At 68.0% G+C, this 43,638-nt stretch carries 30 protein-coding genes; 2 read left to right on the top strand and 28 right to left on the bottom strand.

Annotation, left to right across the window (positions count from 1 at the left end):
• Positions 1 to 5 precede the first annotated feature (5 nt).
• Positions 6 to 1,538, bottom strand: coding sequence for an amino acid permease (locus tag ACFU5M_RS22165; protein ID WP_379052203.1), 1,533 nt, complete (start codon positions 1,536 to 1,538; stop codon positions 6 to 8).
• A gap of 212 nt (positions 1,539 to 1,750) precedes the next feature.
• On the opposite strand from ACFU5M_RS22165, the gene ACFU5M_RS22160 reads away from it, so the two are divergent.
• A complete protein-coding gene (locus ACFU5M_RS22160; protein ID WP_379052200.1) occupies positions 1,751 to 2,812 on the top strand; it encodes an SPFH domain-containing protein in 1,062 nt (353 codons plus the stop codon).
• A 35-nt stretch (positions 2,813 to 2,847) separates the two neighbouring features.
• Here the strand turns inward: ACFU5M_RS22160 and ACFU5M_RS22155 are convergent, their stop codons facing one another.
• The 18 genes from ACFU5M_RS22155 to ACFU5M_RS22070 all read right to left on the bottom strand — a co-directional run bounded on the left by ACFU5M_RS22155 (position 2,848) and on the right by ACFU5M_RS22070 (position 31,016).
• On the bottom strand, positions 2,848 to 7,791 hold the full coding sequence (locus tag ACFU5M_RS22155) for an NAD-glutamate dehydrogenase (RefSeq protein ID WP_379052198.1): 4,944 nt from the start codon (positions 7,789 to 7,791) through the stop codon (positions 2,848 to 2,850).
• A gap of 171 nt (positions 7,792 to 7,962) precedes the next feature.
• A complete protein-coding gene (locus ACFU5M_RS22150) occupies positions 7,963 to 8,640 on the bottom strand; it encodes a hypothetical protein (protein ID WP_379052196.1) in 678 nt (225 codons plus the stop codon).
• A gap of 1 nt (position 8,641) precedes the next feature.
• Complete coding sequence (locus ACFU5M_RS22145; RefSeq protein ID WP_379052194.1) at positions 8,642 to 9,694, bottom strand: discoidin domain-containing protein; 1,053 nt, start codon at positions 9,692 to 9,694, stop codon at positions 8,642 to 8,644.
• A gap of 77 nt (positions 9,695 to 9,771) precedes the next feature.
• Positions 9,772 to 10,125, bottom strand: a complete 354-nt coding sequence (locus ACFU5M_RS22140) for a helix-turn-helix domain-containing protein (protein WP_040865466.1) — start codon at positions 10,123 to 10,125, stop codon at positions 9,772 to 9,774.
• Positions 10,126 to 10,141: 16 nt separating this feature from the next.
• Positions 10,142 to 11,863 (bottom strand): type VII secretion protein EccE, encoded by a 1,722-nt coding sequence (gene eccE, locus ACFU5M_RS22135; RefSeq protein ID WP_379052190.1) that lies wholly within the window; start codon positions 11,861 to 11,863, stop codon positions 10,142 to 10,144.
• Positions 11,860 to 13,218 carry a type VII secretion-associated serine protease mycosin gene (mycP, locus tag ACFU5M_RS22130; RefSeq protein ID WP_379052187.1) on the bottom strand — a complete coding sequence of 453 codons (1,359 nt, stop codon included), beginning with the start codon at positions 13,216 to 13,218 and terminating at the stop codon, positions 11,860 to 11,862. The genes eccE and mycP overlap by 4 nt, the downstream gene beginning before the upstream one ends.
• Positions 13,218 to 14,741, bottom strand: coding sequence for a type VII secretion integral membrane protein EccD (gene eccD / locus ACFU5M_RS22125; protein WP_379052185.1), 1,524 nt, complete (start codon positions 14,739 to 14,741; stop codon positions 13,218 to 13,220). Before eccD ends, mycP begins: the two co-directional genes overlap by 1 nt.
• Before the next feature lie 28 nt (positions 14,742 to 14,769).
• Complete coding sequence (locus ACFU5M_RS22120; protein ID WP_379052183.1) at positions 14,770 to 16,335, bottom strand: AAA family ATPase; 1,566 nt, start codon at positions 16,333 to 16,335, stop codon at positions 14,770 to 14,772.
• Between the two features lie 34 nt (positions 16,336 to 16,369).
• On the bottom strand, positions 16,370 to 17,200 hold the full coding sequence (locus ACFU5M_RS22115) for an ESX secretion-associated protein EspG (protein ID WP_379052180.1): 831 nt from the start codon (positions 17,198 to 17,200) through the stop codon (positions 16,370 to 16,372).
• 59 nt (positions 17,201 to 17,259) lie between these two features.
• Entirely contained in the window at positions 17,260 to 18,618 is a 1,359-nt protein-coding gene (locus ACFU5M_RS22110) for a PPE domain-containing protein (RefSeq protein ID WP_379052178.1), read from the bottom strand.
• A 30-nt stretch (positions 18,619 to 18,648) separates the two neighbouring features.
• Entirely contained in the window at positions 18,649 to 18,960 is a 312-nt protein-coding gene (locus ACFU5M_RS22105; RefSeq protein WP_379052175.1) for a hypothetical protein, read from the bottom strand.
• 413 nt (positions 18,961 to 19,373) lie between these two features.
• On the bottom strand, positions 19,374 to 19,679 hold the full coding sequence (locus ACFU5M_RS22100; RefSeq protein ID WP_062975031.1) for a hypothetical protein: 306 nt from the start codon (positions 19,677 to 19,679) through the stop codon (positions 19,374 to 19,376).
• A 43-nt stretch (positions 19,680 to 19,722) separates the two neighbouring features.
• Complete coding sequence (locus tag ACFU5M_RS22095; protein WP_379052172.1) at positions 19,723 to 20,031, bottom strand: WXG100 family type VII secretion target; 309 nt, start codon at positions 20,029 to 20,031, stop codon at positions 19,723 to 19,725.
• 394 nt (positions 20,032 to 20,425) lie between these two features.
• The gene (gene eccCa / locus ACFU5M_RS22090; protein ID WP_379052169.1) at positions 20,426 to 24,433 is read right to left on the bottom strand and encodes a type VII secretion protein EccCa; all 4,008 of its coding nucleotides are present in this window, start codon (positions 24,431 to 24,433) and stop codon (positions 20,426 to 20,428) included.
• A complete protein-coding gene (eccB, locus tag ACFU5M_RS22085; protein ID WP_379052166.1) occupies positions 24,433 to 25,986 on the bottom strand; it encodes a type VII secretion protein EccB in 1,554 nt (517 codons plus the stop codon). The genes eccCa and eccB overlap by 1 nt, the downstream gene beginning before the upstream one ends.
• Positions 25,987 to 26,093: 107 nt before the next feature.
• A complete protein-coding gene (eccA, locus tag ACFU5M_RS22080; protein ID WP_379052163.1) occupies positions 26,094 to 27,854 on the bottom strand; it encodes a type VII secretion AAA-ATPase EccA in 1,761 nt (586 codons plus the stop codon).
• 528 nt (positions 27,855 to 28,382) lie between these two features.
• Entirely contained in the window at positions 28,383 to 30,041 is a 1,659-nt protein-coding gene (locus ACFU5M_RS22075) for a hypothetical protein (RefSeq protein WP_379052160.1), read from the bottom strand.
• A gap of 27 nt (positions 30,042 to 30,068) precedes the next feature.
• Positions 30,069 to 31,016 (bottom strand): C40 family peptidase, encoded by a 948-nt coding sequence (locus ACFU5M_RS22070; RefSeq protein ID WP_379052158.1) that lies wholly within the window; start codon positions 31,014 to 31,016, stop codon positions 30,069 to 30,071.
• 144 nt (positions 31,017 to 31,160) lie between these two features.
• On the opposite strand from ACFU5M_RS22070, the gene ACFU5M_RS22065 reads away from it, so the two are divergent.
• Positions 31,161 to 32,321 carry a hypothetical protein gene (locus tag ACFU5M_RS22065; RefSeq protein ID WP_379052155.1) on the top strand — a complete coding sequence of 387 codons (1,161 nt, stop codon included), beginning with the start codon at positions 31,161 to 31,163 and terminating at the stop codon, positions 32,319 to 32,321.
• A 454-nt stretch (positions 32,322 to 32,775) separates the two neighbouring features.
• Here the strand turns inward: ACFU5M_RS22065 and ACFU5M_RS22060 are convergent, their stop codons facing one another.
• From ACFU5M_RS22060 to ACFU5M_RS22020, 9 genes are all read right to left on the bottom strand, one after another.
• Positions 32,776 to 34,698 carry a type VII secretion target gene (locus tag ACFU5M_RS22060; protein ID WP_379052153.1) on the bottom strand — a complete coding sequence of 641 codons (1,923 nt, stop codon included), beginning with the start codon at positions 34,696 to 34,698 and terminating at the stop codon, positions 32,776 to 32,778.
• 145 nt (positions 34,699 to 34,843) lie between these two features.
• On the bottom strand, positions 34,844 to 37,378 hold the full coding sequence (locus ACFU5M_RS22055; RefSeq protein WP_379052152.1) for a hypothetical protein: 2,535 nt from the start codon (positions 37,376 to 37,378) through the stop codon (positions 34,844 to 34,846).
• 7 nt (positions 37,379 to 37,385) lie between these two features.
• A complete protein-coding gene (locus ACFU5M_RS22050) occupies positions 37,386 to 37,706 on the bottom strand; it encodes a hypothetical protein (protein WP_379052150.1) in 321 nt (106 codons plus the stop codon).
• A gap of 36 nt (positions 37,707 to 37,742) precedes the next feature.
• Positions 37,743 to 38,114: a hypothetical protein gene (locus ACFU5M_RS22045; RefSeq protein WP_379052147.1), complete on the bottom strand. Its 372-nt coding sequence runs from the start codon at positions 38,112 to 38,114 to the stop codon at positions 37,743 to 37,745.
• A complete protein-coding gene (locus ACFU5M_RS22040) occupies positions 38,111 to 38,836 on the bottom strand; it encodes a hypothetical protein (protein WP_379052144.1) in 726 nt (241 codons plus the stop codon). The genes ACFU5M_RS22045 and ACFU5M_RS22040 overlap by 4 nt, the downstream gene beginning before the upstream one ends.
• Positions 38,833 to 39,171, bottom strand: a complete 339-nt coding sequence (locus tag ACFU5M_RS22035; protein WP_379052142.1) for a YbaB/EbfC family nucleoid-associated protein — start codon at positions 39,169 to 39,171, stop codon at positions 38,833 to 38,835. Before ACFU5M_RS22035 ends, ACFU5M_RS22040 begins: the two co-directional genes overlap by 4 nt.
• 22 nt (positions 39,172 to 39,193) lie before the next feature.
• Positions 39,194 to 40,660, bottom strand: a complete 1,467-nt coding sequence (locus tag ACFU5M_RS22030; RefSeq protein WP_379052139.1) for a PPE domain-containing protein — start codon at positions 40,658 to 40,660, stop codon at positions 39,194 to 39,196.
• A gap of 45 nt (positions 40,661 to 40,705) precedes the next feature.
• A complete protein-coding gene (locus tag ACFU5M_RS22025) occupies positions 40,706 to 42,352 on the bottom strand; it encodes a hypothetical protein (protein ID WP_379052137.1) in 1,647 nt (548 codons plus the stop codon).
• 11 nt (positions 42,353 to 42,363) lie between these two features.
• Positions 42,364 to 42,891, bottom strand: coding sequence for a hypothetical protein (locus tag ACFU5M_RS22020; RefSeq protein WP_379052134.1), 528 nt, complete (start codon positions 42,889 to 42,891; stop codon positions 42,364 to 42,366).
• Positions 42,892 to 43,638 lie beyond the last annotated feature (747 nt).

The following is a 43,638-nucleotide window of genomic DNA, read 5'->3' as shown; positions in this document are numbered from 1 at the left end:
CTGCTTCACTCTTCGTCGGGCTTGTCGAGGATCACCACCGGGTCGCCCGATTCGCGGCGCGGCCGCTCGGCCAGGACCGGGAACTGCCCGGTGATGCCCTGGCGGATCTCCGCGATCTGCAACACCCGCTTGCGGGCGAGGAACCAGCCGCCCACCAGCGCGGGAGCCATGATGACGACCATCGTGATCACCGCACCACGCTGCACGTGGTCATCGCTGAAGGCCATCAGCACGACCACGGTCGCCAGGAACACCAGCGTCGCGTAGCTCGTGTACGGCGCGCCGATCAACCGGAAGGACGGACGCTCCGCACGGCCGGTGCGCGACCAGCGCCACAGCTGCAGCTGGCAGACCACGATCGCGGTCCACGCGAAGATGGTGCCCAGCGCCGACATGTTCAGCACGATCTCGAAGGCCTGCTCGGGCACCACCGCGTTCAGGCCGACGCCGATCAGCGCGACCGCGCCGGTGGCGAGGATGCCGACGTAGGGCACACCGCCGCGCGACATGCGCGCCGCGATGGTGGGCGCGCTGCCGTTCATCGACATCGAGCGCAGGATGCGGCCGGTCGAGTAGAGACCGGCGTTCAGGCTGGAGAACGCCGCGGTCAGCACGACGAGGTTCATCACCGAGCCCGCTCCGTCCACACCGAGGCGCGAGAAGAAGGTGACGAAGGGGCTCTCACCGTTCTTGAACGCGGTGTAGGGCAGCAGCAGCGCGAGCAGCACCAGCGAACCCACGTAGAACAGCGCGATCCGGGCGATCACCGAGTTGATCGCGCGCGGCATGATCTTCTCCGGGTTCTCCGCCTCACCGGCCGCGGTGCCGACCAGTTCCACTGCGGCGTACGCGAAGACGACACCGGTGGTGACCAGGACCAGCGGAAGCAACCCGCTCGGGAACAGCCCGCCGTGATCGCCGATCACGCTCGGGCCGGTGACCTGGCCATCGATCTTGAAGCGGCCCGCGAGGAACACGGTGCCGACGATCAGGAAGGTGATCAGCGCGATCACCTTGATCAGCGCGGCCCAGAACTCGAGCTCGCCGAACCACTTCACCGAGACGAGGTTGATGCTCACCACTACCGCGAGCGAGACCAGAGCGATCAACCACTGCGGTATCGCCTCGAACGCTCCCCAGAAATGGACATACGTCGCGATGGCGGTGATGTCTACGATCCCGGTCATGCACCAGTGGAAGAAGTACATCCACCCGACCGCGAAGGCCAGTTTCTCGCCGTAGAACTCACGGGCGTAGGAGACGAACGATCCCGAGGAGGGGCGATGCAACACCAGCTCGCCGAGCGCCCGCAGGATGAAGAACACGAACACGCCGCAGATGGCGTAAACGATGAACAGGCCAGGGCCCGCACTCGCCAGCCGGCCACCCGCACCGAGGAACAGCCCGGTGCCGATCGCCCCACCGATCGCGATCATCTGCAGCTGACGCGGGCGCAGCGACTTGTGATAGCCCGAGTCCTCGTCTTCGAGCGCGGCAGCCTGCGCGGGCGCATCCGCTGGTGGTCGAACTGTGGTCATGGCGATGGCCTTTCAGGTGACGGCGATCATAACTTCGCTCAATGTACCGTTACATAGCGGCACGTTCAATAGCGATTGGCATGTTGTAACACGCTGGACATCAAGAACTTTGAGAAAAGGGCATCCGAGCAGGGGCGATCACGTCAGGATTCGTTGATCGTGCCACCAGATATCGGTACGCTCAATGGGACAAACGGGACGAGGGAGCGCAGATGGCCTGGTTCGAACGGGAATTCATCGCGGTCCCCGAGGACCGCAAGAATCAGCTGGTCTACAAGTGGCCGGACGTCAACATCCGCCGGTACAGCCGCGCGATGGTCAATGCCGACCAGCTCGCCTTGTTCGTCAAGTCCGGGCGAGTGGTGGCCGCGATGGGCCCGGGACGCCACCGTATCGACGCCGACGAGTTACCTGTGCTCGGTGCGCTCGTCGACACCCTCACCGGCGGCAACTACTACCGCGCCGAACTGTATTTCGTTTCCACGAGAGAGTTCCCCGGGATACGCTTCGGCGGCCGGCTGGACGACATCCTCGACCCGGTCAGCGAGCAGGTGGTGACGCTGCGCGTCTTCGGCGAGTTCGCCCTGACCGTTCGCGACCCGGCCGAGTTGCTGACCGCACTCGCGGGCACCGCCGATCTCACCGACCAGGATCGGGTGCAGAGCTGGTGCGCCGACCTGCTACTCAAAGCCATGAAGATGGCGGTGACCCGAGGGGTCGCGCGCGGCGAATGGCCGGTACTCGGGCTCTCGGCGCAATTGCAGCCGATCGAGAGCGCCGTGCTGCGCCAGACCAATACCGCGCTCTATGAATACGGGCTGCGCATCTCGCGGATGGGCAACTTCGACATCAGCCTGGCGCCGGAAGACGCCGACCGGCTGAAGCGACTCGCCAAGGACGTCAAGTACATCAGCCTCACCGGCGATTTCCAGCGCTATGCCGCGGGCGAGCTCGCACTCGGCGCGAGCCAGGGGTTCGCGCGCGGACACCACGGTATGGAAGGCGGATTCCTCGGCGCGGCACTGAGTTTGAACGCCATCGGCCACCAGGTCGGAAATCCCTCCCCCGCGCCGCAGCTGCCTGCCGCGGCGCCGGAGCCTGCCCAGAGCTCATGCGCCGCTTGCCAGGCCGCGAATCCGGCCGGCGCCAAGTTCTGCATGAACTGCGGGGCGCGCCTGGCCCCGCAACCACGGCACTGCCCGAGCTGCGGCGCGCAATCGAGTCCCGGCGCCAAGTTCTGCGGCGAGTGCGGAACGCCGATGCCCGGAGGCTGACGCCGAGCGCCTGCCTCCGGGCATCGTGCGGCCGATCAGCCAGCGACCGTCGGTGCGACGGCCGTCGCGTCACCGCCGCTGACCAAGCCGCGGACCTGCCGTGCCGCCACCGAGAGCGCGGCGAGATCGTGCGTTTCGGCGGCGAAGATCTGCGCCAGCGACGCTCCCGCACGGGCCAGCCGCGAACGGTTGGTCGACTCCCAGTACGCGATCTTCTCGGCGGTGCTGTCCTGCGGTTCGGTCGCGGTCAGCACATCGAGGGTGAGCGACCGCAACGAACCGTAGAGATCCTCGCGGACCGCGAGCCGGGCCAGCGCCCGCCAGCGCCCACCACGCTCCAGCTTGCCGACCGCGGTCAGCAGCCGTTCGATCTGGAAGTGCTCGTTGAGCGCGTAGTACAGCACCGCGACCTCCGCGGCCTCGCGGTCGGCGATATCGGCCAGGTCGAGCACGTCCAGCAGCCCGAAGCGGTGGATCAGCCCGAAGGTCTCCTCGGCCAGTTCCCGCGGCGCGCCGCGAGCGATCGACCCCCGCGAGCGTGCGGCGAGATCGTCGGTGAGGTAGCCGGTCAGCCACCCGGGCACCTGGACCGACAGGGCGCGCACGCCGTCGCGGTACCTGGCGATGTCCGCACCGATCGCGATGGGCTGCGGCCGGTTGGACAGCAGCCAGCGTGCGGCCCGGTCCAGGGTGCGCTTGGTCTCCAGCTCCAGTTCGTTGCGCGCCGCCGTGGACATCGGCGTCTGCCTGATCCGCTGCCAGAGATCGTGCAGGTCGAAGATCTCCACCGCCGCCCGGTAGGCGCGCACCGCGTCGTCGGTGGTCGCCCCGGCCTCTTCCGCGAGCCGGAACGCGTAGGTGATGCCGCCGTAGTCCACCATCTCGTTGACCACGACGGTGGCCACGATCTCGCGGCGCAGCGGGTGCCTGCCGATCGCCTGCGCGAACCGCTCGCGCAGCGGCGCGGGGAAGTAGGCCGGCAGCACCGACGCGAACGCCGCGCTGTCGAGCAGATCGCCGGCCAGCAGGTCCGCCTTGAGCGAAAGCTTCACGTGCGCCATGAGATTCGCCAGCTCGGGCGAGGTGAGGCCATTCCCTTCGGCGGCGCGACGGGCCAGCTCCGCTTCGGTCGGCAGTGCCTCCAGCTCGCGGTCCAGACCGCGACGCTGTTCGAGGTCGTTGATCATCCTGCCGTGCACTCCCGACATGCCGGCCGCGTCGGCCCGGGACATCCCGAGCCGGAAATTCTGCGAGATGTTGTCCCGCAGCACCAGGTCGGAGACCTCGTCGGTCATCGAGGCCAGCAGCGGATTACGCTCGGCGACAGCGAGTTCGCCACTGGAGACAACGGCATCGAGCAGGATCTTGATGTTGACCTCGTGGTCGGAGCAGTCCACGCCCGCCGAGTTGTCCAGCGCGTCGGTATTCATCCGCCCGCCGTTGCGGCAGAACTCGATCCGGCCCAGCGCCGTCGCACCCAAGTTGCCGCCCTCGCCGATCACCTTGACCCGCAGCTGGTCGGCGTTCACCCGGACCGCGTCGTTGGACTTGTCGCCCACCTCGGCATTGGTCTCGGTACTCGCCTTGATGTAGGTGCCGATACCGCCGTTCCACAGCAGATCGACCGGGGCCACGAGAATGGCCTTCATCATCTCCGGCGGCGACAAGGTGGTCACGCTCGCGGGCAGATCGAGGGCAGCGCGCACCTCCGGCGTCACCGGGATCGCCTTGGCGGACCGATCGTAGACACCGCCGCCGGGACTGATCAGCGACGTGTCGTAATCCGCCCACGACGACCTCGGCAACGCGAACATCCGCTGCCGCTCCCGATAGGAACGCGCCGCGTCCGGGTCGGGGTCGAGGAAGATGTGCCGGTGGTCGAACGCGGCCACCAGACGAATGTGCTCCGACAACAACATGCCGTTGCCGAACACATCGCCACTCATGTCACCGACACCGACCACGGTGAAGTCCTGGGTCTGGGTGTCGAGTTCCATCTCACGGAAGTGCCGCTTCACGCTCTCCCACGCACCCTTGGCCGTGATGCCCATCGCCTTATGGTCGTAGCCGGCCGAACCGCCGGAGGCGAACGCGTCACCCAACCAGAAGCCGTAACTCTGGGCCACATCATTGGCGATATCGGAGAACGTCGCAGTGCCCTTGTCCGCGGCCACTACCAGGTAGGTGTCGTCACCGTCGCGGCGCACCACCTGCGCGGGCGGGAGCACCGCACCGGTCGCGCGGTCCACGTTGTCGGTGATGTCCAGCAGGCCGGAGATGAACGTGCGGTAGCAGGCGATGCCTTCCGCGCCGAACGCCTGCCGGTCCACTGCCGGATCGCCGGTGGCCGCGGGCGGTTGCTTGACCACGAAACCGCCCTTCGCGCCGACCGGCACGATCACCGCGTTCTTCACCGCCTGCGCCTTCACCAGACCGAGAATCTCGGTACGGAAATCCTCCAACCGATCCGACCACCGCAGACCACCACGCGCCACCGACCCGAAACGCAGGTGCACACCCTCCACCCGAGGCGAGTACACGAAGATCTCGAACTGCGGCTTCGGTTTCGGCAGTTCGGCGATCGCGTGCGGATTCAGCTTGACCGACAGGTAGTCCAGCGCTGCGCCCGTCTCGTCGCGCCGGTAGTAGTTGGTCCGCAAGGTCGCCTCGATCAGGCCGAACAGGGCGCGCAGGATGCGGTCGGTGTCCAGGCTGACCACGGCATCGATCTCGGCCTGCACCCGCTCGGCGATCTCCGCCGCCCGGTCCGTGGCCTCCGTGCCGACGCCGTCCGGGTCGAAGTACGCGGCGAACAGGTCGGTGCACGACCGCGCCGTCTCCGGATGAGTGAGCAGGACACGGGTGATATTCCCGAAGGTGTAGGCGAAACCGGCCTGTTGCAGATACTTCGCATAGGCGCGCAGCAGAGCCACCTCACGCCAGTGCAAGCCGGCCCGCAGTACCAGTTCGTTCAGTCCGTCGACCTCTGCGCGGTTGAACCACATCGCGGTCACGGCGTCCGGGAAACGCCGCCGCACACTGGTTTCCGGCAGTGACGCCGCATCCACGGAGTGCCCGAGCTGCGCGGGCGGCTCGCTGTCGAGCGCTTCCCGCAGCGGCGCGGCGGTCACCCGCAGCCCGAAGTCGTAGATCCAGCGGTCCGGCCGGTCGGCCAGCGTGATGCGATAGGGCCGCTCGTCGACCACCTCCACCCCGAGGCTGTGCAGCACCGGCAGCACCCGGCTCAACGAGATGCCCTCGCCCGCGACGTAGAGCGTGAATCGCCATTCGGCCGAGCCCGGGTCGCCCTGGCGGTAGAGGTCGGTGTCGATCGCGCCGTCGGACAGCCGCTCGAGGCGGCGCAGATCACTGAGCGCGTGCGCGGGCTCGTGCTCCTGCTGGTAGCTGGCCGGGAAGGCCGCCGCGTACTCGGTGACCAGCGCCTGCGGCACGTCGGAGACGCCCGCCGCCTCGGCGACCAGGCGGTCGCTCCAGGTCCAGGTCGTCGCCAGCAGCAACTCCTGGATTCGCTCGCGGCTCTCCTCGGAGATGTCGGCGGCCTCGGCGCCCGGCTTGCGGTGCACCGTGAAGTAGACGACGGCCAGTTCCGATTCGGTGGCCCGCGCCGAGTACGCGATCTGCTCGGCATCGAACTGCTCGCGCAAGATGTCACCCATGCGCACGCGAACCTCGGTGGAGTAGCGGTCGCGCGGCATGTAGACCAGGCAGTAGATGGTGTCGCTGCGCGAATCGCGCCGGATGAACAACCGAACCTGCCGCCGCAAACCGAGATTCATGACCGCGGAGACGGTTTCGAACAGCCTGCGCGCGTCGGTGGAGAACAGCTCCACCCGCGGGAACGACTGCATCATCTCCAGCATGGCCTGGCCGGAGAACGAGTCGAGGCCGAAGCCCGCCCATTCGATGACCTGCAGCACGCGCCGCGAGATCACCGGGATGTCGAGGATGTTCTCGTGCAGGCCGGCGACGGTGAAGGTGCCGACGAAGACGTGTTCGCCCTTCACCATCTTGACGGTGTCGCCCCAGGCCGCGCGGCCGCTCGGATCGCTCGCGCCGTAGTCGGCCACGCTGATGAAGTACAAGTCCCGCGATCCGGGCAGCAGCGAGTCCACCGATCCATTGGCCATCCGCAGGACGGTGCGCTTCGCGCCGACCACGGGCACGCTGATATCGGCGTCGGCGCCGTTGCCGAGGACGCCGAGCCCGGTGCCCGGCAGCTGCCACGGTTCGAAGTCGGCGTTCGCGCTCGGCGCGGAGCGGCGGAAGTGGTAGTAGCCGTAGCCGAGCGGCGTGAAGTGCCCGTCGGACAGCCAGCGCAGCAACCCGGCGGTTTGCGGGATCTCCGCGTCGCCCGCCCATTGCGCGGCCTGATCCAGTTGATCGGCAACGGTATTGAGCACCTCGACCATGGTCGGCGTGTCGTCGGCCACCCGGCGCAGGTCGGCCAGCAGCGGCGGCAGCGCTTGTTCGATCCGATCCACCAGTTCGTCGGACAGACCCGCGCCCAGTTGCACGTGAATCCACGACTCGCGCAGCGTATGTCCGTCCGTCTCCCCGGCCGGCTCGGCCACGCCGTCGCGCGGCGCGATGGCCAGGACCCGGCCGTCGGCGTCGCGCGAGACGTCGAACACGGGATGCACGATTTCGGTGACCGTCGCGCCCAGGCGGCGCAGCGCGGCGGTCACCGAGTCGACCAGCAACGGCATGTCGTCGTTGACGATCTGGATCGCGGCGCCGACCCCCGCGCTGTCGTCCGGACGGTAGACCCTGGTGGTCGCCGAACCGGGCGCGCGGGTGGCCGCCAGCTCCAGATGCTGACGGAAGATCCGCTCGGCCCGGTCGGTGATCGCCGAGGCCGAGGAACCCGGCTGGATCCACCGGAAATAAGCCGCCTCCAGATCGGTCGGATCATCGCGGAACCGCTTCGATGAAATCGTCTGCTGGGTGGTTGCCACCATCGATCCGTTGCCTTCCCGAGAACTGCACCCGTACGTGTTTCGTACTTCAAATAACGTACCGCTGGATAACGGCACAATCAACAGTGTAACAATAATCTTCCAGGACGGACATGGATAACGCCGTCCCGGATCAGGGATTTTCTGAACTCCGGCGGAAGGGGCGCGGTCCGGTCAGCGGACCAGTCCCGCCCGCGACAAGAAGGTCTGGGCCCCCGCGCGACCGGCGAAGGTGCCCGTTTCCAATCGCAGCCCCGTCCGGGTGTCGGCGTACCAAACGGTTGCCGACGGACCGATCGCGGCGTAGACGGGGCCATCGACGAGAGCGGAGCCGCCCGCGCCGCGCCATCGAGAAATGCTGTCGGCCAGGCGATCCTGCGGGACCAGTTCGGCGTAGAAGGTCACGTCCCGGCCGCCCGCGATACCGCCGAAGAGCATCGGGTCCGTGGCGGCGATGACGCACTTCTCCCGCTGCCCACCGGAATCCAGCGGCTGGCAGGTCGCCGCCGTGCGCAGCAGATCCGGCATGGCCTGGACCGGCGCGGATCCCCGCAGAGACGGCAGCGACAGCGAACAGGACCGGACGGCGAAGACCGCGGCCACCACCATCAACAGCAGCAGCACCCCGACCGCCTGCCACTGCCACCGCGGATACGCCTTGTGCACAAGTTTTTCGGCCTCGCCGCCGACCTTCTCGGCGACTTCGGCGACCTGGGTGGGCAGCTTTTCCGCGGCGGCTCGCACCGTGTCCACGGCCGTGCGCAGCGGCGCGCCACAGTGCGCGCAGCGAGAATCCGCGCCGGTGTTGCGGTGCGAGCAGTACTGGCAGACCAGTTCGGGCAGCGTGGACACCTCAGCGCCCCGTGACGACGATGGAGGAGATCGCGGTGGTGTTGATCGACGAATCGCCCTTGGACTCCAGCACGGTCAGCACGATCTTCGAGGCGCTCACCGCGGGCTCGAGCTTGGTCACCACCAGAGTCCGCTGGTCGAGGGTCGGCTGCGTGTAAACGGTCTTGTTGCCGTCGTCGAACTGATAGGAAACCCGGCTCACAGTGCGGTATTTCGCCCACTGATCGGTGCCGTCCGCGCTGATGTGATCCCAGCCTGGAACGATGCCGATCGAGTCGATCTGATAGGTCTTGCCCAGGTCGATGGTGATGACCTGGCCGTCGACCTTGTAGGCGCGCACGCACGACCACGCCTTGCCCGTCTGGCCGCCGAAAGCGTCCATCGCCGAGGTACTGCCGGGCGGGCACTTCGAGTCCGCGGACTTCACCTGGATGATCGAACTCGCCGGCGGTGCGGCCGAGGTAGCGGGCGCCGCGGAGCTCGGCGGCGGCGTGACGACCAGAAGCTGATCGTTCGCCGTGTTCTTCTCCTTGCCGCCGGTGGTGACCAGCAGCAACACCAGCAGTACGGCGACCACCGCGGCGACGATCAGCGCGACCCTGGGTTTGCGCAGTTGGACCAGCGCATCCTTGGCCAGTTGCTGCGCTGGCGCGAGCCGCTCGGACGGTGCGGCGGATGCGCGTTCCGGTTCCGGTTCCGGCGCGGTGGGCGCGTTCGATCTCGCCGCGACCGAGGAATAGTCGTTCCCGAGTTCCATCGCCGGAGCCGAGTCCTGCGCCTGCCCGTTCAGCAGCGCGAGGATTCGCTCGCTCGCCTTCGGGCCGTCACCAGCGCGACGCCGCGGCGCGACCTCCTGCGGCTCCGAGTCCAGATCGGGCAACCCGAGCGATGCGGCGCCGAAGTCCGTGCTGTCGCCGGAGTCCGCACTGCCGCCGAGTTCCACGCCGCCGACCGACGGTGTGGCGGAGGAGCCGAACGAAGGATCGGAGAGCAGTGCGTCGAGGACCGCACCTCGATGACGGAGAAAGACGTCTCCCGGGTCCTCGGCGGGCATGGTCCGGATCGTATCGGGCCCGAGCCGGCCGCCGAGCTGATGCTATTCCCGCTGCGGAGAACAGCCGACCGATCAGGTCAGCGCTTCTTCTCCTCGGTCACGAAGTACTCCGGCGGCACGTCGAACACCCGCGCCAGCGCGATCACCAAATCCAGCCGCGGGATCGCGTCACCGTGGATCAGCCGGTACAGGCCGGACTGCGACACCGGCACGTCCGGATAGGCCAACTCCAGGTGCTGTGCCAGCGAGTAGAGCGTCAGCGACCGCGTCGATCCGTCCTCGGTCGAGACCACGGATTCGGCGATCAGCTCCGATAACCGGCTGGAGAAGATCGCCGCCGCGGCCTGTCTGGGGGTCAGCGCGTCCCCGGCGTCCTGATGAGTCAGATCGCCGCCATCGGAATGGGTGTCCGCTACCACGGTGATAGACATTAACCGACCGCTCCCATCAGCTCACGCGACGGCCACCGGGTTGCGGAGGTGCAACCACGGGTCCCGATGCCCCCGCGTTGTGCGCGGGCGGTCCGTCGACGGTTTCGAAATAACGTGTCTCGCCTCTCGGCTCGATCAGGTCGACGCGCACCGTGCGCATCGGAATACTCACGTCCACCGCGGTCGCGCTGACCTGGTTGATCGCGAGATCGACCGCACGCCTGCGCGGACCGCCGGGCTCGCTGATGGTGACCGTCGTGTGCGCGCTCGACGCACGCGGCGGCAGGTGATCGAAGACCGCGATGGTGGCCGGGGTCTCCGCCTCGGTGGTTTGCGTGCCGGTACGCCCGTCGCCCGGATCGGCCAGGCGCATGGAACGCGGGTCGCCGACCGCGCTCACCAGCTGGCGCCAGCTGTCCGGACGCGCCGAATGGATCTCCACGTCCGCGCCGACCACCATCGCCCGCAGGATGATCTGCTGGGCGACGGGCAACCTGGCGTGCACGTCGATAGTGCGCCTGCGCGGGTTGAACCGAGCCGGATCGAACAGCGGCAGCGCGAGAGTGTGGCGCGGTTGCCCGCTGATCGCGCCGAGGATCTGGCCGTTCGGGCCGATCGCGATGGCCAGGTCGGTGACGAGATCCTCGGGTGCGATGTCGGCGCCGGACTCGAAGCCACGCAGTGCGCGGAGGGAGGAGCCGGTGGGCAACGATGCCAGCAAGGCGGTGGATTGGGCGCCGCGCAGGAGTCGCAGATAGTCCGGGGGTTCGGTGGTGACCGCGGGACCGATGAACCGGACGATGGCGCGCGGCCCCCCCGTGTCGTCGGTCAAGCTCACCACGAGGGTGGTGCGGCCGCGGTTCCAGCTCCAGCAGTCGTCCAGACTCTCCCCACCCAGCCGGGTCCAGTCGATCAGGAAGCTCGTCACACACCGGCCGGGCACCGACGACTCCAGGTTGCTCCAGGTCTCCCGGAGATCGGAGAGCTCGACTCCCGCGTGCAGCAGGCGCGTCGCGTCCCGCAGGGCGGCGGCGGGCAGCGCGTGCGCCGCGATGCCCCGCTCACGTAACCGGCCCGCGATCCGATGCGTGGCGCTTGCCAGAGCTTTGGGGGCGACCACCGCGCACGGACCACGCTTGCTCAGCGCCGCCAGGTTGCGCTCCTGGTCGAGCCGGACCACCAGCCAGGTGAGCCGGTCGCCGATTACCGGGTGCGAACCGATCAGCTGGTCGTAGAGCATGCTGTAGCTGCCGGTGGAACGGACCCGCTGCCCGGTCGTGACGATGTCGATGTCGACCGCGATGCCGAACTGATCCAGCAGCGGAAACAGCATGTCGACCGAGATGGTGTCCTCGGTGTACAGGGTTCGCTCGGCGATGACGGTGGGCAGGTCCAGATTCGGCGCGAGCTGGATCATCGCGATCAGCGTGCTGCCCGCCTCGTTGACGCCGCACACACCCGCGGCCACCTGCACGTCCCGGATCGTGGCGGCCTGCGTGCGTTCGCGCGCCCGGGCGGTGCGGCCTTTCCGGTAGGCCGCCCAGTCGAGCAGCCAGCGAACCGCGGTTCGTTCGTTCACCCGGACGGTCACCGTCACGACCAGGACCGTGACCATCACCGCGCTCACCCACCACGGCGTCTTCGCCGCCAGCCCGACCAGCAGCGGGCTGCCGACGACGACGAAGGCGGCGAACGGACCACGCTCCACGCCGGCGACCCGTACGCTCGGAAAGCTCACCGGCGCCTCCGCATCACGGAGTTCAGGTGACTGCCCGCGACGCCGAGCAGCACGGCGGCGAGGATGATGACGGTCGCGGTGATCGCGGGCCGCGAATCCTTCGCCCGCGGCGGAGGGGGCACGGGCAGTTCCGCGGACCGGAACAGGCCCGCCGGTTGCTGCGGCGGTGTGCGGTAGCTCAGGGCGGCGAGTGGGTCGATCACGCCCGCGCCCACCACGTTGTCGATGCCGCGCGCCGGGGCGTGCGCGCTGGCCTGCAGGCGGGCGGCGATCTCGCGCGGGCTCTCGTTGGGGAAACGCGACCGCAGCAGAGCGGCCACCCCGCTGACGTAGGCCGCGGCGAACGACGCGCCACCGACCGGCACGAGTTTGTCCGGTTCACCGACGCCGTTGATCAGGCCACCGCCGCCGGGGCCGAGCGATTCGATGCCGGTGCCGGGTGCGGCGACCGAAATCCACGGTCCGGTAAGCGAATCCGGCATGGGCGCGCCGGTCGCGGTGGTGAATCCCACCGTGAGCACATCGGCGCCGAACCACCCCGGCGTGGAGATGGTCTTCACGTCGCGCCAGTTGCGCGGGTCGCCGGGGCGCGTCGGATCGATGTCCGGATTCTGCGCGCAGTTGGCGCCGCCGCCTGCGTTGCCCGCGCCGGTCACGATGAGCGCGCCGCGCACATGGACGGCATGGCCGATAGCCGCCGACAGCATGGACTGGTCCACCTGCGCGTCCACCGGCATGCAGATCGGCAGCGACACGGTGATCACACCGGCGCCTTGGTTCGCGGCGCGCGTGATCGCCCGCGCGAGCGTCCGGATGTCGATGGCGGTGCGCTGGCTCTGGTCGGAACTCGGTCGTTCGGGACTGAACGCGCCTGAGCGGATGCGGATGGAGATGATCCGAGCATCCGGCGCCACCCCGGCGAAGCCGTCCCCGGGATCGGAAGTCGCGCCGATGATTCCGGCGACCAGCGTGCCGTGCGCATCGCAGTCGGACAGTCCGTCGCCGCCCGCGGCGAGATAGTCGCCACCGCCGACCAGATTGGGCAGGCGCGGGTGCGGCTGCACTCCGGTGTCGATGACGGCCACGGTCACTCCCCCGCCCCGGCTCAGCGCCTTGGCGCGGCGCAGATCCAGCGCCAGTTCCGCCGGTGGAGTGCGGGTGAGGTCGCTGTCCGGCAGCACACCCGCGGCCAGGCAGCCTTTGTCCTGCTTCATCGGCTGCTCTGGGCCCGGCGGGTCGTCCGCGGGCGGTGCGCCTACCAGGACCTGGGGCGGCTCCAGCGCGACCGCGGGGGCGGCGGGGACGGCCAGCATCACCCCGGCGAGAACCGCCACAGCGGCACTGCCGACCTTCATCAGATTCCTCGCATCGCGGTGTAGACGCCCATGATCCAGAAGGCGATCACCGGAACCACCAAGATCAGCGCGTATTCCACCAGGTCGATGACACGGCGGGTGACCGGCGACAGCCGTTTGCCCGGCAGTCGCAGCGCCGCGACGCAGGCAAGACAAGCCGCCGACGCCACCACGAGGCCGACCACGAGGCGCGCGACCGGACTCTCGTAGGCGCCGACCAGGACGAAGCCGACGCCACAGACGGTGACCACGGCTCCGGCGACCAGCGCGATCGCCTGGACCCGATCCGGGTGCCAGCGCGCGCGCATCGCGAGCAGGCCACCGATCGCGGCGGCCATGACGATCTCACGGATGCCACCGGGACTCACCGCCGCCGAGATCACCGCCGAGACCGCGAGCACGGCGGAGATCGCGGCCATCAGACCGCGCAGGCTGGTCACCGCCAGCCGCGCGCGACTCTCGATACCGGCCTCGTCGGCATGGCGCTGCTGTTCGCCGACGGCGGTGTGCTCGTCACCTTCGCGCACCGTCTCCGCGTCGAAGATGTCGGTCAGCGTGGTGGGCGAGACCTCATTGCCCGGATCGGGCAGATCCGGTGGCCGGATGCGGGCGATGACCACGGCCAGGCGCGGCGCCGCGGTCAGCAGCACGATCGCGACGAACACCGTCCCGCCCGCCACCTGCCCCACGGACAGATCGGCATAGGTCAGCGGCAAGGCCGCGGCGGTCAGCGTGATGCCGAGCACCGTCACCGCCATCAGGGTCGCGATGCCCATCTTGCTCAACCGCATCATGGTGGCGGCGGCTACGGCCGCGACCACGGCTCCGGCCGCCAGATTGGCCGCGGCGAGCGGGCCGGGCTGGCCGTAGGCGGGCGGCACCAGCATCGCGCCTCCGGCGAACAGCAGCGGCGTCGCCGTCAGCGTCAAGCCGAGGGAGAGCTTCGCCGGGGCGTTGCGCCGATGGGTCAGCGCGGCCGCCGCCCAGCCCAGCCCGCCGAGCAGCAGGGCGGGCAGTCCGCACCACAAGGTCGAACCGGTCATGGTCCACGACCAGGTCAGCATGGCGGCCACCGCCGAGGCCCCGATGCCGAGGACGGTCAACCCGACGATGGCGGCGGTGTTCGCGTCGAACTCGGCGAACTCGCGCTCGTTGATCAGGGCGAGCGCGTCGGTGATGTCCTCGACCACCGGCGTGAAGACCTCCGCCGATTCGACGACCGACAGCATCAAGACGGTGCCGTCGGTGACGTCGTGGTCGGCCAGGGCGCGCCAGCGCGGAATCGGCGGCTCGCCCGGGCGGGCCAGGCTCCACTGGCCCTGCGGCGGGGTGAAATCGACGCTCTCGTCATCGATCGCCGAAGCCAGCACGACCAGCAGGTCGTCGATGAACGTCTCGATGGTGAACTTGGTCGGTACCACCACGTCGACCTGATAGGTGGAGACCATCACGGCGATACGAGCCCGTGCGACCTCTGCCGACGGCTGCGTCCCGGCAGGCGCGGGCGCGACGGCAGTGCTCATGCCTCCGCCTCGCTGACGCTACGCCCGCTCATCGCCACCCTCCGCGGTCACCGGAATTGTCGGCGCCGCTGGAGAGGTAGCCGGGGAACCCATCGGCCAGCCAGGCGGCCAGCTCCTCGTACGCGAGCACGGTCTCCTTCTCCAGCAGCCGCAGGTCGATCTCGCCACCTTCGGCCAGGTGTGCGTCGTAGGGCAACACGCAGGTGGGGCGCTGCGCGGTTTCGAACAGCTTCTCGATCGCGTCGACGTCGACGGTCGGCTTCAACGGCTGGTGATGCACGATGCCGACGATCGACTTGGCGATCAGGTGCTGCAAACCGTGTGAACTCAGCCAGTTCAGGGTGGCCACCGCGCCGGTCACGCCGCCGACGGTGGCCGGGGTGACCACCACGACGGCGTCGCTGGTCTGCAGCACCGTCGCCGTCACCGAGTCGAGCACGCCGGTCCCGCAGTCGACCACCAGCAGATTGAAGTGCTTGCGCAAGGTTTCCACCGCGGTGCTGTATTCGCGGCCGGACAGCGCCTCGGTGGCCTCGGTGGACCACGGTGAAGCGATCACGGCGAGATCCGACGAATTGATCGAGGTGAACGACTGCACCGCGGAGAACGCGTCGAGGTTCTGCGCCTGCGCCAGATCGCGCAGAGTCAGGCCGTACGGGTGCCGGCAGGTGCGGGTGGAGAGGTCGCCGAAGTCCGGATTCGCGTCGATGGCGACCACCCGGTCCGGGCGCAGGCCGGCGAAGGTCGAACCGAGCGTCGCCGCGGTGGTGGTGCGCCCGACGCCGCCCTTCACGCTGATCACCGCGATCTGATAGGTCGTGGTGAGCTGGCGCCGAATGCGCGTCTTGCGGTCCTCGGCACGCTGCTCGGCGGGTGAAAGCCCCAGATTGAAGCCGACTTTGTTGAGTGCGCCGCGCATGCCGGAGTTGGACCGCAGCTGCGCCCGCTTCGCGGCGGAGATATCGGCGAGCAGTTCGATCGAGCTGAGCGCGGCGGGCAGCACCTCGATCCGCGGCGTCGGCTCGTAGGCGGAGTGATCGACGCGCTCGGGAACCCAGGGCCTCGCCGATCCGGAGGACCATTGCTGATTCGCGGGTGGGTCGGTGCGCGCGATCGCCTGGGAGGGTTCGGCAGCTCGTTCCGCCGAGTACTGTTCGGCGGCCTGCTGCTGCGCCGAATGGTGCTGGGCTACTTGCGGTTGCGTCGCGGTCGGCGGCGCGGCGGAGTGATCCCGCGGCGGACCCGCCTGCGGCGGTGGAACGCTCGCATGCGGCGGCCTCGCATCAGGCCTGGGAGGTTGTGCGCCGGTCTGCGGCGGATGCGTGTCGACCTGCGGCGGGGGCACACTCGCTGTGGGCGGCGGCGCCATCACGCTCTGCGCACGGTGATCGGGTTCCGCCGCGGCGGGCACCTGTGGCTCACGCGGCGGTTCGACGGGGGTGAAGGTGTCGGCATCCTGACGCGTTTCGGCTGCGGGCCCCTGCGTCACGGCCGCGTCCCCCGACTCGTTGGTAGGTGCGAAGTACGCGTCATAACCGCCGCGAGCGCGCGCGGACTCGGCCGAATGACCGTTGATGCTCGGTGCTCGGTTCATCTCCGTCGTCCTCTCCACAACCACGGTCCGACGTTCAGTTCAGTCTGCTGGTGTCGAACCAACTTCGACCTGGCAGCAGGTCGATCAGCGCCCCGATGCCCGACCGCAAGGCCGCATCGTCGCCGGGGGCATAGGTCGCCCATTTCCGTCCGTCCATCGCGACGCTCGGAGTCACGATGATTCGCCCCGACAGGGTATCCACCACGTGCACGGCGAATTCGGGCTGCGCCGAGCTGCCGTCGTGGTGCTCGATGATCACCACCTCCGCCCGTCGGACCACCTCGTCCAGCACTCGGCTCAATACTGCGGCGGCGTGTGGTTCCGCACCGAGTTCTACCAGGGCGCGCCGCCGTTCGTCCTGGTCATCGGAAATCTCGCCGAATTGCTCGACCGTCGCCGCGATCGCCTCGAACCGTAACGCCGGCGCCGGACCGAGCGCGGACGCGACGGCGGCCGACAAGGTGCCGAGCTCGCGGTCCTGCTGGAACACCGACTGGATTACGACATCGTCGTCGGAGCGCACGGCGAGCACATGGGTCTCCTCCGCGCGGACAAGCGACATCCGCAGCATTCCCTTCGGCTCGCCATCCAGCCCGGTATTCAGGATCCGCACGACCATTTCCACGTCCGGCCGGTAGAGACACCTGAGCCAATGCTCGACGACCGGGTGCACGCGACCGTCCTCGAGCACGCCCACTTCGGTGAGCTGCGCGGCGACTACGGCATACACCCGATCCCGATCCTCGAGGCGGTAGATATTCGGCAGCAGGGCCAATACCGGCGGATAGGAGTCGATGCCGACCAGATGCTGTAATAGCAAGGCGGCGTCGACGTTCAGGTCGACAGCGACTGGATCGTCTTCCACACCTTCCTCGAATGCATCGTGATCATCTCCTTCGACTGAATATCCGACCTCGGCGCGCTTCACCGGAGCCGTTCTGCGGAGGCGAGCACCGCTTCGTCTTCGTTTCGCTCGATGACGCCGACCGCCAGTTCCGATTCGGACGTCGGTTCGTCCTGGCTATCCCGGTCCACGTATTCGATCACCCCGATGACAGGGGGTTGCTCGAGTACTGGAACCTCTTCAGGCTCGCCCGGTATGAATACCTTCGACGGCTTCTTCTCGTCATCGCGACGTCGCCGCATCCGCGCCTTCGGCGCGACCGCACCGCGTGGCGGGCCCTTCCGGGCCATCGGTCCGGACGCCGCTTGTTGCGGAAGGGCACCGAATGCCCGGCCTGCTCCCGGATTCCAGCTGGCGGGCAACCGGAATCCGGTAGAAGCCCCCGGCATCGATCCAAGGCCGCCGCGAGCCATATTCAGCGCGACGAGACTTCCGGCCCCACCAGTCAATGCGGCCAATGTCGGCGAGTTCTGCGAGGTGCCATAGAACCAGGACTGGTCCGTAGCTCCATCTCCTGTGCCGTTCATTCCCGAATCGCCGGACCAGGGATCGGAATTGGTGTTCGGCGCCAACTGGTCGGGGTCGGTCGAGGGGTTCGCCGGGTCTGTCGGCTGGGTTGTATCAGCCGGCTGCGTTGTATCAGTCGGCTGGGTCGTATCCGATGGCTGAGTCGTATCGGTCGGGGTCTTATCGTCGACCGATCCGTTGCCGTTATCCGATCCGGTCGGCCCATCTCCCGTCGACTTGGAGGACGTCTCCGAGTGAGTGAGGTCGGTTCCGGTGTGGTCGGTCGGGTTGTCGTACGACGCGTAGTCCGTCTGCGGGCCCGGCCCTGGGCCACCGGTCACTATGGGCGGCGCCTCGACCGGTGGCGGCAGTGCGGCAAGTGTGGGCACCAATGCCGCAGCGTAACCGGCCATCACACCGAGAGCGGCCCCTCTGAGCGCGACCAACTCGGCCTCGGCTTCGAGGATCGCCGCCCCACTCAACGGGCCGAAGCCGCCACCGAGCGCGATACCCTCCTGCACCCGGACCTGAGCGACCTTGGCGGCGACCGCCCCCATAGCAGCCTTCGCCGTGGTGGAGATATCAGCCGCTCGATCCAGCAACTCGGCGGTCGTCTCGGCCACCGTGGCCTGCTCACGCAACCATGCCGAGTGTTTGCGAAACGCCGCCTGCGCTTGATCCGAAGTAAGCGCTTGGAACGTGCCGCTCATCTGGAGCATCGAACTGTCGGTGTTGGCCGCGGCGGTATGCAATTGCACGGCCATAGCCTGATAGGCCTTCGCGGTCAACCGCGTCGTTGTGGCCCCATCGCCGGCGAGCAGCGGGGCGATAATTGCCTCCGGTGCCAACGCGCCGAGTACGACAGCAAGCATCTCATCAGCTTTCGCTCGGGTTATCCGCGCCTAGAACGCCGCGGCTCTACTGAGCACTTGGCCACCACCGGCCACGTCGCCGGCAGCGAAGGCGACACCTGTCTCCGGCAGAGCGACCGCACCATCGCATCCCAGCGCGACTCCGTTCGCCGTGGTGGGGAAGAACAACGCCGCTTGCTTGGCACACGCGGTGGGAATGAGCGCGCTCACGTCGTCCAGACCCGGCGGGGCCGGGACAGCGACGGGAGCGGCCGCACCGAGCATCAGCAACAAGTCCTCCGCGCTGACACCGAGTTGGGAAGCGATAACCGGGAGATGATCCGGATCAACAGCGAGGTGCATGGAAGTCTCCTAACGACCGGTACCCACTCTTGGCGAGTAGTACATCGACAGCGAGCGGTGCAATCAGAACGTTAAGCTATCCCCATAGGTGGGAATATCAATCGAGACCCATTCGCCGAGCCGACAGCCTCGCACCGTCGACAGAAGACCCCCTGGCCACAGCGATCAAAACGTCACGTGACGCGATTCGCGGACTTGGTCTCCCCCCACCCTCACGGAAGACGCCCCTGATACGCGATCACCCTCGACGATGTCCGCGTGAACGGACTCGTCGAGGGTGACAGCGGGTATTGATCGGTATCGTCTCGAGCGCCCGGCAGCAACCGAACGCCAAGACCACCGTGTTCGATCGACCATCACCGGAGACCCGGGCACTGGGCGCTGACCGGCAGGACGATTCGAACGACGGGCCGCTAGAGCCCGATCTGCGAGAACCGCGAGGCCTGGCCCTGATCCACCACACGGAACTGGCCGTCGATGCCGGACACGCCCTTGGTGGCGGCCTTCAGCTGCATCAGGGCCTCGTTGTACTGGTCGATCTGCTGCTTGACGCGAGTCTGCAGGTCGCCGTTGGAGGTACCGGCGTCACCCTGGAAGTTCTGCGCGAGCAGTTTCGCCAGCGTGTCGCGCTCCCCCGCGTCGACCGTCATGTCGCCGAGCACCTTGTCGGTACGGATGACCAGACCCTCGACGGCATCGTAATCGTTCTTCAAAGCCATTTTCCGAAACCTTTCCCTATTGTTTTCTGCTGCAGATCAGGCATCAGAAATTGAGGTTGTATTTGTTGACCTGCGCCGCGTTCTCCTGGTCCTGACTGTCGAATGTCGCACCCGAGGTGTTCAGCGCGTCGACGATCTCCATGAAGGTCGCGTGCAGCTTTCCGCCCTTGTCGAGAGCGCCCTGCATCGCCTGCTGGATGGCATTTCCGGTCGCACCCTGGACGGCGGGCGCATACTCCATCTTGATGCCCTCGAGAATACCCATGTGGTTCTTGAAGGTGTCGGCGTGCGTGAAGAACTTCTTGGCGACGGCGTTGATGTCGGACGGATCGCCGGTGTAGCCGATGGGCATATCTGTTCCTATCCTATAAGGCGTTTACCTTGCCTCGGACGGATTCGCCGAGGACGTTGACAGCGTGTGCGTCGGAATCGTCGATGCGCGGATCGGGCCATCGACGTCATCGACCACACCGATTACCGGGGGTTTCTCCAGTACCGGCACCTCCTGGCTTTCTCCGGGAACGAACACCGCCGCTGGATCTCGGATTTCCCGTCGTTCCGGTGGCGTCCGCCTCAGACGCGATGGCGTCGCACCGGCAGACCTGTGCCGACACATCTCCGGCGGCGCGGTGCCGAGATCCGGGAGTGCCATGGTGAGACTCCAATCGAGCGCGACTACCAGCTCGGATCGAGCGGCTGCTAAGGAAAACGGTAATTTATTCCCAACCTTGGGACGGACGACGAAGTCAGATCTGCTGGGGCACCCAGGCCGTCTGGACGAGATCTCGGCGAGAGTTCATGGGCTCCACCAAGATTCCCCGGCCGGGCGGTTGTTTGGTAGCTCGTACGTCGCCGATCAGCACACCGTCGAGCTTCGAGCCGTCCATGATCAGGCCCGCCGAATTGAGGTTCTTCATCTGGCCGATCACGTTGTCGTACAGTGCCGTATCCGCCTGGGCGATGTTGCGTGCAGCGATGACGTGCAAGCCGGTGTCGCGACCGTCGACGATGATTTCCTTCAAGGGCTCCAGTGGGTTCAGCGCGCCACGCTGCGCGATCATGTGATAGTCGTCGATCACGACGAAGACCTCGGGCCCGGTCCACCACGACCGCTCCGCGAGCTGCCGAGGGGTCACGTTCTCGGGTGGGCGCCGCGAACGCATCTTCTCCACCAGCGCCGGGAGCGCATCGCGCACGTCACGTTCGTTGGTCACGTGCCCGATGAGCATTTCCTGCGGCACCGTCTCCAGATGCCGACGCCGATAGTCGATCAGCAGCACCCGCGCCTGCGAGGGGTCGAACTGGCGCCGGATGGACTCCAACAGCGCGGCCAAGGTGGTGGACTTCCCGGACCCGGTCGAGCCGAGCACGATGAAGTGCGTCGACACGTTGAAATCGATTGTCGCGGGTCGCAGATCGGATTCCCGGAGACCGAACGGCACAGCCAGACGCTGCGCGAGCGTCTGCGGCGCCGGCCAGCCCATGCGCACTTCGTCCATGCCCACCTGGGGCGGAAGCAGTTTGACCTGCGGCGCACGCCGGCCGGGATAGCGTTGGGAGACCTCGGCGGCCGCGGCGGCGAGGCCCTCTGTGGCCGAGTCCGCCTCCCCTACCCCGTCGATGCGCGGTAGCGCGGTGAGCATGTGCAGGCCGTCGGTCGAGATGCAGCGCCCGGGCCGATTGGCGGGGATCGCCGCGACAACGGCTCGGTGGACATTGAAGGTCGTGTCGGCCAGGTCACCCAGACGCATCTCGATCCGAGTCTGCATCAGGTCCTTGATCGCGGGGCGGATGGCGATCCAGCGCGAGCTGCTCACCACCAAGTGGATGCCGTAGTTCAAACCCTGCAGGGCGAGGGATTCCATCACCGGGGTGTACTCGTCGTAGTACGGGCCGTTCGTACCGAACCCGACGTCCCATCCGTCGATGACCAGGAAAACATCGCCGTAGGGATCACGGTCGAGCCAGGGCGCCGCACCCGGCCCGTCACGCACCGTGCGGAACTTCCGGATGGTGTCGATACCGAACTCGGCGAACAGCGACTGCCTGCTCTCGAGCAGGTTCGTCACCAACGCGATCGTGCGCCGGATGCGGTCGCCGTCCCTGGCCGCGGCGACCGATCCCACGTGCGGCAGGTTCGCCAACGACGACAACCCGCCGCCGGAGAAGTCCAGGCAGTAGAACTGCACCTGCTCCGGGGTGTGGGTCAGCGCCGCGGAGAGGATGAACGATTGCAGCGCCGTCGATTTGCCGGACTGCGTGCCACCGACGATGGCCATATGCCCGCCGCCGCCGGACATGTCGACCGACCAGACGTCCTGACGCTGCTGACGCGGCTTGTCCACCAGCGCCAACGGCATCTGCAACGCCCCTTGGGGCACCGCGCGGATCATCCGCTCCAGCGTGGGCGGGGTGATCAGCGGGGGGAGCCACATCTTATGAGCGGGGTTGCCGTGCCGGGCCAGCTGCTGCAATACCGCTTCCATGATCGTGATCGACTCACCGTCGGCATTCTCAGGCGTCTCGTGGACGACCACCGGTTCGATCACCGCGGGGCGGGTGTCGATGATATGACCGGCGGTGAAGCGCTGCGGCGGCCGGTATCCGCCACCGGGCCGTCGCGCGCGCTGCGCGGATGCCGCCGACACCTGCGCGGGGGGCGAGTACTTCTCGCCCACGTACGCGGCCTGAAACCGCTGGAGGTCACCGGAGCCGACACGGAGATATCCCGAACCCGGCTTCTTCGGCAGGTGGTAGGCGTCCGCGGTGCCGATCGCGTCGCGTGAGTCGCTGGTCTGGTTGGTGCGCAGCGCGATTCGATAGGAAAGGTGCGCTTCCAGCTCACCCATCCGGTTGGCCGGCACTTTCTGCGACGCGAGCAGCAGGTGGATGCGCAGTGATCGACCCAAGCGGCCGATGGCCACGAAGAGTTTCGAGAAGTTCGGGTACTGCTCGAGCAACTCGGCGAATTCGTCGAGGATGATCAACAGCGTGGGCAGCGGCCGCAGATCCGCACCCTGCTCCCTGGCCCGCTCGTAGTCGGCGACGCTGGCGAAATTGCCCGCGTCACGCAGAATGCGTTGCCGTCGCGCCATTTCGCCGTTGATGACGTCTTCCATACGGGTGACGAGATCGGCTTCTTCCTCCATGTTCGTCACCACAGCCGTCACGTGCGACAGGCGGTCGAATCCGAGGAAGGTCGCGCCACCTTTGAAGTCGACGAGCAGGAGGTTCAAGACATCCGGGGAGTGCGTCGCCACCGCCGAAAGCACCAAGGTGCGAAGGAATTCGGACTTGCCGGATCCGGTCGCGCCGATGCACATGCCGTGCGGGCCCATACCTTCTTCGGCCGATTCCTTGATATCGAGATAGACGAGACCGCCGGCCGGATCGTGACCGAACGGAATGTTCAAGCGTGCCCGGTCCTCGTCGCGGCGCCGGATCCACGCTTGCTCGACGCGGATGGCGCCGGGGTCGGCGATGCCGACCATCTCCTCCCAGGACGTGCCGCCGCTGGCTTGTTCGGCGGCCACCGCCTCCACCACGGTCGACAACCGGTACGGCGAGAGGCTGCGCGCCATCGACGTCATCGCCGCCACGGACAGCGAATCGGCGACCCCGACGCGCCGCAACCCGCGCGGGGACACCTCGTTCAGCGACTGATCCTCGGTGACTGCGAAGCGCAGGGCGCGCGGGAGATTCTGCTCCGAGAACCCCAGCCGCAGCCACGTGCACCCATCGATGCCGGAGATGTCACGGTCGCTCGCGGGCCCGGCGACGTCGACGATCAGCAGGTAGTGCGTTCGATCCAGCGTGGGCTGCGAATTCGCCGAGAACGGACCGCGATTGAGCCCCGCGAGCACCTTGGTGCGCAGCTCCGCGACGGTGCGGTAGATCATCCGGCTGGAGCCGATGGCGTCGGTCTCGCTGGGATGCTGGGTGTGCGGCAGCCATTTCAACCAGGACCATTCCGGTGCGTCCGGTTCCGACAGCACCGCCGCGACCGCCACCTGATCCGGACCGTGTAGCACCGCGACCTCGGCGATCATCGCGCGGATCAAGCCGGCCACCACATGCGGGTCACCGTCGATGCCGACTTGCGGCGCAGACAGCAGATTGATCGCGACGGGCATGCCGCCGACGGTGGAGTACGCCTTGGCGAAACGGGTCAGTTCGACGACGCCGACCGGGTCCAGATCGGAGGTGGGCGCGGCTTCGGGAACGATGACGCGCACCTGGTTGGCGATACGCCCACGACCGACTCGCACCCGCAGGAATTGCGGGCTCGCGACCTGCACCTCCCACATCCGCTTGCCGCCGATCAGCCGGGCGATCTCATCGGGGCCGGGATGGGTGTAGCGCAGGAAGGCATACAGTTCCGCCTCCGCCGCGTGCACTGTCTTGCGGTTGTCGGTGAGGCTGCGCAGGTAGTCCTTGCGTTCCTCGTTGAGACTCGCCGCGCCGCCGCCGGAGTTGCCCCCGAGCGCGCCGCCCATCATGCCGAACATCGACACCAGCATCATGGCCGGGAACATCAGCATCATCGGGTTCATGGCTCCGCCGCCGCGGAACATCATGACCATCATTCCGCCCATGGCCGCCACCATGACCACGGGCATGATCATCCGGATCCGCGATGCGGGAACCGGCCTGGGCAGCTCGGTCGGCGGTTGCAGCCGCAACTCGGTCACGGCGGGGGCTTTCGGACCGCGCACGATCCGGGCGGGCCGGACGAATCGGCGAGTGCTGGTCACTACGAACCACCGAGCCCGGCGACGATCTTGTTGTTCGGAATTCCGTCGTGTTGAATGCGAGCTTCCTTCTGGGACAGAGCGGGTCCGACCGCGAACAGCGAGATGATGCTCCACGGCGCGGGGACCGGAGCCCGCAGCGCGAGGGCGGTCAGGGTGGGATCGGTACCGCCGCTGCTGCTCGGATCGGCGATGATGCCGTAGCGGACGCCGCTGTCGGAGACCCAATACAGCGATTCCCGCAGCGGAGATCCCGCTTCGGCGCCGGTCACCTGCACGAAACGGCCGGTGTCTCTCGGCAGGTATGCCGCGTCGGCGGTGGTGCCGCGCGAGGCGGCGGAGGTCACCAGGTCCACCGCGCGACCCTGCTCTTCTTTGGTGAGCGGCAATTGCCTGCCCACCAACAGTCGCATCGTCGCGTTCGGATCGTTGCCGGTGCGCGCCCAGTGCAAGCAGGTCACGCCGACCCGTTCGGGGTCGACCAGGCGAATCGGCCGGACCGGGTAGGACGCGGTGCCCGGCCACTGTCCGGGGCGCAGATTCGCCGCGATCACGTCGGGTCCTACCGCGCGGGTGGACACCGAGCCCTGGGAGTCCGCGTTACGCACCATCGCCGCCAACACGGTGCTGATCCGTACCAGCCCCGACTGGGAGACGAGGTAGTACGAAGCTCCCTGATCCGGCGTCGACACGGTGAGTACCGACCCGACCGGCGTGGTGAATCCGTTGTTCAGCGTGATCGACTCGCCCTTGCCCGGCACGTCGGGCACCCGCAACGGAGGAGCCTCCGGGATGGCGTTGACCAAGCCCCTGGACGCCGCCATCACCGGAGCGGTCGAATCGATGCCGAGCGCCATGGCCACCGCGGTGCTCGCGAGGTCGATCGCGGCGCGCACCACACCCTTCTCGCCATCGCCGTACACCAACCAGGTTGTGGTGTCGTCGCGCAGCAGACGAGCCTCGCCGTCACCCAGCGGGCGGTTGGCGTCGCCGTCCACGGTCAACGGACCGCCTATCGCCGTGGTCCGCACCGCGGAACGACTCAAGGTCGGCAAACCGGTCGCGGGGTTGACCGGTGCGGCTGCACCGGTTCGCGCCGTGTCGCACACCGTCCACGACGAATCCTTCTCGTCGGTGTCGACGATGCTGCCCGGTGCACCGGGAATACCGACCCAGGGCCCGCGCGGATATTTCGACAATTCGTCCCGGGAGACCTGCACCGGCTTGTCGGGAGAACCGACGATCAGCCGGGCCGACGTCAGATTCAGCGCGGGGAACAACCGGTTGTTCAGGCGCACGAACAACGCCCCGGTGTCCTTCTCCGCCACGATCTTCGAGTCCCCGACTTTCTTCGCGGGTTTGAAGAACGCCAGCACCGCGGCGCCCGCGATGATCACGCATGCGAGCGCGATGCCGATGGACAGGGCGGTCGAGCGACCGCGCTGTGGATCATCGATCATCGACGCGTCTCGACGGACCAGCGCGTGCTCGATCCGGCGCAGCAGAAAACGCCAGCCGGAGATCTGGTGTTTGGTCACAACCCGGAAGCGCGCCACCGGTTATCGTTCCTTCCGCCGCCCTGCCAAACCACACCGTAACCAGCGGTCACGGCGTGAATACGACCCCTATTCCCAATAGTGGGAATATCGGATCAGCGGACGCCTCACACCCGCGTGCTCGGCGCCAAACCCTCCAGCGCCGCGGTGACGTCGAACGCGTCGATCGTCATGAGCTCCTCGTCGGTCATCGCGGCGATATCGGCGTTCTCCCTGGTGAAGCGGTAGTCGCGCTCGGCTTCGGCGGCCTCGACCACGTTGCGCACGAAACGGCCGTTACCGGCCAGATCGATCAGGCGCCGACCGTTCTTGGTCTGTCCCGCCAGCTCCTCGCACCGCAGCCGCAACACCTCACGTGCCTGCTCGGACAGGATCGAGTCCTTGTTCCGCGCGATGTGGTCGGCGATCTGCACCAGCTCATCGGCCCCGTAGCTGGCGAAACGGATGCGCTTGGTGAAACGGGAGGCGAGGCCGTCGTTGGACGCCAGGAACCGATCGATCTGGTCCTCGTATCCGGCGATGATCACGACGAGCTTGTCGCGATCGTTCTCCATCCGGGCCAGCAGCGTGTCGACCGCCTCCTTGCCGAACGCGTCGCCGCCGGAAAGACCTTCTTGGATCAGCGTGTACGCCTCGTCGATGAACAGCACACCGCCGAGCGCCGAGTCGATCAGCGCGTTGGTCTTGGGCGCCGTGTGGCCCAGGTGGGTGCCGACCATGTCGTTGCGGGACACCTCGATCACATCGGCGTTCTCCACGACACCCAGGCCGGCGAAGATCTTGGCGATCACGCGGGCGATGGTCGTCTTGCCCGTACCGGGCGGACCGGAGAAGATCAGGTGCTGCGACTTCGAATCCACGGCGAGCCCGCGCTTGGCACGGACCTGATCCATCAGCACGCCGGACTTGAGCCGGTCGACCTGCTCCTTCACCGAATCCATGCCGATCTGCGCCTGCAGCAGATCCGACGCCTCCGTGAGGAGGCTCTCCCGCTCCGCACGCGCCGCGCTGGCCGCCGCCTCGCGCGGATCATCCCCCGTCTTCGGGTCCCACCTGTTGGTCCGGGACGCGATGAGTTCCGCTGTGGCGACCTCGAATCGGTACGACTTGTCCCGCACCGCGCGCTGCCATTCCTCGCGCTCGGGCCACAGGGCCGAACCCTGCAGACCCTTGAGGACCTTGTCGGCGGCGTCGTGATCACCGTTGTGCCGCATCAGCATGCCGAGCAGGAAGTGCGCGTCGGCCCAGATATAGGACAGATTGCCGGAGGAGCTGTCCTCCACGATCCGCTGCGCGCGCGGCATGGCCTCGCCGAAGCGGCCAAGGTGCGCCAGCGATTGGGCGGTCATCAGCTCGGCGGCGATGTCCAGCAGGCCGTCCTCCAGCGACGGTCGCGCGGTGCGCAGGGCGAGCACCTCCGGCCATTGCCTGGTCCGGAAATACAGCGACATGCGCACGAAGTCGGAGACGTCGTCGCGGGGGACCTCGTCGAGGATCGCGGCGGCTTCCTGCCATTCACCGCCTTCGGCATACGAGCACGCCTGCGCGATGGCGATCTGGTCGCGGTCGGCCATCGCGACGCGCAGGCCGTACATGCCGATCTCGACCTGGCACCACAGCGCGCGATCGACCAGACCCGCTCGCTGCTGGTCGCGGTAGAGGTTGTGCACCGAGCGGTAGGCGCCGTAGATCACCTCCGAGGTGACCTCCCCCGCCATGGCGCGCCCCAGCCAGGCATCACACATGTCCGGGTCGAGATCGGTGGCGGCTCGAAACGCCGCCGCCGCGTGCTGCTCGTTGCGCACGCCACCGGCGACCAACCCAAGATTCTGAACACCCGTGTAGAACGCGTCCTCGGCCGCTGACACTCGGACTTCCCTTCCGCCGATCTAGCCTGCTCGAACGATAGATTCCGGCGGTAACGGCCCGGACTCGGCCACTTCCCATTGCTGGGAAGTTTGATGGCATCGTCCGGGTGCCCAAGACATGCCAATTTTGAACGTGCCGTCAGTTAACGGTATGTTTACCGCGGGGTCGGCAATCATCCGCCTGCAGACGACCCCTTCGGCGGCGGCTGGCCAGCCGCGATCCGGTCCCCCAGCCGCCGCGCAGCAGGTCACAGGCATTTCGAAAAATTCTTGCCGCTATTTAAGTGCACACTATTGAACGTTCCGACAGAACAGGGTAATGTCTGAACACAGATCGCCGGTCCCTCATCCCGACGATCTGAACCCAAAGCAACGGCCGGTGGCACCGGCAGGCCACCGGCCGTTGCGGGGACAGGACACCCAGGGCGGCAGCACAGTGTGTCTACGTTTACCACCGCCGCCCCATCGAATTCAGCAACCCGTTCCCGCGCTTGGGAATGGGTTTTCTTGTGTCATGGGTGCTTTCGGTCAGGCGCGCGCCGGGGGCGGGTCCACGCGATCGGACGCCGGAGCCGTCACCCGCGAGGGCGCGGGGTTCGCGAGACCGGCGCCATCCGCGCCGTTCGCTTCGGACTTCGCGTCCGGAAGCAAACGCAGTGGCGGCCGCGTGGACGGTGCGTGCACCACGGCGGGAACGTCCCGGGTACGGCGGGTCTTGGTCCACGGAGTAACCGCGGGCCGGCGTACTTTCGGCGGAACCTTCGCCGGACGTTCGGATCTCGGCGCGGGATCGGACCTGCCCGGTTGCGGCCCGGCACGTCCCCAAGGAGTGGCCGCCGCGCCGGCGTTCTGCTGGGCAAGCGGCGCAACGCCCAGCGAACCGCCCATGACGGGATGGTCTGCCGCGGGCCCGTCGACGGCGGGCGCATCACCGGCGGGTGCGGCCGCGCCGGAGATTCCACCGGCACGGTGAAACTCGGCGTCGAACGCCTGCCGCGCCGCAACCTCGGACACCGTGTCGCCGGCGGCCACCGTTGCGGCGTGCGCGGACATCGCGCGTGGGCGCTCGAGTCCCGTCGGCCGGTCCGCCACGCTCAGGTCCGCGCCGTTCGGCGCGACACCGGAGGCCTGCGACACCTTCGCGTGGTCCGGCGCCGGACCACGAAGTTCCGCCCCAGCGTGCGAGGCCGACCGGTCGGCGGTCCGGCCCGGCGCGCCCGCGCCGTCTTCGAATCCGCTTCGATCGGCCGCGCGTTCCCCGGTACCGGCCGCGTTCGCGCTGTCGCGCATCGCGACGGGTACGCGCGCGTCGCCGGTGCCGTGTCGGTCGACATCGGTCGTCCCCGCCGGGGCCGCCGGGCCGAAGCGCTCGAACTGTTCGCCGCGCCGGAGAAAGAAATCCTCCGCTGCCGCAGCAGGTCCGCGGGGAGAGCCGCCGTCCGTCGCGGAGGGATCCGCGACGTCGTCGAACGGCGTCGATGTCGTGAAGTCGAGTGTCGAGACGTTCTCCGCGAATGTCGCCGCGTGCCGCATGATGTCGTCGGCGTGATCGTCGAGCACTTTCGCGAAGTGCTGCACCGCGTCGGGGTCGATGCGCAGCGGCGGAGGCTTGCCCGACGACGGGATGTCGAGCGCGTCACGGGTGGCGTCGTAGACGATCCCTTTGACCATGTCGTCGATCGCCTGCTCGAGCGGTTCGATCGCCTTACCGATGACTTCGGCGATGATGTAGCCGATCAAGTACTGCGACATCTGCTCGCACAGTCGGCGTGCCGCGGCGACGACCAGCGGCGCGGACGGAGCGAGCGGCGGCGTGACCATGATCGAGGCGTAGGCCACGGCCAAGGCGGCGAGTTCGGCCAGCACGGCGACCTTCACCGCGGTGATCACCGTCGCCGCCACCTCGAGCGCCTGCCCCACGACCTCGCACGCGCTGCCGAGTTGCCGCATGTGGGTCGAACTCATGGTCGCCCACGTGGCGACGAGCTGCTGGTAGGACTCCCCCGAGTAGAACGCGCCCATTTGGTCTATCACGCCGGTCGCCGAGTCGTGGGTGTCCTGCACCTGTGCCGCGAAGGTGCGCACATGCTCGGCGAGGGCGCGCACGTCATCCTCGTTGATGTCCGGGTAAGGGACGCCGCAGATGTTGAGGAAGAGCGCGACCTCGCTGGGGATGTCTATGGCCACGCTGCGCTCTTCTCCCCGGTCACCGGCTCACAGCACTCGCACGACGACGGCTTCGCTCGGCATACGCGACCACTTCACCGTCGACCCGGTGTACGGCGCCTCGATGACCATGCCGTTGCCTGCGGCCAGCTGCACGTGCTCGGGCCCGCGCGTGCTGAACGATCCGGCGGGGAACACCAGGTCACCGGGACGCACGTCCTCGGGATGCACCCGGACCCCGCTGTAGATCTGCTCGTATGTCGTGCGGGGCAGCACCACCTCGCCGTGGCTGGCCTGGGCGATCGCGTACTGCGTGAGACCCGAGCAGTCGAATCCGCCGCCGCTCGGTCCACCCGCCCCGCCCCCGCCCCAGACATAGGGTGTGCCGAGCCAGTTGCTGGCGGCCATCACCGCGTTGCTGCCCGTGGTCCCGTCCGAGCGCACCATGCTGTTGCGGCGCAGCCGGGAAGCGGACCGGGACCTGGAGCGTGTCCGTCGCCGCCTGCGCGGTGCGGTGCCGTGCCTGGTTTGCCGGGTCGGTGGGGTCGCGGGTGGCATGATCTGCGCGGCCTGCTGCCGTGCGGCGGCGACATCGGCATCGACCTGTTTGGTGGCATTGGAGATGGTGGCCTGCGCGGCATCGAGCAGCGCGGGACCGCTGAAGCGGGTATCGCTCACCGTGGCGATCGCTTGCATCCGGCTCTGGAAGTCCGCGATGTGGTTGGTCAGGCGGCCGCGGCCGTTGACCGTTCCGTCACCGGAGTCACCGACGGCTTTGCTCACGATGCTGTCCTTGCCCGCATGCGATTCCGCGACCGAGAGCTGCATACCCTGCGCCTCGCCGTACCGCAGCGCCACCGCCCCGGACGTGGCACGCAGGTCGGCGGCGAGCGCTTGGGTCACACTCGCTGCCTGTCCGGCGGGCTGGCCGTCGCCGTACAGTGCGAGCAGCGAGCCGAGCACTCCGTCCAGGTCGTTCGTCAGTGCCGGTGCCATTCGACCGACTCGCCATCGCTCATCACCGACCGCCTCTCACACTCTTTGCAGTTATTGTGTCGCCCGGACCGATTCGGTCGTATTCCCATTCATGGGTGGGTAATCGAACTATGAACCACTTCCCAGAATCGGGAAGCGGAGACAATGGGGAGACTTCTGAGAGGCGGTGGCGGCGGCATGGTGACGACGACGACGAATACCGAAGCCAAAAAGGCGGCGGTGTCGGCATCCGCCCCCTTGGCGAGCTACGCCTCCGAGGCCAAACACTTCTGGCTGGTCGATCTGCACTGTCCGCCCGGTGCGTCGGAAGGGCTGCGCGCCTTCATCGCATTGGCCGACACCGCCATTCAGACCGCCGTGGACCTGCTCGGCCGTGGCATGACTACTCCCCCACCGAAAGTCGACGACCTGCTCAAGCCCGCGGTCTACGAAACGCTCGGCAAAGGCGAGGCGGACGACGAATACCGCAAGACCGTCGACAAGGTCGAGGCCAGGCAGCTGAAATTGCTGCAGATGGACGATCAGGTGGTCAAGACCTCCGTCACGGTCGCCGCCGAACAGGTGCAGGCCTTGCGGTCCATCAAAACCATCGTGACCGACCTGAACACGAAGCTGAAGGCCGCGGGCAGCGCCAAACTCAAGCCCGCTCAGGAGCTTCCCTTGCTCAAGGCGGTCGCCGCCGCGGTAGAGGCGGTCTACGACAAGGTCACCGCGATCGCCGACCTCAACGAGGACATGGCCAACGGCAAGGGAAAGGGCAACTCGAACGGCGGCGGTCAGAACAGCGGAGGCGGCGCGTCCGGCGGCAGCAGCGGTGGTGGCGGAGGTGGTGGTGACGGAGGACTGTCGTCGCTGTTGCCGATGCTCGCGATGCTGCCGATGGCGGCTATGCCACTCATCTCCCAGATACCCGAGATGATGCAGAAGGCCGAAGAGGACAAGGCGAAGAAGGCCGAGGAGAACCAGAACAACGGTGCTCCGGGACAGCCGGGTCAGGCACCGCCACCCGGGAACCAGGCCGCGCCCGCGGCCGCTGCGCCGCAGGGCGATCCGGGAGCGCAACCGCCGGCTGCACAACCGGCCACCGCGGAGCCCGGCGGCGTCACCGCCGCCCCGGCAGCGAATACCGCGCCGGCCGACGACCAGAACGCTGCTCCGGCGACGACTACGGCACCCGGCGTGATTCCCGTTCGGCGGACCAGGGACCGGGCCGCGTCCGACCAGCCGGGCGGGGCGCCCACGCAGGACGCGGCGGCCGGTGACGACGAACAGGAACCGGAAGCCAGTCCCGTCATCGAGGTGTAACCCGCTCGATCGGCTATCGGGTCAGGGCGCGCTCGGTGTGCTCGTCTCGCCTGTTCCGCGGCGAAGGCGGCGCACTGCGTACGTTGCTACCGTGCGCGTCCAGCGGCCGAGGCCGTAAACCGGTCTCGCGGATGATCCGGTTCGAGCCTTGCGACGGCGATCGGTGTCTGCATGGCCCCGGGCACTGTGAGCAGGCCGATGCATCGGTCCGGTCCGACTGATCCACTCGCCGCCGGCTCTGCCGTCGGATTCCTTCGATCGGATGGCGCAGCCGTCGGCGAGCGTGCGGCGCAGCGCATCACGGGCGCGTGCCCGCACCCGTCATACGGCTGTACCGGCCGGGCCAACGCTCACACAGTCCTGTCCCAGGGGGAAACCCGGCTTCCGGGCAGCGGTCGCACGAAGGCCCACCGCAACCCGAATATCGCCGAATCCCTCTATCGCTGTGCGATTTTCACGATTTCTCCGGAGGCGCCACCGGCGGCGGTGTCGAGGGCGCGGCCACGACAGTGGGCGGCGGCCCTCCGGCGACCTCCGGAGCGGTGACCGAAGGAACCGTGGCGGGCCGGGCGACGCGCTCGGGCTGCACGGCGGTGGACACGGGCGCCGGTGTCGCGACGAATTGAGGATGCAGCGCGATCTGTTCGTGGGCGTAGACGGCGTCACGCAGCGTCTGCCTGCTCGGCTCGTTCGCCAGCAGCAGTACCAGCTCGTTGCAGCGCCGCTCGAAGACCATGTTGCGCAACGGGGCAGCTCCGGCGTCCAGCCGCAGCTGCCCGACTTCCACTCGGCCCACGTCGACCCGCTGCCCCAGCATCGAGGCCGCCAGCAGATCGTCGGCGTCGCGCAGTTCTTCCCACAGTTCGCGCGACACCGGCCTGCCGGCTTGCAGGTCGGCGAGAATTCGTTCCCGGACCCGGCGCGACGTGACGGCTTCGGCTGGGACCGCTCCGGAGCGCCCGACCTGCCCGTGGGCATCCACGGCCAGTTCCACACAGCGCGACACCACCTGCGCGTCGGGCACCGCCGAGACATGTTCCAGGCCCGCGATCGAACCGGTCAGGCCGAGCCGGTCGGCCGTATCCGGGGTGAACTCGCGGAGGTCGACGTCGTAGGACGGGCCGACGAGTCCTTCCATCGCCGCGTCACCGAATCGGGAGCGCAAGCCGGGGTCGATCGGTCCGGAGGAGACGAGGGCCGACAAGTTCGCGTTCGCCTTCGCGCCCCAGGCCAGACCGAATTCCGCCAACACCCGGGCCGGATCGGTGACGCCCTCCCACGGTGATCCGGCGCCGTCATCGGCGGCGAGCAACTCGTCCCAGTTCCACGGGGTGGAGACCTCACGAGGCAGGAACAGCCCGGCGGGCAGCCAACCACGGCCTTCGTTCGACGTGATGAAGACGCCCGTTCCCCCCGGCCCCCGCATCACCGCGACAGCCCAGGCCATCCCGACCGGGGAATCCACGGCGGCGAGCACACTGCCGAGCAGCGTCCTGGCCAGGACCAGGTCGTCGTTCACCTGGCTGCCCACCACGTACGCGGGTTCGGCCTCCTTGTCCTTCGCCGAGGCGACGGCGGCGGCGAACGGACTCGCGACCGGCATCGGCATGGGCGGCAGGTCCGATCGGCCCGTCGCGCCGGTGGGGGGCTGCGTAGCGCCTCGGTCGTCCGGGCTTCCGTTGAGCGGGCCGACGCCGGTCGGAGGCATGCCCCCTGCCGTCGGCGCCGTCACGCCGGTGCTCGACGGCCCACCCGGTGGCGTGCCGGCCGCGTTCGGCGTGCCGGTGCCGTTGGTGCCTGCCGAATCGGCCGGCGTGCCGGTCGCGCCGGGCATACCCGTCCCCGTCGGCGACGTCCCGTTGGGTCCACCCGGCGAAGTACCGAGCGGGTTGTCCTGCGCGCCGTCGGGGCCGGCGGAGGCGGGCCCGGTAGAAACGGGCTGAGCCGTGGGATCGGCCGTCGCCGGACCATCACCGGGTGCGGAGACCGACGGAGTGGTCGGGGGGGTCGAACCGAACGGATCGGTCGAGGTTCCGACGGGCCCCGTCGGGGACGGCTGATCGGTTACCCCGCCTACTTGGCGGATGTGGCTGGCGAAATCCTCGTCGGATTGCTCGTAGGCGTCCGCGGACGCGCGCAACGAGTCGGCGGTGCGATCGTGTTCGCCGGCCAGCGCCTCGCCCGCACGCTGCCGCGCGTCGTAATACCGCTCCAGCGCTTCGTATACCGGATAGGCGATCTTGCCGTAGGTGGGCAGGAAACTCGCGAGCCACTCAGTGGGCGGTTTGGCCCATTCCCTGGTGTCACGCGCGACCCGGTCGTGTTGGTCGGCCAGCTGACGCAAAACCGCAGGGTCGATTTCCATGCTGTTCGGCATGCTCGATCAGATCCTTTCCCACCACACGTCCCCCTTATTGTCGATTCTTCCCAGAGATGGGGAGTGCGGTGCGGTTGCCCGGTGCGCAGTTCTTCCACAGTTCTGTCCGGAATCCCGTTCCTCGACCGCGGCGTTCGGCTTCCGCTCAGCGGCCCGGCCCCGCGGTGATGGTCGGTCGCCGAGCGGGCGCGGCGGGGGCGGGAGCCGGTGCGATGAAACCCGGATGACCGACGATCTGCGCGTGCGCGTACACCGCGTCACGCAGGCTCTGCCGAGTCGCCGCCTCCGCGAGCAGCAGCACGAGTTCGTCACAACGCCGCTCGAAGACCATGGCACGCAGCGCATTCGTCTCCGATGCGGGCCGGCCGTCGGCCGGGTCGGCGCGTAGCTCACCCAGCGCCACTCTGGACACATCGGCGCGGCGCGGCAGCATGGTCGCGGTGAGCAGGTCGTCGGCATCCCGGAGCTCCTCCCACCACTCCTGGGGTACCTCACGGCGCTGCCGCAGCGCGCCGAGGATCCGCTCGCGTGCCGCGGGCGCTCCCAGCGCGGCCGGGGAACCCAGACCGGCCTTGTGCACGCGCACATGCGCGTCCGAGGCCAACTCCCAGCATCGCACTCCGATCTCCGACTCCGGTGCGGTAGCCGCGCGCCGCACCAGCTCCGGGGCCCCGACCAGTTCGAGGCGGTCGGCCAGGCTCGGCCTCGGCGCGCTGAAGTCCATCGCCGACGAGGCGGCCACCGAACCTTCGATCGGCACATCACCCAGTTGCCGTCGCAGATCGGCGTCGACTTCCGCCGAGGAGACGACGGCAGTCAGCCGAGCACCGGACTTACGTCCCCAGGCGATCCCGAACTCCGCCAGCACGCGCGCGGGATCGGCGACACCCTCCCACGCACTCTCGGCCACCTCCCACACCCACGGCGTGGACATCTCACGCGGCAGATACAACCCGGCCGGTATCCAGCCACGGCCCTCGTTCGAGGTGACGAACGCGCTGATCCCGCTCGGATGACGCATCACCGAAACCGCCCAGCCGAGCCCGAGGACGGCGTCGCCACCCGCGGCGAGAACGCCGCTCAACAGCGTGCGGGCCAGCACCAGGTCGCCCTCCACTCGCTCGCCCAGAACGAATGCCGGGGCGGCCGCCGATGTCATGGCGGCGCCGACCACAGTGCGCATCGACTCGTCGCCGTCGTCCGCATCGTCCTTACCCGCGTCCGCGCGCTGTTCGGTCCGCTCCGGCGGCTGAGCCTTGGCCGCGCCGCCCGCACCCGGAGGCGGTCCCGCGCTCGTCGCGGTGACCTTGGGGGTGGCGACCGGTCCGCGCGATTCGCCTGGCGGAGGCGCGGTCTGCTTCGCCTGCACTTGCGGCGGGACCGAGCCCGCCTGTGCCGCTGGGGCGGAGACCGCCGGTCCAGCGGGAGCGGCCGAGGCAGCCGGTGCGAACGGTGCGGTGGAAGCAGGCGCCGCGACTGCTGGAGGAAGGATCATGGGCGGTGGCACCGACGTGGTGGGGTCGGCCACCGACGCCGAAGCACCGGTGAACTGCTCGGACGCGGCCGTGTCGTGCGATTCCGCCGCCGAAACGGTGGTGGAGCGGTCGGTGGTCGCGGGCTCGGCTCCCTCGGCCGAGACGTCCGGATCCCTTTCGCGCGAATCCCGCGGATCCGAACCCGCCGCGTCATGAGCATCGATGCCCACCGGTCCATCCCGGTCCGGAGCCATATGCTCGGTGTCCGTGACCTGCCCGCGCGGCGGAGCACCCGCGGCGGGCATACCCGGTCCGTCGTCCGGGGCACCGCCGGGCACAGTATTCACCGGGACAGCCGTCGGTCCATCAGGGGTGTACTGGTCCGACACCGGGCCGGTCGACCGCGGACCGGAGATGTCCTCCGTAGCAGGAGGACCAGGTCGCTCCTCCAGATCGTCACCGGGCAACAGCGGGTCGACCGGATCGGCGGTCCATGGTCGGTCGTCGGCATCCTGCGGGAACACCGCGATCGGGAAATCGTCCTTCGGCCGGTTCGTCCGCGGTGGTCCGTCGTGCCGTGGATTGCCGGAGTGATCCGTCGCGGGCCGGTGCTGATGACGGGCGTCGCCGCTGTGGTCGTTCGCGCTGTGGTGGCCCGGCCCCCAAGGCCCCGGTTGCCCCAGCGCGTCGGCGATCAAGCCCAAACTGGGCAGGCCCTGCGGATTGATCGAACCGAGCGCGGCGCGCACGACATCCTCCACGTCGTCCCTCGCGGCGGCGACCATGCCGGGGATCCGGTTACGGATGGCCTGGGCATCGGATTCGTCGTCCTCCGCCGCGGCCGCGCGTTTGGTCGCGTTGATCCGCGAGGTGGTCTCCTCGACGATGTCCAAGATCTTGTTGCGGGTCCGATACACCAGGTCGGAAAAATCCCGGAAGGTGTCCGCCGCGGCCTCGAGCGCGTCGGCGAACGCCTGCGGATTCATCCGCTGGCGCAGCATGTCTTGCTTGATCGGTTCCAGACCGGCGCTGGAGCGGGCATGTTCGTCGAAGCCGCGGCGTTTGCTCTCGGCGTCGAGCAAGTCCAACGCCCCCGCGCCGTCTCGCGCGAGCCGTTCCAGCGCACTCCAGTCCCCCGGTGAGATCGCAGGCCAGTTGTCGCCGACGATGGCGTCCCAGTACGGACTGTCGCGCTCCGGTTCCATCAGCCAGTCAGACGGATCCGGTGCGGCGACGCACCGCAGCGGCGCCGGCGTGATCGGCGTCGGCGTGGGTGTGGGACACCTGGGCGGTGACCTGTGTCGTCGCGTCCACCCGGCGGCCGTTGGCCCGTACGGCGCGCTCGAACGTCGTCTTGATCCACTGTGTGTGCGCCACCAGTCGCCGATCGATCTCCGATTCGGGTCGCCGTGGCGCGACGAAACCACCACTGATCTGCCCGGCTTGGCCGCCGACCGTGGCGATCGCGGTCCGGAACTTGTGCGCGGCGGCGACCACCTCGTGCGGGTCGTCGGTATCGAATGCGTCGGTCATGTCGCTGTCCTGTCTCGCCGTGGCGGCGGTCGGCACTCAGGTGTCGCGTCGGAACTCGGATTCCTCCATGGCGCGATACGACGCCTCGGTCGGAAGATCGAACGAGTCGATCGTGTAGGAACGGGTGCCCTTGTGCTCCATCTCGGCCCGTAGCCCCACGCGCGATTTCGCGTGCGCCAGCCGCGCGAGCTTCACGATCTGGGACGCCAACCACTCGTCGCCGTTGTCGCGGGCGTCATCGGTGATGTACAGGCCGATGATCTCGCCGTCCCGGTCGCATCCCACGCCGACGGTGTGATCGGGGTTGAACACCTCGTAGGTCCTGTTCCGCCAATCCGGTTGGGCGGCTTCCGGCTGGTCGTCATCGAAGTCGTAGTCGTCTACGTGGATCGGGTGCATGTCGGTCATCGGCTGGTCTCCGAGAATCGTTCGCCGGGTCGGGGGTTGATCAGGTAGTCGGTATCGTCGGTCACCGACTCCAGGCGCGCCGCCAGCGCGGACCAGGCGGCGTCCTCGATGCGCATGACTCGGCGCAACTGCCAGAACCTGGCGCCGAGATACAGCTCACCGGTGCCGTCCGGGTCCACGTCGAGATGGTCGGGACCTTCGGTAGCCGGGTTCAACGTCACCGCCGTCACCGGCGGACGGGTGTCGTCGACGTTGACCAGGGTCGCGCCGCCGCCCGGAATGAAGCTCTGCCGCAGCCGGGCACTGCTGCCGATCGCGACATCGGCGCTGTTGGTGGTGATGGTGATCTCCGGATTCAACAGCAGTTGCAGCACCCAGGACCGGGCCGTCTGCTCGGGGTGGTCGGCGTTGATCGCGAGCGTCAAAGTCGCCGCCAAGTCGACCACCAGGACCGCGTCCGTGGTCGTGACACCGGCGATCACCAGACGCCGGGCGGTGCCAACGGGGTACGGCAGGTCGTCGGCGGCCAGGGACACCACATCCGCGCCGACCCCGCCGCCGGTGGCGGGATGCGCGGAGACGGTTCCGGTGGCGACATCGATCGTGTAGGCGACGATCGTCTCCGAGATGCCGTCCGCCACTCCGGCCAGCCGGACCAGCCCCTCGTCGTGCAGCCACCGCACCGTGTCCGCGACGGTGACATCAGAGGCCGGCTCGGTCATCCGGACTGCCCCGAAGCAGTGGCGACCGGCTCGGTTCCCTCGACGGGGGTCTCCATGACGCTCTGGTACTGCCGCGCGGCGTCGGCGGTGCTCTCCCGAACGGCGGACATGATCTCGGCGACCAGTTCCGGGCTGGTGAGGCGCGCGGCGGTCCCCGGGGCGAGGTAGAGATCGGTCAGCCTGCCCATCGCGTCGACCTCCGGGATGACCGCGCCGCTCGGCGACGGCCTGCGGGCCCGAATGTTGTCGATCTTCTCCCGCATCTCGGCGATCCGGTGCCGCAGATCCCGGGCGGCGTCCAAGGCCGCCTGCACGTCCGGGTGGATGGCACTCACGACTCCACCTCGTTGTGCTCACTCATGCGTTACCTCCGGGTTGGGAAGGGTTCTGGTTGCTCGGTGTGGGCGTCGGCGGAGTCACCGTCGGGGCTATGGTCGGCCGTTCGCCGATCACCGCTTCGGTGTGCGGTGTGTCGTCCACGTACATCAAGCGGTCGGGATGCCACGCCACGACCCGGTTGCGGTCGTTGTTCCCGCCTGAATTGCCCATGCCCGGCGCCATCGGCATGTACGGCATCATCGGCGAACCACCGCGCGCGGCAGCAGCGTTGGCGGCCGACGAGGTACCGAGAGGTTCGATGACCGACGCGCGCGGCATGCCCGACCCCAGAGTGGCTGCCGCGGCCACCGGCAGGGCGCTCGCCGCGATGGTTTCCGCCTCGAGATCCGGAATACCGAGGCCGGGGCTGCCTGCGGGCATCCCGCTCGGGCTGCCCGTGCCGAGCCCGCTCGGAATCCCGAGATCGTCGTAACCGTACTCGTCGAGGCCGTAGTCGTCGTAGACGTCCGACGCACTCGATTGACCGAGCTGGCTCAGCGGCATTCCGGCCGAGGCCATCGCACTCATCAGGGCGGGCAGCATCTGGGTCAACGCGCTGGAGTCGCCGCTGCCCTCTCCCTTTCCCGCACTCTCACTGGCGCCTTCACTCGCTCCGACCTTCGAACCGACCTCGGTGGAGTAGCCGGTGATCGTCTCCGCCGAACGAGCATTCTGTTCGTTGAATTTCGCCAAAGCGGCCTGAATGCCGAGTTCGTTCTTGGAGCGCATCGCCGTGATGAGCTCCTTGCGCGCGGCGATGATCTCCGCAGGCGTCGGGTGTTTGGCTTTCGCGGTCCGGAATGCGTCGCTGTAGGTGTCGATTCCGTCGGCCAGCATCCCGAGACCGGTGCCGAGCTGATCGAGCCACCCGCGGCGCTGACCGAGTTCCGTCGCCGCCGCAGCGCCGACAGGTTCCCAGTGCTGCATCGACTTCGCCGCCGAGTTCACTCCCTCGATGGCCGCCAGATGGGGGCCCCCGGCGAACTTGCGCAGCGCGTCCGCGAATCCCTTCGCCGCACCGGGCCCGGGACCCGAATGCAACTGCTGAGCGAAGGTCAACGGGTCGACCGCGCCGCCCGCGACAGGGAACCTCAGCGCGGGCGGGCGCCGCTGACCGATCTCCTGAACTTCGCCGACCGGATTGGCGAGCAGCTCACCGCCACTGCCGTTGATCGTCCGGGCGCCGCGGTCGTCGGCCGCGGTGTAATCGGCGGCGGCCGCACCGATGTTGTAGGCGGTGCGCTGGATATCGGTGAGAACACCGGCCATGCCGTTGAACAACGACGCGGCCTGTGCGTTGAGCTGAGGCACAGCGGCGGCCGAAATCGGGTCAGCCCCCGCGGGCACGACCCATCCACCGGGAATCGACGCCCCCGTGTCGCGCGCTATCGCGGCGAGTTTCGACGCCGCAGCGACGAGTTCCTGCGGATCCACATTCAGCGCCATCGCGACCTCCTTTCCTCATCTGCCGCTGCCGCAATACTCGCGCGATCAGCCCGCCGCGACAACCGGCATTGCCGCGGTCGCGGACTGATCGGCCGAGCCCGGCGTCGACGGGGGTACGGCCCCGTCCGCGGGCGCGGTCACCTCGATACCCTTCGGGTGTACGAACCCGGAGAAGCTACCGAATTCTCCCGTCTTATCGGTCATTTCCGGTGGGTTGCACGGCTTCAGCTCGCCGTCGACGATGGCCTCCAGCGTGCCCGCGCCATCGTCGGAGGGGAACACCACAAGGATCGCAGTGCGCTTCTCCCACACGGCGACGTCTCCGGTCATCAGCTGGAAAGGATCGACCGAAGTGCCGATCTGCTTCTTGTCCGACCACTTCGCCGACGTCTTCTCGTACGCCTTCTGCGCGTCGGTGCCGCTGCGGTTGCCGAACGCCGCGTCCAGGGCTTGGGCGACCATCGCGGAGACCTTTTGCGTACGCCCGTCGGGGAAGGTGTATTCCACGCTGCCGTCCGCGCCCGGCGTACGGCCCGGCGCCACCGTGGGCTGCGTGGAAGACGTTGTGCCGGGGGGCGCCCCGCTGTGCTGCGCTGCCGGAGCCGTCGTAGACGGCTGCACGACCGCAGGCTGGGCAGTGACCGGCGGCGCGACCGGCGGCGGGGTGACCTGGGCGAGTTCGTCGTCGAAGCGATCCGGATCCAGCTCCGCACGACGACTGTTCAAGTCCTGGTCGGCCATGTTCCGCATCATCGCCTGCTGCATCATCATCGGCAGCATGGAACTCATCATGTCCATGCCGGAACCCATCGGCGACGCGGCGGCCGTCGGCGGCACGCTCGGGGTGGTGGGTGTCGTCACGCCCGGCGTGCTGGTCCCCGTGGGGTCGAGGCTGCTGGGCGTCTGGCCGTTGAGGTCGGTGCCGTCGGTGCCATCGAGGCCGGTGCCATCCAGGCCGGCCGGCGTCAGGCTGTCACTGCCAGGGTTGTCGAGGCCGTCCAGACCGGTGGGAAGGTCACCGGTGTCTATGGTCGGCGGGGTCGTCTGGTCGGTGGAACCAGTCGTCGGCCAGTTCGTGGGATCCACGGTCGGCGGAGTCGCCGCCGGGTTCTTCGACGCCGCCTCCAAAGCCTTTATCTGCTTTTCCAAGTCTTTGATTTTCGCGGTTTCATCATTGATATTGCCCGCTACACCGCCCTGGCCGTTGGCGACCTTCTCGAGTTCGTCGTTCGCGCTGTTGCAGGCCGCGGTAATCCAGATCCAATGATGGTCATCGATCTTTATCCCGTCGACCGGCGGAACAGGCGCCATGGGGATGACTTTGTCGTCGATCACTTGATTGATCGCTTTTTGCCCTGCATCGGACCACTTGGCGGAATCTTCCACCCACTTCTTCACCAGCACATCGAGGGTGTCGTTGACATCGCTGTACGCTCTGTTCAATTTCACCGCCACATCTGCGTAGTTCGTGAAACTCCCGACAGAACCCGACGGGGCGACCTGTGCCACCTTCGGCGGATCCGGAGGATCGGGCCGGTTCTCTTTGCCGCACGTGGCATAACTATCCTTGAAGAAGTGCCAAAAATCCCTGAACCGCTCTTCCGTGAACGGCGAGTGGACCCATGCAGGATTGTAGTTACCGGTCTTGATCAGATCCCGATCCGGCATCAGCATGTCATGCGGTGTCTCCACAGAGCGGCTCCTCAGGCCTTGCTGAACTTCGTGGAGTCATTGAGAATCTTCGTCGGGAGCACGTCGAGATACCCCGACTGCCCGGTCGACGGCTTCGGCGTCGCTCCGTTGGCCAGGCTCGCGAGCCCAGTGCCACCCGCGGCGCCGAGCAACCAACCTCTGGCCGCCCGTCCGGACCAGCCTCTGGTCGTGGCAACAGTCGGTCGCATCGCGCCCGCGAGCGCGCGTCCCCCGGCGTTCGTCATCGTCCGGCCGAACAATTGCGGTGCCGTCGCGAAAAGACCTCTCGCCGCGCCACCGGCGGCGCCGCCCAGCAAGGCGCCGGTGAGTCCGGTCTGAAGACCCGCGGTGAGCGATTCGCCGAAGCTGCCGTCTTCTACCGTCCCGGTCCAGATCGCTTCAGCCATCCCGGAGAACAGCGCAGCGCCGGCCGCCGTCCCGACCGGCCCGAGAAACGAGCCGAGCGCGCCTCCGACCAAGCCGGCACCGCTGGTTACCGCGAAGTTGCCGATGTCTCCCCAAGAAACCCCGAATGGCATGAGATCACCGACCCACTGTCGAGAGTGAGCGCTTGCTGCGACGACCGGCACATCCGGTCGAGGCCACGCGGAGTTCGTGTATCACGGCCAGGTCCGCCTCTCGATCAAACGCCTCATCGTCGAGCGGAGCAGCGCATGCGGCGACCGACCATGAGTGAGACCTACTTTCGACACTTTCATTGTCGAGCCTTCCCGCCAGCGGGAAGCGCGGTGCTGGCAGAACCCGGGAGGGCGGTCCCGATCCATTTACACTGACATGCGCGAATTGTCCAGGCGGCCAATCAGTTCACAGGGACCTATGAGGAAGGGTTGGATGAACCTCTGCCTCCCGCTGCTCGACCGTACCGCTCGGGCATCCTCCACCTGCCGTTGGCAGCGACAACCGGGGAAAAGTCATGACCTCTGCTGAAATCTGGCCCGTCGGAGTCGAGGAGGATCCGAAAGAGCCCGGATCGGAGGAGAATTCGCCGACCGGTCCGGTGACGCCATGGTCGAATCGGCTGGATCAGCAACGATCACGCCCCGGTACGGCTGTGCCGGGACAACCGGGTACGCCAGGTCCGCCGGGCACTGCGGCACCCGGACCGTCCAGCGGCGCCGGCCAGCCGGGCCAGTCCGTGTCACCGGGTACACCCGGTCCGGGTCAGGCGAATTCGTCGGGTGTGCCGGCTCAGGCGTCGGGTGTGCCTGGTCAGTCTGTGCCTGGTCAGGTGGTGCCGGGTGAGGGTGTGCCGGGTGGTGTGGTGG

This window comes from Nocardia sp. NPDC057455, from assembly GCF_042802775.1.
Taxonomy (GTDB): Bacteria; Actinomycetota; Actinomycetes; order Mycobacteriales; family Mycobacteriaceae; genus Nocardia.
The sequence above is the reverse complement of the archived record's forward strand: the minus strand, read 5'-3'. Positions and strand labels throughout refer to the sequence as shown.

Excerpts from the sequence above, each read along its gene's own strand:
- ACFU5M_RS22165 (WP_379052203.1), bottom strand. The coding sequence starts at position 1,538 with ATGACCACAGTTCGACCACCAGCGGATGCGCCCGCGCAGGCTGCCGCG.
- ACFU5M_RS22160 (WP_379052200.1), top strand. The coding sequence starts at position 1,751 with ATGGCCTGGTTCGAACGGGAATTCATCGCGGTCCCCGAGGACCGCAAG.
- ACFU5M_RS22155 (WP_379052198.1), bottom strand. The coding sequence starts at position 7,791 with ATGGTGGCAACCACCCAGCAGACGATTTCATCGAAGCGGTTCCGCGAT.
- ACFU5M_RS22145 (WP_379052194.1), bottom strand. The coding sequence starts at position 9,694 with ATGCCCGCCGAGGACCCGGGAGACGTCTTTCTCCGTCATCGAGGTGCG.
- ACFU5M_RS22140 (WP_040865466.1), bottom strand. The coding sequence starts at position 10,125 with ATGTCTATCACCGTGGTAGCGGACACCCATTCCGATGGCGGCGATCTG.
- mycP (WP_379052187.1), bottom strand. The coding sequence starts at position 13,218 with ATGAAGGTCGGCAGTGCCGCTGTGGCGGTTCTCGCCGGGGTGATGCTG.
- eccD (WP_379052185.1), bottom strand. The coding sequence starts at position 14,741 with ATGAGCACTGCCGTCGCGCCCGCGCCTGCCGGGACGCAGCCGTCGGCA.
- ACFU5M_RS22120 (WP_379052183.1), bottom strand. The coding sequence starts at position 16,335 with ATGAACCGAGCACCGAGCATCAACGGTCATTCGGCCGAGTCCGCGCGC.
- ACFU5M_RS22110 (WP_379052178.1), bottom strand. The coding sequence starts at position 18,618 with ATGCTTGCTGTCGTACTCGGCGCGTTGGCACCGGAGGCAATTATCGCC.
- ACFU5M_RS22105 (WP_379052175.1), bottom strand. The coding sequence starts at position 18,960 with ATGCACCTCGCTGTTGATCCGGATCATCTCCCGGTTATCGCTTCCCAA.
- ACFU5M_RS22100 (WP_062975031.1), bottom strand. The coding sequence starts at position 19,679 with ATGGCTTTGAAGAACGATTACGATGCCGTCGAGGGTCTGGTCATCCGT.
- ACFU5M_RS22095 (WP_379052172.1), bottom strand. The coding sequence starts at position 20,031 with ATGCCCATCGGCTACACCGGCGATCCGTCCGACATCAACGCCGTCGCC.
- ACFU5M_RS22070 (WP_379052158.1), bottom strand. The coding sequence starts at position 31,016 with ATGGCACCGGCACTGACGAACGACCTGGACGGAGTGCTCGGCTCGCTG.
- ACFU5M_RS22065 (WP_379052155.1), top strand. The coding sequence starts at position 31,161 with ATGGGGAGACTTCTGAGAGGCGGTGGCGGCGGCATGGTGACGACGACG.
- ACFU5M_RS22060 (WP_379052153.1), bottom strand. The coding sequence starts at position 34,698 with ATGCCGAACAGCATGGAAATCGACCCTGCGGTTTTGCGTCAGCTGGCC.
- ACFU5M_RS22055 (WP_379052152.1), bottom strand. The coding sequence starts at position 37,378 with ATGGAACCGGAGCGCGACAGTCCGTACTGGGACGCCATCGTCGGCGAC.
- ACFU5M_RS22050 (WP_379052150.1), bottom strand. The coding sequence starts at position 37,706 with ATGACCGACGCATTCGATACCGACGACCCGCACGAGGTGGTCGCCGCC.
- ACFU5M_RS22045 (WP_379052147.1), bottom strand. The coding sequence starts at position 38,114 with ATGACCGACATGCACCCGATCCACGTAGACGACTACGACTTCGATGAC.
- ACFU5M_RS22040 (WP_379052144.1), bottom strand. The coding sequence starts at position 38,836 with ATGACCGAGCCGGCCTCTGATGTCACCGTCGCGGACACGGTGCGGTGG.
- ACFU5M_RS22030 (WP_379052139.1), bottom strand. The coding sequence starts at position 40,660 with ATGGCGCTGAATGTGGATCCGCAGGAACTCGTCGCTGCGGCGTCGAAA.
- ACFU5M_RS22020 (WP_379052134.1), bottom strand. The coding sequence starts at position 42,891 with ATGCCATTCGGGGTTTCTTGGGGAGACATCGGCAACTTCGCGGTAACC.